This is a genomic window from Marivita lacus (genome assembly GCF_014637725.1).
Lineage (GTDB): Bacteria > Pseudomonadota > Alphaproteobacteria > Rhodobacterales > Rhodobacteraceae > Marivita > Marivita lacus.
In genome coordinates, this window is record NZ_BMFC01000020.1 from 1 (window position 1) to 56,843 (window position 56,843).

Below are 56,843 nucleotides of genomic sequence, written 5' to 3' on the forward strand. Positions count from 1 at the left end.
GATGGGCGTAGTGCAGCACCATGCGGCGCAGGCCCCAGTCCTCTGCCGTGCCGGTCCAGCTGACAGCCTCCTCGGCGATGGTGAAGTCCGAGGGGCTGGCACCCCCGAACAGGGCGGCAACCTGCGCAGCGGCCGTGGCGGTCTTGTCCACCGATCCAGAGAACCCCGCAGCGGGCGAACAGGTGATCCGCCCCCGCCAGGGGAATACAGGCTGGCCGGTATCACTTGCATTGTCGGAATACGGGTTCGGCAGCGTGTTGCCGGGTGGTACGTCCATCAGGAGGAAGGGATAGAAGGTCACTCTCAGCCCGCGCGCCTTCATCTCCCGGATCGCTTCTACCACGGCGAAATCCGCTGGCGTGCCGCCATAGACGGGGCGGTCAAGCGCATCGCGACTGACCAGATGTGCGTCAGCACGAGCGACGCCATTCACGCTCCAGATCAGCGGGTCGGTGGTCTTCTCTGGGACCTCGACGCCGGGCTGCACCTTGCACGATCCCGCCCGCAAATCGTCGCCGAACCACGCGACGACAAGGCTGATGCTGTCCACCTTGGGGGCCATCGCCTGCAACCGGTCCAGCGCTTCCACCATGTCGGTGGCATCGGCCAATGCGTTCAGGTTCTCGGGTACCTGCGCGCCCGCTGCGCCCTTGCGGATCGCGGTCGTCGCGTAGGCGAACTCGCCGGAGGCCGGGATCATGGTGACGGCCTGCGTGAGCCCCTCGGCCGTATCCGGATCGGCCAGAGGGCGGAACACCTCGAAACTCAGCTGCGGGATGCGGTTGCCATAGGTGGAAAGCGCCAGCTCCTCGAAGACCACGTACGCCGTGCCGCGATAGGCGGGCGTTCTCTCCGCGCCCATCATTGCGGCGATGAACGGATCAGCCGTCTGCGCCTCGTTGCCAGGATACCAGCGCCAGGTGACGCCGGAGAGGTCCATCGGCTTGCCGTCGGCCCAGATGCGCCCGATGCCGGTGATCGGGCCCTCGCACAAGGCGACCGCAAAACTGGCGTAGTACAGATACTCGGTCGTCTTGACCTTGCCGCCGCCGGTCTTGCCGCCGCCTTGGGTCGTGGTGCTGGTGTCCTCGCGGAAATCCGTGGCCCAGATGATGTTGCCGCCGATGCGCATGCGGCCGTAGAGGCGCGGGATGATCGCGCCTTCGGTGGCCGAGGTGATCCGGAGGCTGTCGAGCCGCGCGCCCTCGATGCGTTGCGTGGGCGCCAGCGACGAGATGATCCAGCTGTCGACAAACGAACCCACGGTGGAGCCGACAAAGCCACCGATGGTGGCCGCGCTGACGCCGAGGATCGCGCCACCGATAGAGCCGCCAAGGGCAGCGCCAGCGGCGCCGAGAACGAGGGTGGCCATGGTGACGACTCGAAGACAAAGGATGAAGTTCAGACAAAAGAAAGGATCGACCAGAGGCGTCTTGTGATCAGGGAAGGCGTTCAGGCCTTGGTCACGCAAGCCTCGCCCGCAGTTCCCGCCACGCGCGTCATGAGATGGTTGTGGGTAGCAACTGATCGACCGCTACCAAGGCGTTCCCGATCAGCATTCCCTGAAGGTGGTCGGATCGGCGGACTCCGGACGTTCTCATTCTCTGCACTCGCAAAGGTCACTGGCTTTGTTGGCGGTAGCTGCCATTCGGAATGCAAGCATCCGGTGCAGGTCGCGGTTTATCGGAAATTTGAGGGTTGCCCAGTTCCCAAGCAAGTTGGATCGTCACCTGCCAGGTGGTGCTGGTTCATGCCCGTATCCTCATGACTGCTGACGTCAATCCGTTAACACATCGCGCTGCAGCCGAGCCAGTTCCGGCAGCGGAATTGAGGTGCAGCCATGAGTATTTTCCGGCCCTATTCACCGAGTTCGTCGGGAGCTACTCGCGAACCACGCAAAGTGACTTGTGGGTGACGCACTGCAGGACTTTACAGCCGCACCGTCAGGGCCGGGATCGGGTGTCGCGCTGACCAAGTTCTCCGCATGTCTGGAAAGGGATAATGGAATGCAACGAGGAGACTACATCATCGCAAGGTATGAGGCGTTCCACAAGGAGGCAAGGGCGTCCTACGAGCGCGCCGCCGATGGTCCACAAAAGGTGGCGGCGAGTCTGGAATTCAGGCTGGCAGACGCAGCCGAACGGAGCGGAAACGAAGTGGACTGGCTTCTGGCAACCTATCGGGGCATCCGCGCGCTGGAGTGATCCAGAAATGCACTGAACACTCAATCCAGGGACTTTGTTTCTGATCAGGCAGGATCGTATTGCACGGTTTTTTCCGCAGCTTCCAGAGGCCTGAATCGACCCGGCTGCTGCGCCCAAGGCGCTTTCCAGGTTGCGTATAATTCTTGCCGAAATTCGATAAAGAGGATGGCGCCCGCCTGCCTGTCATCACAGAGCTTAGATGTGGATGAGCAATGTACCGACTGCGACGCCAATCAAGCTGGGTTTCCCAATGCGATGCTGACTGATCTCCAGCCGCGCGCCACCTGTGAGCATGCACTGATCAAATGCTTCGCCTCTGCCGATGATCTGAAATCGTCGGCGCAAATCACTAATGCAATCTATCCGGGAATTCCGGGTTCAGTTGGTTGCGCAGCCTAATTGCGCTGCACAGACTTGAAAGCTACAGTCAACTGGTGAACGTTGAGAGTCGAGCATTGTTCATGCTGGCAATATGCGCTCCGGCGGCCGTCAAGGTGTCGGCCAGGGTAGCCAACACACTGCGGGATGCCGTATGCGTTATCAACCGGCCCTCAGGATCTCACTGATCTATGCTGGTCTCAGCCTGATCTACATATTCCTGTCGGATTGGCTGGTCGAACAACTTATCGCGAATAGCAGCGCCGGAATGATCCAGACGACAAAGGGTGCTGTCTTTGTGTCTCTCTCGGCACTTGTCATCTATCTGCTGATCCGGGCCGAACTAAGAAAGCAGGCGTGGCTGCGCGAAGTCGCCACGCGGACGGAGCGACTTGAAGCCATCGGCCAATTTGCAACGGTAATGGCGCATGATTTTAACAACATGCTGATGGTCGTGATGGGTTCTATGGAGTTGAGCGAGGATACTCTGCCGCAGGAGCATCCCGCGCGTAAACATCTCGCCAACGCCATGAGCGCGGCCGAAAAGGCCGGCGGATTGACGCAGCGCATGCTCGTCTTTTCCCGGCAGGGCCATCTGCGCTCTAAGCCGGTGGACGTCAACCAGATCGCAAGGGAACTAACCCCGTTGTTGAACCTGGCCGCGGGCGAGAATATCTCGCTACGCTGTAACCTGTCCGAGGGATTGCCCGCAGTGATGGCTGAGCCCAGCAAGTTCGACAACATCCTGTTGAACCTGATCGTCAATTCACGCGACGCCATGCCAAAAGGCGGGGATGTCGTGCTCGAAACAGCCGCCGAGCGGGTGGAGTCGCAGCTATCCGAAGGCCATTGGACCGTGCCGCCAGGCGACTACGTTACCGTTTCGGTGCGCGACACGGGCCACGGCATATCGAAACATGACATGGAAAAGGTACTGGAGCCGTTCTTCACCACCAAACCGGTGGGCAAGGGTACCGGTCTCGGCCTGACCACACTGCACGACAGCATGCAGGAATGGAAAAGCCATCTGATTATCACAAGCGCCGACGGACTGGGTACGACCGTCAAGATGTATCTGACGCCAGCCGACCATGAGGATCCGGCGAGCCTCAAGGCGAAAAGGTCCAACAGGACGGCCAGCAGCAAAGGCGAGACCATACTGCTGGTTGAGAACGCAGCCGACGTGCGCTCTACAGTCACCGACCAGTTGAGGAGTCTTGGATACGAGGTCCGAAGTGCAGCCAGTGTACCCGAGGCTCAGCTGATCCTCCAGGAAGAACCCAAGATCGACCTGCTGCTCAGTGACATCATGTTGGATCGCGACAAGACAGGCGTGGCGTTGGCCAAGCTGGCACGTTCCGCAGACAAGACGCTGAAGATTGTCCTGATGTCCGGGCATGCAGACCCAGTCCTGACTGCCGAAATGACCAATTTTGCTGAGCTGGGATGGTTGGCAAAACCGTTTGGCCGGTCCGCCCTGAACTGCGAACTTCGGAAACTGCTGGACTGAACGGGCAGTCCGCCGGCTGCAATCTTGTCCCGCCTGCATCAGCGATTTTTCCTCCGGGTGTTCGGTTTTTGAGGCAGTGATCCGGGCCAATGCGGGGCTCGACGGAGCGCGCCGACCACAACGGACCTGTCGTCTTACGCTGGTTGAGCTCGATAAGCAATGGGCCGCCGGCACCAAGGCTGCATCATGTAGGGATACCAGGATGCGTGGACCCGCTCTCAGCAAAATTTCCAGACCGCAGATTGCTTTATCCCGCGTGTCGCTGCTCGCCTGTCTCCGATGGTGCGCCTGCGGTGATTGACCGGTCTGGTGAAGCTGCAACGCGGCGCTTGACGGCGAGACGGAGGTGGGCTCTGGGCAGTCATTGTAGGGTCACCGTTTCCGGCAAACAGGACGAAATTTCGGGCTTTGCGGCAGTCAGCTGTCAGTGTCCTCATTGGGATGACCGCGCCTTCGGTGGATAAGGTAATGCGCAGGCTGTCGAGCTGCGCGCCCTCGATGCGCTGACGCCGAGGATCGCGCCGCCGATCGAACCGCCAATGGCGGCACCGGCCGGGCCGAGAACCAGGGTGGCCATGTCGGGGGTCTCAGCCTTGCGGAAACAGGAAGGCGAAGGCGATGCGCCGCCGCCAGGATGAGGTGAGCGGTTCCTCGATCACGCCGAGCCGCTCGCGGGCGTGGATGAAGCTGTTGGAGCCGGTGAGGATCCCGACATGCTTGGGCGTCGCGCGCAGTTTCATGCGGAACAGCACCAGCGCGCCGGGACCTGCCTCGGCGGGCGGCACCTCGGTCATCATGCGCCGCGCGCCCTCGGCCAGAACCTCGCGCGGCCCTGTCTCGCCCCAGTCGCGGCAATAGGGCGGGATCGGGAACGGCTCGGGGCCGACGACCTCGCGCCAGACGCCCCGGGCCAGCCCGAGGCAGTCACAGCCGACGCCGCGCAGGCTGGCCTGGTCGTGATATGGCGTGCCGAGCCATGACCGCGCGATGGCGATGACGCGCGCGGGGTCGGCCAATGCGAGGGGTTGCGTCACAGCACGCTTCCCTCGTGACCACCGTCTGGTGATGCATAGCGCAGGACCGCATCCTGGCCGGGGATGTGCGGGAAGCCGCGGAAGTTGGCCGTGTTCGCGAACTTCGCGCCGCAGGTTTCTATCCGCTTGTCGCAGCCCGCGCGGATGGTGAAGGCATCACTTTCGGCAATGGACCGCACTGGCGGTTCCAGCAGCGTCAGCACCGCAATGCCGTCGGTGACGTCATGGCCCAGCACTTCTGCGCGCCGCCCGGTGTTCGCGCCGCTGGTCCATTCAATGGTGCCGAAGGTGAACCATCCGGAATAGAAACCGCCGAGCCCCGAGGCGGTGAAGGCTCGGTCACGTAGAAGGTCGATCACGGTGCCCGTGCCCTTGAACACTGGGCTCTCCAGATCGACACCACAGCGGGCATCGCCGAGCGCTGCATCGCAGGTGGCCTGAAACGTCCGCCCGACCGTCTGGCCCAGCACGTGGGCGAGCGAGCGCACCTCGGCGACGAAAGCCAGCCGCCCGCGCCTGATCTGCCCGATGGCCCCGCGCCGCATCAGCACGCGCTGGCCCGGATCGGCCCAGTTCACCCGCCAGACCTCCACCTCGGCATTGTCCCAGCGGCCGTCGAGAATGTCGGTCTCGGTAACGCGATCCGAGGTCAGCACGCCTTCCGCGTCCTGCGCATCGACCGACAGGTCCGAGCCAGAGCGGACTTCGGATGCCGTGAGCCCGCTCTCCGGCTCGAACTCCGTCCCATCGAAGGTGAGCGTCAGGTCGTGGTCGGTGAAGCCAAATGCTACCCCATCGGCGCGCGTGATCCGCCAGCACCAGGCGAGCGTCGTCGTGCCCTCGTCGAGATGGGCCTGCAGGGCAGGATCCAAGTTCTTCATCGCCGGATCTCCAGAAGCGGAATGGAGGTGATTGAGCCGAGCCGCTCGAGGTCGAGCGTCACGTCGAGCGCATCTGTGTCGAAGCGGACCGGCACGTCGAGCTCGAAGCCCGCGGTGATGGCGACGCCGGAACCAGGCGCAGTGTCGAAGGTGACGATGCCGGTGGTGGTGTCGACCGACCAGCCGGAGAGCTCCTCGACGCCCGACAGCGCGATGCGCACGGTGCCCGCGACCGGCTTGGCGATGGCGCGCGTCCAGGATTGCGCGCCCGAGGTGTAGTGCTTCACCAGCTGGAACGCGGTCGTCGTGCCGTCGCCAGTGCCAATGATCTGGTCGGTTGGGACAACAGCCTGCGACGGCAGGGTGGATTTGTAATCGCCCCAGTCCTTGAACCGGAAGCCGTGCAGGCGGCCATTGCGCGCTTCGAAAAAGGCGACGACCGCCGCCAGATCGTCGGCCCGGCGGATGCCGTAGGTGACGTCGTAGCGGCGGCGCGAGTTGGCCCAGCTGGCGTTGCGTTCCTCGTCGCCCGAGGCAAGTTCGACGATCTGGGTGCGCCGTTCCGGCCCGCCGCGCGCGCCGCGACTGATGTTGTCGGGGAACCGGACCTCGTGAAACATCACATGCCTCTCCGCCCGAGCGACACAGCGCGCGCGATGTCGGCCGCGATCTGCGTGCGCGATTGACGGAAGCTCTCGGCATCCCGGGCCATGATTGTGACGTTGACCCCGCCGCCCGCGCCGTAGCTCTGCGCCTCGCGTCGCGACAGCACCCGCTCGCCGCGCTGCAGGATCGCAGGCACCTCGTCAGGGCGCAGTCCCGCCCAGCCACCGGCATGCATGCGCGGGGCAGCGGCGAAAGCAAAGGCGGGAACCATCCGGCCCGGACCCGGTGATCCGACCATGCCGCCCGCATGCAGGATGTCGGCGAATATGCCGCCTGCGCTGCCCAGCGCGCCTGAAAGCGCATTGGCGATCGGTCCATGGATGAACCGTCGCGCCGCCAGTTTGGCGAGATCGGCGATCATCGAGGTGACCAGATCGCGGAAGTCGAGCTTGCCGGTCTTTACGAAGTTACCCACGGCCGTCTCGGCGCTCTGGAATGCCCCGACCAGCGTGCTCCCGATATCACCGCCGATATCACGTGCTTTGGCCGCATAGTCGGTAAGCGTCGCTGTGACGGCTTGCCAGCCGGTCAGTGCCGTTTCCGCGCCCTCTGCGGCCGTTGCCCCAGCGTTGCGCGCAGCACCACCCGCACCATCTGCTGCGGTAGCGGTGTCATTCAGTCCTGCTGCCAGTGCATTTGCAGAACTCGCGGCATCCGCCAGCGCTGCTTCAGAATCTGCTCCAGTGCCGGTCATGGCCTTGCGCAGCGCCTGCCAACTTGCCAGCGGTCGACCGGCGGCATCGGTCAACATTCCTGCCGCTTCGCGATACCCGTCTGCCCGGGCGCGCGCATCTTCAGCCATCGCACCGAGCCCGAGGTCCGGTGGCTCAAGATAGGTACGCGATAGTGCCGACGAGAAAGCGTCAGCTGCTGCCGCACCTGCTGTGGTCGCGGCCCCCTGAAAGGGATTGCCGATCCGGCTCAGTCCCACAGGGTCGAGCGTGCCGATCCGCACGCCGCCCTCACCGGTGGCCCACTCGGGAAGCAAGGCAAGCGCTGCGTTCAAGCCGTTGATGAACGTGTTGATGCGGGTGACGACACCATTCAACATCGCCTCAACGCCGGAGATCAGCCCGTTCGCCGCCTGAAACGCAAAGTCGCCGATGGCGCCGGGCAGGCTGCCCCAGATGGCGACAGCGGCCTCGTAAGCCCCCTGGAAGATCGCCGCTGTCCGGTCACCAAAGCTGACGACGCCTGCGATCGTTCCCTCCAGCGCCGAAAGCCCTGCCGCCTTCAGCCCCTCCCAGCCAGCGGCCATGTCGGCGAAGGCCGCGTCGAGCGACAGCCCCATGCGCGACCAGACCTCCCTCGCCAGATCACCCAGCAGCCGGAACGCTTCGCCCACGCCGCCGACACGAGAAACCAGCTCCGAGAACTGATAGACCATCTCGCCCGCACCCACGATCAGCGCGCCAATTCCGGTGCGGATCAGCGCCCCGCGCAGGACGACAAGCGCGGTGGCGAGACCACGCACCGAGAGCGCTGCAGCGGCCATGCCCACCACCCAGCGCCCGGCCATGATGCCTGCGAAGGTGAGGGCATAGGTGGTCAGCCGCCCGATGTTGTCGAACAGCCCGCGGATCGCGATGCCGAGCGGGCCGGTCCTGCTGGCGACCGCCGCCATGGCGTCTGCGACGGCCTCCAGTGCGGGTGCCGCGGCTACGGCGAGCTGGTTCGACAGCCCGCGCCAGATCAACCCCAGCCGGGAGATGGCATCGTTGGTCCTCTCGATCTGGTCGGCATCCTGCTCCGAGACGACAACCCCGAAGGCAAGCACGTCCTCCGTTGCCTGGCGCAGCGTCGCGGAGTCGATCCGGCTCATGGCGATCGAGCCTTCCTCGCCGAAGAGTTGCCCCGCGACGGCGGCGCGCTCGGCGGCAGGCACGAAGCTCTCGATGGCCGCGTTGATCGCACCGACACGCTGGTCCAGCGGCAACGCGATCAGCTCGTTGGCCGAGAGCCCGAGCCGGTCCAGCGCATCGGCGGCAGGGCCGGTCCCGGCGGCCGCCTGGCTGAGACGGCGGGTCAGGTCCTTCGTCGCCTGTTCGATCCCGGACATCGACACGCCCGCCAGCTCTCCCGCACGCTCAAGCGTCTGGATCGAAGCGACAGTGGTCCCCAGAGATTGCGCGAGCTTCGCCTGCGCATCGACGGTCTGCAGGCCGGAGCGGATCATCGCCACACCGGCGGCCGCCAGCGCGGTGGTGGTGGCCGCAGCCGCCAGTGTGGCGCGACGGGCAAACGCCGCCACGCGCGCATTGGCCATATCCATCTCGCGCGACAGGCGGCCAAAGCCCCGGGCGCCGGCTTCGCCGATGCCTTCCAGTTCGGCGCGCACCTGTCGGCCGCCCTCCGCCACAAGGCGGACAGACACACGCTTTTCAGCCATCGCGGTCTTCTTCCATCTGTTCGTTGAGTTTGCGCACCATGACTGCCTCGATCTCGGGCAGCAGTTCGGCGGCGATCAGGGTGTTGATCCCGAGCGCGCGGGCCAGTGCGAGCGCCGCACCCATGTCCCAACCCAGCACCGCACCGGGGATGGCGCGCAGCTGCCCACCAAGGCGGCCGACAAGATCCCAGACCTGCCAACCGTCATAGGTCAGCGGCCGGTTCAGCCGCGCAGGGCAGTCTTCGCAAGCTTTTTGGCAGGCTGCGCAGTACCGCTCGCCCCCGCCGAAGGACCAGTCGGCAAGGGCGCGCAGACGTTTTTTTCCTGATCCAGCAACAGGCCGCGCGCGACGTATTGCATCTGGAAGGCCTCGAAGACCGGCCAGATTTCCAGCAGCGCGTCGATGCCCTCGGGAGAAACGGGGATGACATTGCCCGCGTCATCGCCAACACCCTCCCAATCCAGCACCGCGCGCCGGGCGACGGATTTGGCCATGGCCAGCGCCAGGTCCTCCTGGCCAGCCTCTTCCGGCAGACCCTCTATGGCGGGATCGGCGCGTGCCGAGACCATCAGGGCAGTGGTCAGGGGGCTGACGAGCAGGCGCAGGCCAGGGGCGAGGTCCAGCCATTCGGGAGTGGCGGTCAGGTTCAGTCGGATCATGATCAGTATCCTGCAAGGGTGTTGACGAGAACGGCAGTGCACATGCGGGCGGGGCTTGTGGCGCGGGCGGCTTGCCAGTCGAAACTGGCCTGCACGCCTTGCGGCCCGGCGATTTCGATGCGCGGGCGGGGTAGATAGACGGCATGGGCGGTGAAGGTGAAGTTTTCGCCCGAGGGCAGGACGTAGGCGAATTCCATCTCGCAAACCTCGCCATTGATCGCTTGGCTTACCAGCGTCTGGTCGGCGAAGCGCACCTCGATCCGGCCGGTCAGCGCCGCCATGGTCGGGTCAGCGCCGTCGATGCGTCCGTCGCCCCGGATGGTTTCGATCCGGTCGAGATTGTTGGAATAGGTGATCTCGGCTGAAACCACATTGCCCAGCGCCGTCCCGTTGCGCGTGATCGCTCCGTTGAAATGGCCGAAGCGCTGCAATTCGAGACCGGCAGGCGTGCCTGCACTCGTCGTAGTGCCGACCGTCTCGCCCTGCGCCACCAGCCGGGCCGTTGCGGTGAGCAGCCCCGAGCGCTGCATCTGCCAGGTGATCTGGTCGAGCACGCAGCCGGAATACATCGCGTACCGCGGGACCTCGGGCATGCCGGTCTCGATCGACATGCTGGGCAGCGTCCAGGACCCGGATTGGAACTCATGGGTGTAGGGCGCCTCCGCGCCTGTGGTCGTCGGCGAGCCGAAGGCGGCTTTCAGCCAGAACCCGAAGGCTTCGGCGTCGAGCGGCACGACGACATCTCCATCGGCTGTCACCGCGTCCTTGATCGGCGCCAGCGGATCGCGGCCATAGCCCAGCAGTTCGGAGTCCAGCAGCGGCTGTTCAGACCCTAAGGTTGCCCGGGCGAAGGGCATGCGGGTGAAGCCGCTCGCAGGCGGGGTGCCATAGGTCGTCTCGAACGCAAGCGCCATCAGCGCCCGCGCCCCCTGGGCTCGTGCCATGGTGATTTCTCCTGTATGTTGATCCGGATGGCCCTCGAACGAGGCCGAAAGTCAAAAAGGAAGACTGTGATGGATGACAAGTTTCCGGCAACCAGCACGGGTGGCCGCTCGCATCTTGGGGAAGGCTCCCGCATCACCGGCGAGCTTTATTTTCCTGGCACGGTCGAACTGCCCGGTTACGTCAAGGGCCGCGTTGACGCGACAGCGATCGTCATCGAAACGACGGGCGAGGTGGAAGGCGATCTCCATGCCGCAAGCGTTGCCATCAAGGGACACTTTCACGGCCAGGTCACTGGCGGCAGCGTAAAGCTGCATTCAAGTGCGACGGTGATTGGTGACATCACATATGAAAGCCTGAGCATCGAGAGCGGCGCTGTGGTGGAAGGCAAGTGCAACCGACAGCCGTTTCCAAAAGAGTGAAGCCCCTCAGGTGAGCCGGCTGATCGGTCGAAGGGAAATGAAGCACAACCGGGAGTGAGGCGGATCAGCTGAATGTGGCATTCAGTGGGCCGCTCACTACCCCAGCGGATCGGCCGTGGAATAGTGTAGCACAACCGGGATCACGGCTGCTTTCAGAGGTGCCGCGCCTTCGACTGGCAGATCAAGTGGACGCGGCGCTTCCGCCTCGACCCAGTCGCAAAGCCCGCCGAGTGTGCGGTCGGCGGTGACTGTTTCACCGATGCCGGCGGTCAACGTGTCGAACGCCACGTCACGATCGGCTCCCTGCACAACCGCCTCGATCTCGGCGCGGTGCTGGTAGTGGTATCGCAGCGGCGACAGCGTCACCTCGGGCTCTCCCGGTTCGCCGTCGCGCAGGATCAGCAGCCCCCCGGTAGGAACGCGCTCGGGCAGCACCTCACCGCGCAGGGCGGTGGCGGGTAGCGCCAAGAGCCGCGCGTGCAGCGCGGTGAGGATGGTTTCGCGAGGGGTGGGCATGAATTCTCGCTATCGTGCGGAAAATGAGGAATTTGGCCTCGACTCCGAGGGCGCACTGGCACTTAGGGCGTCGAAGGCAGCGTCACGGTCGACACTCTGCACAACCGCCTCGGTGTCTTGACGAAGGTTGCGGCAAATACCGTCGTTCCAATGGGTTGCCGGACTACCGATCGTCGGCGATGCCGAAATGATGCCGTAATGATGTAACTGCGGCAAGCGGGACACTATAGTACCTGCTGATCTCAACATCACTTAGTCCATAGTCAACCATTGCGGTCAGCGCTTTGCGCGGCATCGGGCCCATCGCCTCCATAACCAACTTCATGTCATCTGCCCGCAACGCAGGTAAACGATCCTTGCAGGAAAAGTGGTGCGGCATAGGCAATTCCTCCGATTTGAAGTCAGATCGAGGTCGCGACGATGCATTTTTTGCTTCGATACAGGCAACGCTTCGAGGAGCTTTCGTTTACCGTCCAGAATGTTGGTCAATGTGTGGAGAGACAGGATCCGAGGATTTTAAGTGTCGAGAAATTGCTAGCTGGAAACACGCACGGCTTTTTTATCTGTTTGACCGTTTTGCGAGCACCCCCGGAATCTACTCAGATGCGGATGTATTTACGGCGCTCCGAGACGAACTACCGATTTGTGCTAAGCCCGGTGATTAAAGCTGGAACCAGATTAGCCACTTCGGGGCCGTTGAGGTGAGCAAAAAATGCGCGCACATATCGAATAACTGAAAGCCTTCAACCAACGTCATTGATCAAAGCGCCTTTCAACCCAATTCGCCACGATCAGCCCCGGCACGCTGTCCAGCGCCCGGTCCGCATCCCGCGCCAAGTCCAGCCGCTTCGGCAGCTTGACCTGCGGCACCAGCAGGAAGATCGGCGCGGTGACCTTGCCGCGCCCGGTCTTCGAGCGCGACACTACTGCCTGGCCCTTGGTGTTCAGCCGTCCCTCTGCTACCAGCAGGCTCGGGCCGGTACGGCGATAGACGAACCGTAGCCGCAGCCCGCGTCGCCGTTCCCATTCGCCGGGCGTGATCCGGCCGCCGCGCAGGGACTTGCCCGCGGCGGGCAGCGGGATCGCCAGCCAGAACCCGTTCTTCGAGCGGATCAGCGGGCCGGTGTCATGCGCGCCCACGATGACCGGCGCCTTTGACCAGACCAGCGCCGCAGTATCGAGGCTTTCGCCCGACCTCGGGAAGTTCTGGCTCCGGATCGAGTTGGCGAGCCGGGGCCCGAGCCCCGCGCCGGTGATCTGCAGCCGCCAGGCCGACTTCAGCCCGGTCCCAGCCTCGCGCATGGCGGCCGTGACGGCGCGCTCTCCTGCCGCGACCTCGGCCGCCATCATCGCGACGATGTCGGGATCGATGTTGAGCCTGAGTTTCATTGGTCCAGCAATTCGCCTTTGGGGCGCATGTGTGATACTCCCTGCAAAACATGAAGGAGAAAAAGATGGATCGCGACGCGTACGTGAAGAAAATGAAGGCAAAACTGGACGAGTGGAACGCCGAAATCGACAAGATGCAGGCCAAGGCCAAGGCCGCTGAGGCCGAGAACCAGGCGAAATTCGAGAAACAGCTTGCAGAGATGCGCACTCAGCGCGACGAAGCTCAGGCCAAGCTGAAAGAAGCACAGGCAGCCAGCGATGCCGCTTGGGACGACATGCGCAAAGGCATGGAAAGTGCCTGGGAGAACATCTCAAGCTCCTTCCAGAAGGCCTGGAGCCGCTTCTAAAAAGCCGATCATTGCCTGTTTCGCTATCACGCCGGCCTCAGATCGATGGTCCAGACCAGCCGCTCGCGGTCTCGCACTGGCTCGCCCTGAACTGTATAGCTGTCAGCACCGATGACAATCAGATCACCGGTGCGGGGATCGGGCAGGTCGGACACGCGGACATCCACCATCGTGGTGTCGCTGACAAAGCGGCCCGCACCAAATTCGGTGATCCGATCCGGGGCACGGCGGAACACGTGGATGGGGCGTTCTTCCGAAGTGGTGCTCGAGATCCAGAGCGCGGCGACTGCCATGGACGGATTGGCAAAGATGCGGTCCATGGCGGCGGCGAAGACGGTCATGGTTTGCTCGTCAGTTCGAGCTGTGCAGGCGGATCGCGATGCGCGGCCGCTTGTTGACCGGTAGGATCGAGGCCTCGGTCATCAGGTCGATCCAGCGACCCTTTTCGTCGAGATGCTGGCGGGCGTAGAGCGGCAGGCCGAGGGTGTTGGCCGCCTCCAGGAGGTTGGCCGGGCCGCCATAGGTGGTGAACGTGTCCATCGTGCCAAGCGGGAATGCGATGCCCTCGCTGGCCGGGATCAGGCGCTCGGTTGCCTTGGTCGAGAGGGTAACGGTGCCCGCATATTCCTCGAAGACAATGCCTGCGAAGGGAAAGTTGCGGCGGACGTCCTGGCGCAGAGGCTGCGCACCGGTGGCGGCGTAGAACTTGTAGGCCTCTTCGGTCTTGGGATGTGCGATCAGCTTGTCGAAGAACTCCCGACTGACCAGCGCATGCACATCCGTCATGCTTTCGCCCAGCAGGTTGTCTTCCATCGCCCGCAGAACCTCGCGGACCTTGCCCTGCACGTTTGTGCCAGCGGTACCGAACAGGAAGTCTACCGAGATTTGCGCCAGCCCGAATTCGGTGAAGTAGTTGTAGAGGGTGGTGCCCGCACCGTCCTTCACGATGCCGCGCAGCGCGTTCATCTCCATGTATTCGCGGGTCTGGGCGTGCTTGCGGCGCATCAGTTGCAGCTTGCGGTTCATCACCTCGACGAGCGGGTCGGCCCCATCGAAGACGCCCAGCGCGGGCTGGCCCTGGATGTCAGCCGGCAGGATCACATCATCATGCGGGATCCAGGGTAGGGCGAAGGACCGCATCGAGCGGCCTTCGCGGGTGCCGACGGTGGCCGGGCCACCCAGCGGAACCGAAGGCAGCAGGTTCAGCACACCCTCGAATTGCTCAATGATCACCGAGCGCTGGGTGACGCCTTCGAAACGGAAGAGGCCGATCTGGCCAAGGCGGGTGTAGAGGTTGGGCAGGATGTTGATGGCCTGCGTCATCTCGGCCAGCGAATAGCCGCCGGCGTNGTGGCAGCTCGCGTCAGACGCCGTCGCGGGCGATGATGCCGACGGCGGCAAGCTGGGCGAGCTTGGCGGTGATCTTGGTGCCGTCATCGACGGTGGCGCCGTAGGCGAGGCCTGCGCGCGAGACGATCGAGGGGCCGCGCGCAACCACAATGCCCTCGGCATCGGCCAGCGTGGCATCGACGGCGTAGAGCAGAACGGCGCTGGCGATCTGCGAACCGTCCGAGCCGGTTGCGGGCGACAGGGTGTATTTGCTGCTGGCGGTGATCTTGCCCAGCACGGAACCAACCGGGTAGGGTATGCCTTGCAGCAGGGTGATCACCTCGCGGGTGTAGTTCGGATTGACCTCATATTTGAGGACATCGCCCATGCTGGGCTGTTCCGTCAGGACGGGCATTGGTCAGTCTCCATGTTGGTGGGAGGTTGGTAGGGGGTGGGTCGACCACCTGACGCTGGTTCAGCGCTTTGCGTCATTCGCCGCCTTTCTGGCAGCGGCAATGATCGGGCTGTCTTTGGCAGCAGCTGCGGCCGGGGCAGTGGCGATGATCTCCGCCGCATCGCTGCGTGCGGCAAGGTCCGCCAGAACGCGGGCACGCAGGGCTTCGGGTTTGAGGCCCTTGGTGACGGCATCGGCGGCGTCGATCTGCACACCCAACCGGGCGGCCTGCGCACAGACCTGAGCCACCTCGGCCGCCTCGGTGCGCACGGCGTCGGCAGTCATGGCGGTGGGCGCAGCATTGGCCGTCGTGGTCGGAGTTTCTGGCGCGGCCGCGATCGCGGGCGTTGCAACAGGAGGTGCAGAAACTGGTTCCGTTGTCTCTAGGGAAGTTTCAGGCGTGTTGGTCATCTGTGGACCCTTTCTGCTGGAGGACATGGTGTCGCGAGGGGCGGCGGCGAAAGCGCGGAAGGCGGTGACGGGATCGGCGAGATCGTCGGCCAGACCGGCGGCGATGGCATCGGCCCCGCGGAACACCGCAGCTTCGGTGGCCAAGGCTGCAATTTGGGTCAGCCGATCCCCACGACCGGCAGCGACGGTTTCGGCGAAAAGGAATCGCACCACCTCCAACTCGCGCTGCATCTGATCGTGCACCGCCTCTGGTAGAGGCTGATACGGGTTCGCATCGACCTTGTGGGCACCGGCGTGGATCAGCGTGACCGCGATGCCCTTCTGGTCCAGCGCCCCGCTCATGTCGGTGTGCAGCGCCACCACTCCGATGCTGCCCACCGCCCCGGTGCGCGGCAGGATGATGCGGTCGGCCTGTGAGGCGAGGACATAGCCTGCCGACAGCGCATGTTCGGCGACAAAGGCCTGCACCGGCTTCTGAGCCCGCGCCGCCCGAATCCGATCTGCCAGATCAAAGGCCCCCGCGACCTCCCCACCGAAGCTGTCGATGTCGAGCGCAATGCCGCGCACGCCGGGATCGTCGAGAGCCGCGTGCAGCTGGGCCGCGATCCCCTCATAGGACGTCACGCCAGAGGATTGGCCGATCCACGCGCCGCGATGCACCAGTGTGCCCGCGATTTCGATCACCGCGATGCCGTCGAGCAGCGCATAGGGCTGGGAGCCATTGCGCTGGTGACGCAATGCCAGATCAGTACCGAAGAGCGAGGCGCGGTTACCCGGAGTGGCTACTGTTGGATTGGATGCGTCGACGTCCAGCCCCAAAAAGGTGATCTCCTGGCCGGTGATGCGCGGCCCCAGCCCGGAAAGAAACGCCAGCGCCTTGGCCGGGTCAACCATCAAGGGTGTGTTGAAGGCGCGCTGCGCGATCTGGGCGTGGTGCATCATGCGCCCTCCTTGGGGTCCGGTTCTTCATCGCCGGTCTCGTCGGCCTCGTCGTCCCTGCCGCTGTCCTGATCCCGATCTTTCGCCTCACCGGCGCCCGGCCCCTGCGCCGGCGATCCGGGACGGCGGAAGTCGAGACCCAGCGCCAATTCTCTTTTGCGCTCGGCGGCGATCTCGCGGTCGACCTGTTCAGCGTCGTAGCCGCGCTCGGCCAGGGCTTGCGTGCGGGATTTCAGGCCTGCTTCGATCTGCAGGATCTCGGCCGAGGCGTCCTTCATCGGATCGATCCAGTCCCATTTGGTGGGCAGCCAGGCGCAGGCCTGATAGGACCGCCGCTGGCTGTCATAACCGGGCAGGTCCATCGCGCCCGACAGCACAGCCACGTCCATCCAGCGCACCCAGACGGCACGGCACAGCTGGTAGACCAGCACACCATGCTGCCAGGCCGAGATGCGGCGGCGGAACTCGATCAGGCTGATCCGCGTGTTGGAGAAGTTGCCCTTGGCCGTGTCCCCGGTCAGATAGCCGTAAGGAATGCCCAGCGCGGCGCTGATCTGCAGCAAGGTCCGGTACTGGAACGGCTCATAGGTGCCGCCCGAGTCCGGTGTGGCAGGGGTTGAGACATCCTCGCCGGGATCCAACCGCACCACCTGGCCGGGTTCGACCTCGAGATCCTCCTCGGTCGGCTCCAGCGGGGTTTCCGGCGCCGGTGAGGTGATGAACATCGCAAACATCGCGGCGATCTTCTTTCGCTCCAGTTCGGCGTCGTCATAGAGGTCGAGCGTGAACAGCTTGACGATGGCGGCGGCAAACCGCGACACGCCGCGCAGTTGGCCTGCCTCTACGGGGTCGAGGACATGGATCACGTCCGCGGCTGGCACGCGCACGGTTTCCCCTGCCAGCCCCGGATCGGTCAGATCACCCGGATGGCGGCGCAGGAAGTGATAGGCGACACGGCGGCCGATGCCGTCAAACTCGATGCCCTGTCGGATCAGACCTGCACCGGGCAGGGTGCGGTTCATGTCGAGCGGCAGCATCTCAGTTGGCAGCATCTGAAGTTGCAGGGGCACCGTCAGACCGTCTTCGGCCCGGCGCGGCCGGATGCGGATGAAGACCTCGCCCGACAGGAAGACCTCGCGCGCGGCACGACGCTGCAGCCCGTAGAAATCCGTCAGCCCCTCGGCGTCGGCATCGTCGGTCCAGGCCAGCCACAACGCCTGCAGCTGTTCCTTCAGCGCCGCATCGGCAATCGACGACGACGGCTTGATCCCATCGCCAACGACATTGCTGGCGAAGGATTCCACGGCATTGGCGGCATAGCCATTGTTCCGCACCAGCCAGCGCGCGCGGGCGGTGATGGTGTCGCCCGAGGCGGCGATCAGCGTGTTCACATGGGCGCGGCTGGCGCGGAACCCGCGCAGGCGACGATGGGCTTGTGCGGCATCAAACCCGCCGATGATGCTGCCGATGCGCTGGCGGAAAGCGTCGAATGCCATCACAGGCCCTTCGTGGCGACAGTGCCCCAGCGCCGACGACGTGGCGTGCCGGATGTGGCCGTGGCAATGCGGGTTTCCAGATCGGCGATGGCATTCGCCAGTTCCACGTCCGAGCCGTAGGTGATGCTCTTGCCGTCATAGCTGACCGAGCGGACACCTGCGTACCGCGCCTCCTGCAGGGCGGCCAGAAGCGCACGCATCCGTTCCAGATCCATCTCAGTCCCTCATGAAGTTCGGTGTGTAAGCCCGGCGTTTGCGCCGGGGAGTGGTCGGTGTTCCAGCCTTTGGCGGGGTGGGCGCCACCGGTTCAATTGCCATGGTGGGCTGTGGCGCCGGTCGGGTTTCCACTCCGGCCTGCGCTTCCAGCCGTCGCCAGGTCGCTTCGTCCCAGCGGTCCGCGCCCATGATCCAGGCTGCCGCCCGCGCATAGACGCGGGTGTCCAGGGCCTCGTTGCGTTCCCGCATCTTCTGCCATTCGGGATGCGCGTAGCCGCGCTTGTTGCGCACGGTGACCAGTTGTTCGGCCACAAGCTGTTTCAGCCATTCGGTGTCGATCCAGTCGGGCAGATGCACAGTGCCGGGGGCGTCGAGCACGCCCAGCGCGCGGTCTTCGTCCGACGGGCGTTCCAGCCGCAGGAAGCGGTAGGTCTCGGTCTTGAAGGTGGCGGTGGCCACCGACCACAGCCGCGCACCCCGGCGCAGACGTTTGCCGCCAATGGTGGCATCGACAAAGGTCGGGCCCGAAACCGGTGTGGCGCGGTTGAAGCCTTCCAGACCCTTGATCGGAGCCACTTGGTCGAAGCCCTGCTTGCGCGCCCATGCGTAAACCGCCGGGGCCTCGTAGCCGGTGTCGATGGCCAGCTTGCCGATCACCATCACAGCGCCATTGGCGCAGGCCCATGTGCGGCCCAGCAACGCGGTCAGCTTGTCCCAACAGGCCGGATCGTCAGGGCCGCCGGAAATGACGATATGATCGACCAGCCAGGACTCGAGGCCCCGGCCCCAGGCCCAGACATCGACCTCGATGCGGTCTTTCTGCACATCGACGCCCGCCGTCAGGAACAGACCGCCGACGGGGATCTGCACGCCAGCGTAGCTTTCGCGCCGTTCGGCCAGCCGCTGCCATTCTGGCGCATCGCCCGACTCGACCCATGTCTCGCCCAGAAGCGTGTTGCGCGCCGCGCGCAGCATCTCCTCGGAACCCTGCGCTGCCAACCAGTCCCGCGCGATCTGGCCCCAGCTTTTCCAGCCCAGTGGCGAATAGAGCGCCGAGATGTGAAAGCCGATGGAATGGGGGTCAGCGGAAACGGCGGTCGCGCGCCACTCTCCGTTCTCCAGCATCTGCGTCTTGTGATGCTCGGCGATGGGCGTCTCGCAGCCCTCGCAGTGGTACGCCGCCGTGTCTGGTCGACCCTTGTCCCAGCGCAGTCGCTCGAACTGCAGCCATTGCATCGCCCCGCAATGCGGACAGGGCACGAAGTACCGCCGCTGGTCCGAAGCCTCGAACTCCCGCTCGATGCGGGATAACCCCCGGATCGTGGGTGTCGAGACCATGAACACCTTGCGCCGGTGCGAGAAGGTGGTGGTGCGCGCCTCGGCCAGCGTGACCGGATCGCCTTCCTCATCTGCCGAGGCTGGATACGCATCGACCTCGTCGAGAAAGATATAGCGCGCAGGCATCGACCGCAGGCCGGTCGCCGAGTTGGCCCCAGTGAGCACCAGGATGCCGCCCGGAAACTCCTTGGACAGCATTGAATTGCCCGCGTCCCGCGACCGGGCCGGATTGACCCGCTCGCGCAGGGCAGGGCTTTCCGCAATCAGCGGGTCAAGCCGCCCACGTGAGGTGCGCTTTGCCATCTCGACTGTCGGCAGGACCGCCAGCATCGGCCCCGGCGCGTGGTGGATCACAAAGCCGATCCAATTGTTGCCAGCTTCCGTCGCACCCACCTGTGCGGCCTTCATGAAGCTGATCCGCTGCGCCGGGTGGCGAGGGCTGAGCGCATCCATGATCTCGCGCAGATAGGGCGCGCGGGCAGTGCGATATCGCCCCGGCTCGGCTGCGGCCCGTGACGACAGCCAGCGATGGGCATCTGCCCATTCCGATACCGTGAGGTTCGGATCGGGGCGCATCCCGCGGCACCAGACCCGCAGGATGTCCTCGGCCCCGTCAAACCCGAGATCGAGATCGGCGGTCAGGTCATCGCTATCCGAGCGAGACCCGGAGATCGGCGAGGGCGTCGAGTTGCGCTCTGACATGGGTTTCCAGCACCCTCTGCAGGATCGCGGCCTCGATCGTCACCGGAACACCCGCTTGCTTTTCCACCTCCATGGCCACTTCGGCCGCCATCAGTGCCGCAACCCGGGATGGCCATGTGATCCAGACATCGCGTTCCTGTCGCGCGAGGCGAAAGACCAGCGTTTCCGCCCGGGCCCGGTCGACCAGCGTGCCTTTCCGCTTCTGGATTGCCAGCTGGCGTTCCTGCGCCTGGTACACCGTCAGCGCGGTGCGGGCCTTCAGATAGGACGAGCTGTCGGCGGGACCGCTGAAGCCGCTATCGCTTCCGGTGCTGCGGCGCTGCTGGTCCGGGTCGGTCATCTCGGTCCGCCGCACGTCGGACGCGGCGGCGTTGATCGAGCCGTCGCCGTAGACCACCAGCCGCCCGGTCTTGCGCGCTTTCTGGATCGCCCCGCGCGACAGGCCGGAATGGGCGGAATACTCCCGCTCGGACATACCTTCCATAACGATTGGTCTGCCCTCAAGATATTGGAATTAAATGGAAATATAGGTCTTATTCAGTTGATTACACTCCAGCTTGGAGCGATTCTGGCTGCAGGAAAACGATGCAACTCAGCCAAGGACGACACCGCCATGACCACCAAGACCGCCCCCGTGAAAGCTCCCAGCGAAACCCTGCTTCTGGAGATCGCAGCAAAGCATTTCCATACGATCGAGACGCTGGAGACCCGCAACAGCGACCGTCTGGATTTCCACGATGTGGCGGTCTGGGCGATCCGCGCCGCCTTGGCCGAGGCTTACGCCGCTGGCGTCGCTGCCGCTGCTGCGAAGCGCTGAAGGAGGGCAGGGACATGACCATGGCAACCACTACGATCCGCATCGACATCGACACGCTGCCCCATCAGTTTGACCGCTCGCGCCCCGATGCTGTCGCCGAATTCATCGAGGCCGCGCTGCGCGAGGACGGGATCACCGCCGAAGCCTCGGACGTGATTTCGCACATCAAGATCGAATTGCCGACCACGCAGCTGGCTGCTGCCAGCGCCGTTTTGGTCGATCTGCAGCTGATTTGAAGTCGCCAGTATAATCATAAAGAACTGATATTGCTCGGATTTACCTACGCTAATCGGCCCGTCAGAGCGATGGTTCTTGTACGGAAACGATGCAACTCACGTTAGGGAGACACGCCATGACCCACCTTAACCCGATCACCGCACCCCGCCACCAGCTGCGCGCCGAAAAGGCGCGACGCAACCGCGAAGCCGCCCTGAACGCCTTCATTGGCAAGAAGGCCGAGATCGACGAGATGCTCTCCCGCCTGCAAGCGCTCAGCGACGACCATTTCAACTGCCACCCCGACGAAGCTGGCTGGGCGATGGTCGGCACCCTCGAGCACTACGCCGGGCTGCTCAAGCGCATCACCGACAGCGCTTTCGGCGAAGGCGAACACGTCAAATAAACCGATCACGCGCTGTGACTTGGCCCGCCACCATGGCGGGCTTGCCTCGGTAGAAGGCCGTGCAATCCCGTGCCGCCTGAACAGAACCGGAGGCCCAAATGCCCAAACTCACCGACACGCAAACCATCATCCTCAGCGCTGCCGCCCAGCGCCCCGACAACATCGCCCTGCCGCTGCCCAAGGGGCTGCACGGCGCCGCCGCGAAAAAGGTCGTCGACATTATGATCGGGCGCGGCTGGCTCGAGGAGGTCGACGCCAACCTGCAAAAGGGCGAACCACTCTGGCGGGAGACCGGCGATGGTCATGGCACCACGCTGATCGCCACCGCGGACGGACTTGAGGCCATCGGGATCGAGCCAGTGGTGGTCCGGACCATGGCTGCGATCCGCAAACACAGAGACGAACCGCCAGCACCCAAGCGGCCGATACCGCGTGCTGGCACAAAACAGGCGATGCTCATCGAGATGCTGCAACGTCCCGAAGGCGCGGCCATTGCCGAGATCGTCGAAGCGACGGGCTGGCAGTCGCATACGGCGAGAGGAGCCATGTCGGGAGCTCTGAAGAAGCTCGGGCTGGTTGTGACCTCGGCGAAGGTAGAGGAACGTGGGCGCGTGTATCGTATCAGCTGAACGCGGCGCAAGGGAGGATCGATCAACGGCCTCACCGACGCGATTTATCATGACCCTGCAGTTCAGCAGACATCCTGAATGCTGAACGCGCTTTTTCCGTCATCCCGAACCTCGCCACATAATCTGCCAGAGCATCTTCGAATTCGATGATGCAAGCCTGCATTCTGGCGCGTTCGTCGTCAGAGGAATTCTCGTCTGCGCCAATTGTCATAGCGGTTCCCGACACAAGTGTGGCCTTACTTTACCTCGCATTCGGTTTTCAGAAAACGGTCATGATGGGTGAGCCACCTTGCCCGTCGCCATCTCCCACCGCCGCATGGCAACGTCGCAGTAGACCGGGTCCAGCTCCATCGCGAAGCACCGCCGCCCAGCGCGTTCGGCGGCAACGATCTGGGTGCCGGAACCGCAGAAAGGCTCATAGATCAGATCGCCGGGATCAGAAAACGCCGTCAGCACCGCCTCGACCAGCGCCACCGGAAACACTGCCGGATGTGACCCGGCGGCACCCAGCCCGCCTTTGTGGCGCATGATGCGGAACACAGAGTCCGGGATGCGATGGCTCTGGATCGGGTTGCCGGTTCCGGTCTTGGCGTGAACGGTGCCGTCGGCTCCGCGCAGCCCACCGCCGCCGAGGGTTTCGCCTGCGTGTTTGGAGGGGACGGTCTTGTGCGGTTTTCGCGGGGCGCGGTTGAAGTGGAAAATAAATTCGTGCGATGGGGCCAGGCGGCCGTTCCAGTCGCCCGGCAAGCCGGGGCCCTGATCCCACACATACCAGCCAAACCGCCGCCAGCCAGAATTGCGCATCCATTCCACCCATCCTTCCCAATAGGGCTGCCACTCGCTGTCTCGGTGCACCAGGCCAAGGTTGACCAGCAGCTGGGCGTCGTAGGTGACTGGGGCAGCTGCGAACACGCCCTGCATCAGCGCATCCCAATCGCCGACCTTTTCCCTGGCCGCACCGTAGTCGCGCTGCTGGGCATAAGGCGGCGAGGTGAACATCAGCGTAGCTGCCTCATTCTGCATCAGCCTGGCGACAGCGGCCGGATCGGTGGCATCACCGCAGCACAGCCGGTGTTGCCCAAGCTGCCAGATGTCTCCCGATCGCGTGATGGGATCAGCGGGCGGGTCGGGGATCTTGTCCGCAGCCTCATCAGAAATCGCCGGGCGGTCGTCGGTATCTGCCAACAGCGTGTCCAGTTCATCTTCGGGGATTCCGATCAGCTCGAGGTCGAAATCCTCAGCCAGCAGCGCCTGCAACTCCTGCAACAGCAAGGCTTCGTCCCAGCCGCCCAGCTCAGTCAGTTTGTTGTCGGCGATCCGATAGGCCCGGCGCTGCGCCTCGGTCAGGTGGCCCAACACGATCACCGGAGCCTCGGTCAACCCGAGATGGGCAGCGGCCAGGATACGGCCATGGCCTGCAATCAACTCGCCGTCCGCCGCAACGAGGCATGGCACCGTCCAACCGAACTCGGCCATGCTGGCGGCAATTTTCGCGACCTGATCGGCATCATGGGTCTTGGCGTTGCGGGCATAGGGCTTCAGCCGGGTGAGGGGCCAGTGTTCAATACTGCCCGGCAGAAGCGGCGCATTCATTCGGTCAGCCGCTTGGTTTTCAGATCGGCGAATGTCTCACCGGTGTCGGTCAGCACCGCGTTCGCACCGGTGAACTGCTGCCAGCGTTCGATGGCCACATCGACATAGGCCGGGTTCAACTCTATCCCGAAGCATACCCGCCCGGTCGTTTCGGCGGCAATCAGCGTGGTGCCCGATCCCATGAACGGCTCATAGACCGCCTGACCGGGGCTGGAGTTGTTCAGGATCGGACGGCGCATGCATTCGACCGGCTTCTGGGTGCCATGCACCGTGGCCGCATCCTGGTCTTTGCCAGAGATGTGCCAGAGAGTTGTCTGCTTGCGGTCCCCTGCCCAATGGCCTTTGCCGGTCTTCTTGACGGCATACCAGCAGGGTTCATGCTGCCAGTGATAATCGCCGCGACTGAGGACAAGGCGATCCTTGGCCCAGATGATCTGCGACCGCACCGCGAAACCTGCAGCCACCAGGCTCTCTGCGACGGTGGCAGCGTGTAGCGCGCCATGCCAGACATAGGCGACATCGCCGGGAAACAGCGCCCACGCTTCCCGCCAATCAGCACGGTCGTCATTCAGCACCTTGCCGGTCCGTTTGGTCTTGGCCGCACCCGCCTGGTTGCGCCAGCTTGGGTCGTATTCCACGCCATAGGGCGGATCGGTCACCATAAGCAGGGGCCGCACATCACCCAGTAGCCGCCCGACCACATCCGCCGCAGTGCTGTCGCCGCAGATCAGGCGGTGCGATCCGAGCTGCCAGAGGTCGCCCGCCACCGACACCGGCGTGACCGGCGGTTCCGGAATGTCATCCTCGCCCTCGACAGCACCACCTTCGACCTGGTCCGGATCGCGCAGCAGGGCGTCCAAGTCTTCGTCGGTGATGCCGAGCAGCGACAGGTCGAAATCCTCGGCCAGCAGCCCCGCGATCTCGTCGCGCAGCATGGCCTCGTCCCATTCGCCCAGCTCGGTCAGCTTGTTGTCGGCGATGCGGTAAGCCCGGCGTTCTGCCTCGTCGAGGTGGCTGAGCCGGATCACCGGCACATCGGTCAGCCCAAGCATAGTGGCAGCCATCACCCGGCCATGCCCCGCGATCAGCTCGCCATCGTCAGCCACCATGCAGGGCACGGTCCAGCCGAACTTGGCCATGCTGGCCGCGATCTTTGCCACCTGATCGGTGCCGTGGATCTTGGCATTGTGGGCATAGGGGCGCAACCGATCAATCGGCCAGGATTCAATCTGGCTCGGCGCGAAGACCAGGTCCATGGATGGGTCTCATTTGGGGCAGGGCGGACATGCCGACGCGCGCGAGCACCATGGCCAGCGACGAGATCAGCGTCTGCGATGTTGAGAAAAACAAAAGCGCCCACGAGGGCTTTCCTCCGGGCGCTATTCTTCGATAATGAAGATATGAGTCAAGGGGGGCAGGTCTGTCAACAGAAAATCCTGCATGGATTCAATGCCTTCACGGAGGGGTGGCTTCCACTGTCTGGCTTCTGGCCACAGAGACCCGCCTGGCTTCCGTCTGGTGGATTTTACTATTTTAGTCAAGAATCCACCCTCAGGCTTCGGAGGTTCAGCGTAACATACTGAAATGGCGTGGCTTTGTTTTGCGATGCTGCCGAGGTGGCTTCTGGGTGGCTTCCCCGGTGAAAAGGCCAGTCGCTAGCGAAATGCCGCGCTGCGCCCCCCCGCATACGTTCGGAGCCGGGGAGGAACCATGCCGAAGGGGGACAGTGGGCTGCTGCCAGCGCGCGATGGTCTTGAGGTTAAACTCTACTTTGCCTCGTACTTGCCTACACATACATCGTCCGTCGAAATCAGCTAGAACAAGCCAACCTCATCTTTGTACGGATTTCCCTTATACACTTCATCCAGAACTCCTCGGAGGAATTCTCTAATGAGCGGTCTTTGGACTTCATCGCGCCCCGGACATAGATCAAAGGCTCCGACACCTGGGAAGAGATACTCCGGCGCCCCATTGAACGCAGACGGATGACGAACAAACAGGTTCTGCCGTTTGCCTGAAAATCTTATCGATGCGCCATCTCCTGGGAATAGTATGTACGAGCCTCTGCTACTCAGAATGCCGTCACGATAGGTGTGCATCTTGAAAAGATCATCACGGCGGTGGAAACGAGCCAGTTCCTTCTCGTAGTCCGTATCTTCTGTCTCTTCACTTCCATAATTACCACTTTCAAATGGTTGAGCCAAATCAACAGTTTCCAGACGATATTTGGCATCAAAATGTAGCCAGTGTCTTTGCACATGGATACCTTCTTCAACCATAATTTCGATGCTGTAGTCTGGATCAAATTTAGCTGTATAGCTTCCATGCCAGTCAGATAGATTATGGGAAGGACGGGGGAATAGTCTGTTGTAAAAAAGATTCATTTTCAGGCAGCGAGTTCCATCGTGCCGATAAAGATAACTTACGCGGCTACGTTTCCCTCGAAGCAAGCGCAACTGTAAGCCGCCATCTGTTACGTCGATCAATGATCCATCACTTGGAAGCTCTGTCTCGGCCAGCTCAGAAAGAGTGCGTCGAAGAATAAAGAAACACCAATATTCATATAGTTCACTAACTGGACGAATGTCGCCAATTAAACCGTCTGCCAACTTTTCAGCCTGCTTCCACGGAAGTTCTAGGCTCATCCGTAAAGACAGGTCCAGTTTGAGAATTTCTCGATAGCCTCGTTTTTTTTGTAGAACCTGAGAATTAGAGGGGAAATTTCTGAAGGCACCAATTCGGCGCCAGTGACTGGACGACAGCTCATCTTCTAGAACATTAATCCACTGCTCCACTTCGCGCAAAGATGCATTTCGGCGGTCGCGTGCAAGACTAACTAACAATCGTTGAGCTATGAGCCGAAGTTCCTCAAGGAAAAATTTTACATACCGATTTTCGGCAGTATCTGATGTCTCACGCGTTTCAATTACTGGGAATTCTCTAGGGCTATAGCCCCTAAAAATGTTAGCTAGTGGCCCGCCTTTTGAGACGGCAGAAGCATCAAATTCCTCAATGAAAGTGAGTATATCTGGCTCGTGTACAGAGCCTATTTCCTCTGTTGCTCTCCAGTGATCCAGCCGTGAATGAAAGGACCGTTTTATCTCCTCCAGTGCAACAGGAAGGTTTTTCTCTGCCATCGTATTACGCAGCTGGAAGAGTAATGCCGCTTCCGTGTTCGGCGTGACTTCCGATAGATTAAAAGAGGCACTGACCGGGCTGTCATATTGAAGTAAGAGTTCAGATAATTCTTCGGCTACCTCGTCAAGTAATTTTCGAAATTCATCAAGATAGCCAATTTTTCGACAAACGACTTCGGCAACCAAAGACACTTCGTTGTCCAAGCTTAAATCGATGATGCCAGCATGGCTCCTTAGGCGCAAAATACCTGAAATTGTAGTGCTGCCATCTTCGTTTGTCCGCCAACGGCGGGGAGGATCACTTCTAAAAACTGTCGCCAGACGCTCTTTAAATGGCCAGCTTTTAGGGTGCGGTGCGCCTCGTATTAGCTCGGCCACTGTTTGAGGAAGCGTAACATCAACAAAATATTCTGTGTTCTCCCTTAGCTGGAACTGCTCAAAGAGAACCGGGGCGCTACCTCGCCAGCATATGGGTGGGATTCCACGAGTGGTATACTCGTCTGGTTCGACTTCCTCTTCTGCCAGTGTCATGAGCGGAACCTCCGGCAAGATAGTAATCTCTTTTCCACGGCCTTTCGACCACTCGATGTCGAGATGAGTTCGAGACCCCCATGAAAAACGGACCCGGTGAAGTGGTACAACCATTGCTTTAGCTAACGAACGATACGTAGCCAGACGAGTGCAGCCGGTCATGCATCGCGTCCAGCTTTAGCCTAGATAGCGGGAGCTGGTTGGCTTCGCTGAGCGCAAGTCGCCTCATCGGTTGTATCTCCACCTTCGTGCCGAGACCAAGGGTATAGCTTGCACTCGGGGTAGAATTTGAGTCGTGACCTGCGTAAAAGGCCGATAAAGCGCGGAGGCTGTCGCTCAAAGCACGTCGGTTGCCGTGAATCTTCGGTAAAACTTTTTGCAACAGGGCGTTATCGAGGCCATCATGCCAAGTTGACAGGATGGTAGCTTTATCTGTGCCATTGACTAGCTTTGCACTTATCCATTCGGTGATGTAAATGAAGACCTCCTTCGAGATTCTGTAGCCGAAAGAAAAGCCGACCGGCGAAATAAGATCGTAGGTACCGTCTAACGCCGCCACTGTTCCGGTGCGAACTGGTTCTAGCTCAGCCGCTGTAAAGCCGCTTTCCAACAGTTCATCAAGTATGGTAACCGGATTGCCCACCGCGTGTTTTTGCGTCTCGCGGGCCTCGATGCCTCTTTTCAGGGCAATGTCGCTCTGACCGATATTGATCGTTCCGCCTGGCTCCGTCCGAGTCGTTGCAAGGAGATATTCACTCGGACGCTCCGCATTCAGTTCGATGACATGCGCACGGTCCAGGACTTTCGGCGAGAACATATACGTGGTTTCATCGACGTTCACGGTACCAATGAAATACAGGTTTGGAGGCAAAATAAAATCTCGCCCTTCGGCTAGCATGGCGGTTGCAGAGGCAGCTTCACGGCTGCTTGGGTTCTCTGCCTTTAGGACTGCTGCAACGAGTTGCAGATCGTCTGAGCCTATGAGCGAAATTCCACTTTCAGCGCCAAGGATACCGGCTGCTTCCATGAGAGATAGGAACGGCGCAAAATAGCGCTCTACATGAGAGAGATTCATTTCGTCAAAAATCAGAAAATGAGGAATATCTGCTGCGTCTGGATGACTGGCGCGTAGGATCAAGCGAATGGTGTCGGTAATCTCGTAACTCTCGTGAGAGGACGTGCCATCGGCGAGCTTTCTTTCCTTACCAAAGGGTGTACGAAAGCCGAGGAGGCGTTTCGGCGATGTCCAGTCCGGCCCAACGGCGACAAGTTCAAAAATTGAACCTTCCGCTTCGCCCGAGTGGTGCCGCTGCAACCCCTCCGCAAGCTTTAGCGCCGCCCGGGATTTTCCCGTTCCTGAGGGCCCAGTCAAAATGGCGAAATTTTTAGCCGCCAGCGCAGTCACAAGCCTGAACGAAACCTCAGATAGGTTCTCTTCCTTAGTCTCGCCGACTGGCAACGCTTTCACTGGTAAGTAGTCTCGCGGGTCAGGCGCAGAAGGTAAAAAGGGGCCACCATCGCTTGTGGTGCTGGCGTCAATTGTATCCTCAAAGACAGCGACAATTTCTCCAGGTGTAAGCCCGGTCGCATTTACAAACTCATCACGTAACCGCTTTAGCCGATCGCTGTCTGTTGCAGTGCCGGATAGCACTGCATCGAGCTCTCGACCTCGCCAGAACCAGATAGCCACCTCCGTTAGATTTGGCAAAGGTTTGCGTTGATCAGTGGTGAGTGCTAGCTGCGATAGATGTTGGTTGTGATCAGCTGCGAGGCTCGCTTTGCGCGGTTTTTCGTTAGTAAGGTCGATCACAGAACGCCAGGGCGTTCCTGAAATAGTAGAGTTTGTACCATTCGACCTGTAACGAACTGGCCGAAAGCCAGCCTTCCCCGCTTCCATTACCGCGAAAGGATTGAAGTAGTGGTGGTCTTGATCGCCTAGGTTAGTTGCTCCGATCTCATCGAGTGCCTGAAGAAAAAGTGGCTCTGATTCAGCTATCGGAGCACTTGCTGCACCTTTCAGCACAAGCGTACGCTTTACGATGAGAAAATCAAATAGCGGAGTTCTCTTAGCGCGTGATTCACCAAGCTGCTTTATTGCCTTTTGAATTCGTAAGGCGGAAAGATACGTCGCCACTAATTTACCTCACCAGCAATCTTTTGAAGGTTGCTGACCATCATTTTGCAAAAGTCTTTCTTTATGTCAATTCCAATAGCTCTGAAGCCATGCTTTCTGGCAAAAACTAAACTTGTGCCACTCCCGCCAAATGGATCGAGTACTACACCATGCGGAGGAGTAGTTGCAAGGACAGGAATTTTTACAAGTTCCTCTGAAAAGCGCGCCTTGTGACCATTGCGCGTTCCACGTACGGGAGGTACCTCCCAAGTGTCCAATGGTGGTAGAACAGAACCAGACTCAGTAACCCTTCCAACAGACTCCTTGTTGAAATAATACCACCGTTCCTTCACAAAATGAAAGACATACTCATGCGAAATCGAGCAACGGTCACGAACTTGATCTGGTATCGGATTTGGTTTTAGCCAAACGTTGTCATTTCGGACGGACCATCCTTTGTCTTGCATCGCAATAGCGAAGCGATGTGGGATAAGCAGCAGCTGCTTTGGAACACACCACTTTCCATCCCCTTTCTTATCCTGTGGTCGAATGCCAAATCGGCGAGCATTCTGTTTTGCCTCACCGCTCTTGTGCTCCCCCTTGCCGCTCCAATAGGTGTCTCCAATATTGACCCACATGCTTCCATTTGACGCTAAGATGGGTTTACAGGCATCAAATACTGTGACTAGTTTTTCGATAAATTCCGAAGGATGCTCTTCAAGGCCTATTTGTCCATCCACCTCGTAGTCACGCTGCCCGTAAAAAGGGGGTGATGTAACAACGCAGTTCACCAGCATTTTGTGTTTGCTGAGTAGTGCCAAGGCCTCCCCAACATCCATGTTGAGAATAATTGTATGCTCATCGGAGTAATATGCTTTTTGCCGTAGTTCCGATGATAGAAATATTTCATCATCAACAACCTTTGGCTGCATTGCCATGTTTGCCTTTGTTTTTAGTTTTGCTTTCGCCTTTGAAGAGCTTGGAGTCCTGATGACACCAATACTGTTATCCGCGACTAATTTAATATTGGCATTCGCCATTGATTTTCCCCGTTCGGTCTAGCGCGGCATTTTTTCAAGTCGATGAATCTTCAATCATGGATTCTTCTTCTTGAGATGCCCATAGTTTTATTCATTCGCAGCTGCGAGAGAATTGCCAAGGCAATGGCAGTGCAAGTTGTTGTTCGCTCCCGATGCCAGTTTTTCGGATCGAAGCAACTCTTATTTCGCCAAAGCGTTTCTTCGCTTGTTGTATGTCATAATCGTTTTGCATTCGCATTAGTTCTTCGAAATTTGCACCAAGCGCTTTGTGCAGGCGAATCGCCATATCCGGGGACAGCGCCGCCTGCTCGTTTAGGAACCGGGATAGCGCCACCCTATGCACTCCTAGTGCTTCTGCGGCATCCTTTACGGAAAGCCCAAGGGGATCTATGACATTCTTTCGGACGAAGTGCCCAGGGTGGAGCGGACCGACCGAGTGATTTTCTAACTTTGCCATGATTGTGGTGCTGCGATGCTCCTTTGACCCTCGTAGGACACGTTAGTTAAGTCAGGGGACAGTGTAAAGTTACGCGCTACACAATGATTTTTTTCCTCCTAACAAAGGCATTTTGGTTCCTTCTGCTACGCGGTGAGAAGTGGTTTCCGCCGCGGACAGGAAGTACATCAACACCACGGCCGCACCTTCGGCATTGCCGCCGTCACTTCGACCTCCCGTAGCAACCCAGCCGACACCAACCCATCTCGCACCCAGTCCAGCGCCTGCCACCAGTCGTCATAGCCGCGCCGGGCGGATGCAATCTGCTCCGGATGCGGTCGCCAGGTGACCGGGCAGGCTTGAACCTCAACCGTGTACCATTTGCCTCGCGTCAGCACGCGCTCTGTGCCGACCACGACGGTAGTCGCCCGCTCGCCATGCTGATTGCGCTTGGTCTCCACCGGAACACAGCGTGGCACGACACCGGGCAACCAGTCTGGCGTCAGCCCGGCTCGGGCAAGTTCCGCCACACGGATCGCCATGCGGATGCCGCCGAGGCTGTCTGGCATTCCGGCGACGGTGGCGGCGATCACCTCTGCGTCCGGATGGGTGTAGCCGCCCATCTTGTGCTGGCCGCCATCCACTTTGCAGCCCAGCGCCGCGCGCTGCAGCAGGACATACTCGAGACCGAAGCCGAAACCTTCGTCTGATACGTCCTTGGGAGACGGCAGCTCCAGCTGAGCCTTCTCGACCCGGAACGCCCATTCCAGTGCCGCCTGCACGCCGAGTGCACGCTGTTTGCGCCCAGTGCGAGTGAGGAGAGGTCTCTGCAAGGTCATTGCACCACCCGCATCCGGAGACGTTCAGGGGTGACCAGCCCGCGTGAGAGCATCAACCCGCACATCGAGGCGCTGATCATGCCCTTGGGCAGATACTCGTTGGAGTTGACCTTGGCCGCGTAGAACGCCGCCAGTTCATCCGAGCTGGGTGGGGGACCCATATTGCGCTTGCGCCGCCGCGTGGACGTCGGACCCTTGTACTTTGCGATGACCGTCTGCGCGTCATGCCTGGCCGCCCGTTCCATGAACCGGTCCAAGGCCTTGGGCCCATCGGGCGGATTGGGGTGATCGCGCCGGGTCGCTGCAGCGATCTCGATGATCCGCTTCTGCGACAGCCCGAGGTCATCGATCCAGCGTCGAACGTGCACCTGTGCTGGCCAGCCTTGCCACCAGGCGGGCAGGGCGGCGTTGGCGGCAAAGCCCAGCGCTTTGAGCAGCTCTGCGAAGAACCGATCAAAATCGGCATCGCGCGCCTGCGCGTCCTCCTCCTCCTCCTCCTTTACTGGTTTCCTTAAGGGTTCTCTTACAAGGTTAGTCTCCGGATTCCGGAGATGGCTTTCGCCAAAATCCGGAGATGGCTTTGTCGGAAATCCGGAGATGGCTCCATGTCCGGAATCCGGAGTTGGATCATCGCTTTGTTCTTCCTCCGTTCCTGAAATCCCGTCTCTGGTTTCCGGAGTTGGCTCTTGTGGAAAACCATCCTCGAATCCCAGGATGTAGCGGGTTGCCTGGCGCTTGTGCGTACGCGGATCATGGGTGCGCACCCGGTGGATCAGCCCCAGCTCTTCCAGCTTTGTGAGATGGTCGTTCAGCGCCGAGACCGACATCTCCGCATCGTCCGCCAGCCGCGCTTGCGTCGGGAAGCAGCCAAAGTCGGGATTGTGCCTGTCGCACAGGAACCACAGCACGATCTTTGTGGCGGGTTTCAACCCTCGCTGCTGGATGGCCCAAACGGTTGCCTTGTGGCTCATGGTGCCATCCTCCGAGCTGGGCGAACCCGACTGGTGAAGCCATGATCCGCCAGTGCGCCCAGCGCATCGTCGACCGAGCGCACCAGCGCCCAGCCGAAGCCTTGTGCCTGCACCGCATCGCGGAAGGCCTCCTGCGCGGGACGCAGACGTCCTTTCGGAGCCTTCAGTTCGAGGAACAGTACACGGCCATCGCAGAGGACCATCAGATCGGCAAAGCCCGCATGAACGCCCATGCCGACCAGGATCGCCTGGCGCTTTGCACCGCGGGGCCCGGTCTCGGACACCTCATTGGCGCAATGGTGGATGATGGCCGTGCGGGGCAAGGCGAAGCGCAGGGCCTGGACGACGCTGCGCTGCAGATCAGCTTCGGGTGTGCCGCGGCGCGTCATTGCGCAACCCTCCCGTTGTCTTCGCGCTGGGCGCGCCGCACCGGGCGGCGTGCGTCGATCACCACCAGCAGCCGCTGCGCGTCTTCACGTTCGGTGGCGGTCTCTCCATGGTTGGCCAGAACGGTGCAGGCGAGCCGGATCAGGTGGTCTGAATGATGCGCGACATCGGCGATGACGACACGTGCTTCAGCCAAACGATCAGCGGGCCAGTCGGATTTGCGGGAGTGCTTGACCATCAGCGACGCCCTCCGGCACGGCGGCGGCGCGGGGTAGCCCTCTCCTGTTCCTCCAGCCAATCCTCGACGGCGGCGCGACGGTAATAGACCTTCCGCCCGGCGCGCACGCAGGGCGGCCCAAAGCGCTGGGCTTCCCAGCGGCGCAGGGTGTCGACCGACAGGCCGAGTTCCAGCGCAAGATCGAGGCGGCTGATCCAGCCGACCAGCAGCGTGCGGGGTTTGTCTTTCGGGTCTGGCATCGATCCGAGATGTGGCATCGGGGTCTCCCTGGTTTCTGAGCCCGATGACGGTGCATGTCAGGGGGCGTTTACAGAGAACAGTGAGCGCAGAGGCGAAGGGGTGGCGGCGAGGCGGAGGGTGGCGCAAAGGACGGCACCCTTGTGCCACCCTTTGTTTTATGGGTTTTCCGCGTCGGGCGGTGCGGAGCAGGGCTGGGCGAGATCTCCTGTCGCGAGCGCCAAGCAGTCGCCAAAGCTGCAAACAGATGCGAACACCCGGATTTACAGATGATTTACCGGCATTGGCGGGCAAAGAGGGGGTGGCATCCGGCACGGCACCCCTGCCACCCATTGATTTGCCTCGAAATTTACAGGATCGGCATGGTTTGCAGCTGGGATTCCCGCCTAGCGGACGCCGTTTCTGGCGGCGAGGAGGCAGACGGGCATTATCGCGCAAGCTGATAATCGGCGGGGCAGGCGCTGTAGCCCCAATAAAACAGGAGGTGGCATAAGAGTGGCGACCTTTACGCCACCCTGTGCCTTCCTGCCACCCAGCACCCCATGCTTGCCTTGATAGTGCGGCGAAACCACGCCTCATGTCGGATGCAAGAAGGATCCAGTGCATGCCCGAACGCATCAAGCTCACCGAAAAAGTGCTCCGCGAGGCTGAGCCCGCCTCTGGGCGCGATTACCAGATCTTCGACAGCGATGTGCGCGGCTTTGCCGTCTGCATCTATCGCGGGGGCGGCCGGGCCTTCACGCTCGATTACCGCAATGCCGGGCGGCAGCGCCGGATGACCTTCGGACGCTGGCCGGATTGGTCGGTGTCAGCGGCGCGGGAACGTGCGAAGGAATTGCGCCGCGAGGTCGACGCCGGGGGCGATCCGCTTGCCCAACGTCAGACCCGACGTGAGGCCCCTCGCGTCACGGACCTGATCGAACGCTACTGCGCCGAGCATCTGCCAAAGCTGTCTGATCACAATGCGGCCGACCAGCGATCCGCGCTGGCAAAACTGGTCGCACCTGCCTGGGGCCGGAAGCTGGTGACGGAAATCACTTCGACCGATGTGGACAACCTGCTGACCAGCATCGCCGCTGGCCGGGCCCGTCCTCATAAGGTCAAGCCCAACAACCGGGCGCGAAAACTCCAGCCCGCAAAACCCACACCGGTGCGCGCCAACCGCATCGGGGAAATACTGCGCAAGATGTTCACGCTGGCTGTCCAATGGGAGTGGTGCGAAACCAACCCCGCCCAGCGCTTCCACAGACGGATCGAAACCCCGCGCGAGCGGTTTCTGTCCAAAGACGAGATCGCCAACCTGGCCGCAGCACTTGATGCTGCGGAAGATCGCCGTGCCGCCGACATCATCCGCATGTGCATGCTGACCGGTGCCCGGCTGGGCGAGGTACGGCAGTCGCGGTTTGAACAGTTCAACCTCGAACACATGAGCTGGTCAAAGCCACCCGCAGCGACGAAACAGCGCCGCGTCCACCGCGTGCCGATTTCCGATGAGACCGCGGCCATCGTGCGCCAGCGCCAGCTTCTGGTGCCGCGCGGTACTCCGTGGCTCTTCCCCGGCGATGTGCCCGGCCAGCCGATTCAGGAGATGCGCCGGTTCTGGAGACAAATCCAGAAGACCTGCGGGCTGTCTGATGTGCGTATCCACGATTTGCGCCACACCTTTGCGTCGCTGCTGGTCAGTGGCGGTGCGTCACTGGAAATGATCGGCAAGCTGCTGGGGCACAGCCAGATGCAGACCACCCTGCGCTATGCCCACATGATGGACTCGCCCCTGCGCGCCGGTGTCGATGCCGTGGCCGATGCGTTCCGGCCGAAACCTCGGCTGGTCCACGACGCAGATGATCGCGGAAACGCCAGGTCTGCCTGACGCGGCCCAGCCTAGCCCCGATTCGTCACGCATCTTCCCGCTGCAGGGCTTGCCATATCGGGGTGATGCGCCGCCGGATGCTGCGGCTGTCGGGCATCTTTCTGCCGTCCGTTTGATCCGCGAACCATTCCTGCATCTCGGCGACCAATTCCGCTTGAGTCGCCGGAAAACCGTCATTGTGAATGCGTAGGATCAAGGCAACGTTCATCCCCTCCCAATCGTAGGGTGTCGATGCGCCAGGTCCCGTCGCTACGCGCCGAACCATGTCGTTTTCCTCCTCGAACGCATGCACTTCTTCGGCCAGGATCATCATGTCGGCGACTGCAACAAGGACTCCAGCAGGCGGTTCAGTGATCAGCAGCCAGTCCTGCCGGTCCGCTGGTTGAATGCGCCGCATGACGCTTTCAGAAGGTCCGGTGCCACACCGGCGGAATAGAGGTAGCAATTCCATAGGCGACAGCACGACCATGCCCGCAATGATTTCCTCGCCACAGAGCACAGCTGCGATCCCGGTCACAATGCGAAATCTGCCGGTATGGGCCCACCCCGCAATATCAGCGATGGTGCAGCCCCAGCGCGCTGAGACTTCGTAAAGGGTGAAAAATACGCGGGGCGGCAGGGCCATGATCGATCAATCCTCTTTTGGGCAGAGGACGAGCCGTATTCAAAACCGTCTGCTGCCTGCGCAGGGAAGCGCAGAGTAAGTATGATCGGGAACAGGGTCGCTTGGGCACCAAAGCGCCGCGGCCATGTCCTACATTTCGCCGATAGACCCGTTATGCTTTTGGTTGAGTTTCGCTCTCCCCATGCGTGCAAGCTGCAACGGCTTTTGATTCGGAGCAAGAGGGATCGTAAGTCCCTGCGTGTTAATGAAGAAAATTTGGGACGACTCAAAGTGCTGAGAGGTGACAGTCTGACAAGCTGACGCAGTTTTGGCGCAAACCTGACTTTCGCGGCAGGCCAAGGTCCTAGGTCTTCTGACAAAGCCGACATTGATCAGACAATACAACTGTGGCGGCTAGACTTGCAGAGCCAACGCTGTTTTCTGTACATGTAGCGGGCTTGGGCAGGAAGGTAATTAAACATATTTGTGTGAACTGCGCGGCATCACCTAGGGAATAGAATGGCTGAATCAAACACGCCAAAAATCAAACTGGAGTTGCCTCATGTCTTGACAGAGGCCGTAAAGGAAGGCCGCGCGGTGGTTGTCTTGGGCGCTGGCGCGTCGATGGAGTGTCGAAGCACCGACGGCCGACGCCCACCCAGTGCTGATGACCTGCGCGATCATCTGGCGACAAAATTTCTTGGGACCAAGAACGAAAAGCGCGACCTTGCGACGGTTGCAGAGATGTCTATCAACGCTGGAGCAGGAGAGCCGCAAGTTTTCGATGAGGTGGCGCGTGAGTTCAAGGATTACACGACCTCAAAGGCGCACGAAAAGTTGGGAGACTTCCGTTGGCGCGGACTCGCTACAACAAACTATGATCGCTTTATCGAGCAGGGCTATGTGCTAAACACAGCAGCCCTACAGACTTGCATTCCGTTCGTGAAGAACGAAGAGCCTTACGAGGATCGACTTCGGGATGAGAGAAACCCTGTTGCTCTCTTCAAGCTTCATGGTTGCCTCGATCACCGTCTCGATCGGGATGTTCCCCTCGTGCTTTCGAATGAACACTATGCGACTTATGAAAAGAGTAGAGACCTCCTCTTTAACCGCCTAAGGGATTGGGCCCAATCCTCGGTACTAATCTTTATTGGGTACCGCTTGGCCGATCCGCACATTCGTGATCTCATTTACAAGATCGATCCGACTCGTCGCCCGCGCTGGTACATGGTTTCACCTGGCGGCGATGAGCATGACGTCCGGTTCTGGGACAAAAAGGGTGTCGAGGTTCTCTCGACAACCTTCTCGGGATTTATGGATGCTCTAGACTCTTCGGTCCCACAGTTATTTCGTGTTCTGGCGCCACCCGTTGATACCGGGCAACGCCCTTATCTAAAGCACCTTAAGAACGGACATCCATCCGATCAGCTCATCGAGGCGCTCGAGCGCGACTTCGACTATGTTCATGCAGCAATGCCATTTGACGAAGTGTCGGCCGAAGGTTTCTACTCCGGCTACGACCATGGTTGGTCTGGAATCATCCGAAAATATGATTTTGCTCGCAAGCTTGGCGAAGAGTTGCTGTACGCAGCTGTTGATGTTGCTCCTGATAGCCCGGCTATCAGGATGTTCGTACTGGAAGGTGCGGCGGGCTCGGGCAAGACTATCGCGCTTCGTCGTGCGGCATTCGATGCCGCCACTGCTCTCGACCAGTTTGTACTGTGGCTTAAGCCCAACGGTATCCTGAGAGCTGAAATCATTGAAGAGCTTTGGGCGCTGAGCGGCTTGCGTCTTATGGTCTATGTCGATCACGTTTCGCTTCATTCTGAGGAGTTGGAAAGGGCACTGCACACCCTGAAGCGAAAGAACGTCCAAGTGACGGTCGTTCTGTCTGAACGTGAGGCAGAGTGGACTGCCTACTGCGGCGGCCTCGATGCCTTCCTGCCATCCACCTCGACACTAAGAAGGCTCAATGGGCGCGAGGTAGAGGATTTGGTCGATCTTCTCGCACGCCACCGATGCCTTGGACAGCTTACGAACCTAAACCGGGCTGAACAGATTGAGGCTTTCCTAAGCAAGGACCGCGCCGATCGACAGCTGCTTGTCGCGCTTCATGAGCTTACGCAGGGTAAACCCTTCGAGCAAATCATTCTCGATGAGTTCAACCGAGTTCTAGGAGACGCAGCCAAGAGTTTGTATCTAGATATTGCCACAATGCATCAATTCGGAGTAACGGCGCGTGCAGGGGCGATTTCGAGAATTAGTGGAATCCGATTTGATGACTTCAAATCCGAGTTTATTAAGCCACTGACCGATATTGTGCGAATCAGTGTTGACCGATTCACGGGTGATCATGGATACGAGACCCGACACTCCCACGTCGCCGAAATTGTTTTCCGCGCCGTCTGCGATTCCGATGAAGCTCGTTCAGTGCAACTTTCGAGGATTGTTGGTGGGCTGGATCCTGGGTACTCTTCAGACCGGCGCGTTCTCGAGAACATTTGCAAGGGGCGGAATATCGCACGGACCTTTGCCGTTGTTGAGCATGCGAGGAAGATTTTCGAAGTTGCCACGGCGGCATTGCCGGAGAGCGCCTTTCTATTTCAGCAGGCGGCACTTCTTGAAATGCAGCATTCGAAGGGTTCACTCGACTACGCAGAGGAATTGGCTCAGACCGCACGGACACTCGATCAGAACAATCATATCTATGTCCACACGCTTGCGGAGGTCTCACGACGAAAGGCAAATGCAGCGTCGTCTCAGGTAAGGGCTGAGCAGCTGAGGGCGCAATCGCGAAGATTTCTCAATGAGATTTTGACAAATGACCCCCGGAAATCTCTTACCTTCTGCAATCTCTTGATCGATGAGGTGATCGACCTCCTGCGTGCCCTTCCGGAAGACCCAAAGGAATACATGATCATCGAGTTCGATAGGAAAGTTGCACAGGCGAAGGAGCGCTTGGACAAGGCGCGGCGTGACTTTCCAGGAGAGGCAGAATTTCCCTCCTCGGAAGGAAGACTGTGGCAGCGCCTCGGCGATGAGGTCAGGGCAAAGCGAGTCTTGCAGCAAGCTACTGCCCTGAAGGCTCAGAATTCAGGCGTCTTCTTGCGCCTTGCCCAGGTTCAAGCCAGCGGAGGTGAACTCGAGAATTCCATCGAAGCTCTACGAGCAGGTTTGCAACGCTTTCCGTCTGACAAGCTATTGCATCTGGAACTTGCTCTCCGGTTGGTCGAACACAATCGATCCACCTCACCAGAGATTGAGGGCCACTTCGGGGCTAGCTATGGTGTTGGAGATCACGCGCTTGATGCAAGATTCTTCCATGCGTGCTATCTCTTTTGGGCTGGAAAGATTGAGGAATGTCGGAACCTCTTCGATGAGATCAGTACCCGCTCGAGCAGTGATTATCGGAAGCGTCCGAACCCAGAGGAGGGAGTCATCGATCAGTTTATCGCGCAGCAAACTGGGTCAGTGGCTTCCGTTAGAGATGACTATTTCTTTATTCAGTCAGGCTGCTATCCCAAGCAAATCTTTGCTCATATGACAGCATTGAGCGGGGTCGATATTTCAGACCTTACCTCAGGAAGACAGGTGAGATTTCGGGTCCGATTCAATCGTAGAGGGCCCGTAGCGAGTTCGGTTGTGGTGTGACCTCAGATCGTTGGGAATGCTGCGGTCGGGATGAGTGGCCGCTTCGCTGAGGCTGTGGTGCGGCACTGGCGCTCACCTTGATGGTCCGGTCAGGGCCGGCTTCGGCTGCTCCTACTAGTACTGTAGACTCTGAAGTTCGCAGTAGATTGCGACCATCAGAAGTTCTCGATCCCCAATGTTACTTTGATTTCCTTGGCACGTTCTGCTAAGCGAGAATTGGTTTGGTAGACACTGTGGATGAAGCCTTGAGCCCAGTCCAGTAGGTCATTTAGGCGCTCGGATGGATCTGGTCGGTAGGCCTTGTTGGCGTGGACAATGTTGTTCCTGATGGTTCTAAGTTCTCTGTAGCAATTCTCGAACACCGACTTCTCGTCGTCGAACTCGATATCCACGTAGCGGTAACCCTGGATCTTGCCATCGTAACGGCCGGGAATGCCAATCGCCTTTAGATCTTCAAACAAATTTCGTGGGACGTCGGGCGGCGCTTCGTGAAAATGTTTGATTGCCCCTTCGAACGCCATCTCGTTCAATACCAAGCTAATAATTTTGTGTTCTTGCTCGTGCATGCTGCCTGACCCCAACATGGGAAAACGATACTCGCGAGCGCTCAGCTAAGCAATTAATTTGTGAAGTGGTCAACCTTCGTGATCCGACCGAAGTTTCGAGCAGGGACGAATTGCTGCTCAAGGAAAACTGCTGCGTAGCATCGGCAAGGCTGCTGAAGGTCCGTAATGGGCCGAGTGTGCTGCTTCATTCCTGATTGACGCCGCCGAGGCGCGGAGCATGGACGTGTGTTCGTACAACGAATGCAGCAGCTGCGCCCGCGATTGCGCCGAACAGGTGGGCTTCCCAAGAGACGCCAGGTTGACCCGGCAGAACGCCCCAAAGAATTGAACCTAGCTGCAATGTGGTCGCCGAGCATGTTCTCTACAGGGGCTCTGGGCCGGAGCTGATTACGACCGGCGCAAATATCATCAGCTTACATCAACGCCACATCAACCTGCGACTGCGGGCTTAGTGCTGGTTTTGCTTTTGATTACGTACGAATGCTGATGTATGCAGGGACGAAGCTACGCTAAAACAAAGGCTTTTCGCTTAAGCGACTGGTTTTCATAAGTTATTGGAATCGTTCGGCTTTGGGCTCATAACCTGAAGGTCACAGGTTCAAATCCTGTCCCCGCAACCATAAATCCCCAACTTATCAAACTGTTAGTTCCCTAGTAAAACACTTGGGAATTGCGCGTCCAGTTTCTGGTCAACGCCAGGTCAACATTTGTCGTGTCCCCCCGCGCCCTTTTTCATAATCGTACCTGCATAGGTCACAGCACCAACTCGTAGTGCATGCTACGGCCTGCCCCGCCGTGGCGATCTAAAGAATGTCGAGCGGACTACGGCCGCCAACTCGTGCATGTGATCAAAGCGATGAGAGCCGTCTGGAAAGGTCACCACAGGCAACGTATCCCCAACGACTTCCAGCGTTACCTGCGGGTCGATGACTTTGTCGCCCATGTCGAGGGCAACAAACCCTTGGCCATCCGTTCGAAACGGCAGTGCGTTATAGGCCTCGACAGTCTCTTCTCGCAGGATGAATCGCGATCCATAGTGTGTTGAGCCCTCTCCAATATATTTTCTAAGTGAATGTGAAGGGGTAACAGCCGGGTTGATGGCTACATACGGTAAGCCAAGTTCAGTTCCGAGCCATGCGGCATAGAAACCACCCATGCTTGTGCCAACGACCAAGTAATCCTTACGTATGGCCATTGCTTTTTGAAATGATTCGAAAACCTTATGTGGTGGGAGCGTATAATCGACCGTGTTTCCGTCCACGATTGTAACGGCACTCAACGCGCGGATCTTGTCCTTGTTGCTGTCGAAGTGTGACGCGAACCCATGACAGTAGTAGATACGATCGACGTTTGCGTTTTGAATGAGTGGCTGAATACGGTCTGCGATGTCGTGGTGACTGCTTTTCGCCCCATCAATAACCATAGAGTTCCATCCAATCGTTCATCGCATTCTGGTGAAGAGCTTGATATTCAGTTTCAGACTGATTGGGCAGAAGGCGCCTGATTTGGCGAAAAAATTCTATGTCCTTGTTTCCCGCAACCTTCATGCTGAACAGTTCGCCCAAAATGCGAAACGCGATTATCTTCGGCTCTGTTCTGTCTTGTCCTTTACGAATGAACTTCGGGCCAGAGAGCATGTCGTCGATCATTTGGTCCAGATAATCGTTCGTCGGAAAGTTTTGTTGTGCTTGTTCTTTCCGACGTTCGCAATCACGCGTCTCGCGGGCACGATTTTCTATGATTTGACGCAGCTGCGCTTCTTCTCCCTGCTGAAGTTTTTCTCGGACCCACGCAAAGGTATCATCATTGCGCGCAACCCGTCCAACCTGCAAAGGTGCGAAGCCCAGCGCGGCGCGATACGCGTTCGTCTTTTTGATGTATTCAATCCCCATGGGATTTACGCCACGTAGGCGGTCCTTGGCTTCAGAGGCGCTGTCGTAAATATGGTCATATTCTTCCACGAAGAGTGCCGTGTGCAATTCTCTCCCGAGGAGATCCATGGTTTCACCCTCCCGTCTGTCATCAGCTAATGCTCTGTTCTTTTCGTTACTAACCATGCCTCAATCCTTTTCTGCTGACCGCTTGCTATTCTTTTCGGCTTCACGGGCTTTGTACCGCTGACAATTTGGAATCGCTGAAATCAAGGGCATCGACGGCTGTGCGTCAATCCTGTGTTCTGGATGTGTGCAGCGGGCACCCAAGCCTATACCAATGGCCGAGTGAAAATAGCTGCAGCCCTTACAGTCTGCGATCAGCATTTTGGCTCCTGCGCTATGGGTACCTGCCGAAGTTCGAAGTGGTCGAAGCCGAAAGGGCCTTCCTGTTCGCGCGCCTTGTCGAGTGCGCGCAAGGCATGATCGTAAGTCATGGACTCGGAGACGATCGCGTGTTCCTCCAAGCTGTAGGTGTCGACATAGACCTGCACCCATTTCTTTGCGGTCCGCTGCTCTTCGTAGCGCGGTTTGCGTCCTTTGCTCATGCGTGTTGGGTCGCTCCTTTATCGGTTGAAAAATTTAGGTGCCGGATGACACAGCTCGTTGCTCATGTCCCAGGATAGGTTCGAGCCAATCTCCTGACGCCGTCATGTTCGCGTTCGAGTCGCAGGTAATCGCGCACCAAACGGCTGATGATGTCGGCGCATTCAATCACTGGGCCCCAACGATGCTGCAGAGCAGCTAGGGGATCGATCAGGCCCATCATGTTGCCTGCGATTGCCCCGGTCGAGTCGCTGTCGCCGCTATGCAGCACAGCGATCTGAAGCGCGTCGTCGAAAGTCGTTCCAGCAAGGCAGGCATAGAGGGCAATCGACAGCGCTTCCTCGGCGGTCCAGCCGCCACCCAAGCTTTCAACTGTCTCTGGGATGCCATCACGCCGGGCGTCCAGCGCCTTGCGGATTGCGCGCACGGTTTCATCACTGTTCTCGAGCCGCTCGTATTCCGTGGCCGTTCTAGACGCGGCTTCCTCTAGGTTGGCCCCGGTTGCTACATCGGCCAGAATTTCGGCCCAAGCTGCCGCGGCCAACTGGCCGGTCGGATGTCCGTGGGTCAAGGCAGAAGTCTCGATCGCGATGGAGCGCACCTGATCCCTCGGCATCATCAGCGCCACCGGTGCCACGCGCATGATCGTCCCGCAGCCCTTGCTGTCATTTTCTGCGAGCGCTCCAAAGTTGCGGCCTGCTCCAAGGGACGACAGACACGTCAAACCTGGAGCGCGACGCGCCCAAAGCCGCTGTTCGGATATCAAGCCCACTTCGTCAGTCTCAACTCGAGGCTTGCCGCCTTGTGTGCGATACCATCGCAGCAAGGCATGATGCACCACTGAGGGCGGATGGCAAATCCCCTTGAGCGAACCGCGAACATGTGCCCTGATCAGTCCTTCTGCTGTAAACAGCGTCATTTGTGTGTCGTCCGTGATCGCGCCGCGCAGGCCCTGGTGCGGTGGAAGGTCTAACATCCCGTCCGGGAATTTGCGCCTGATCGCGTCGAGTGACAGGAACTCGATTTCGGCACCAAGACTGTCCCCAAAAGCGCCACCGATAAGGCTTGAATGAAGCCGAATGCCTGATAATCCGTCATGGCGGCTGCGATGGCTCACCCAGCGTTCCTGTTCCGCAGTTTCAATTGCACCTGGACGAACGGCGCGAACGTCGCTGATCGCTTGAGGGGCTGACCACCCGCGTTCGATGAGAATCAAGGCAGCAATCGTTCCGGCTCTGCCCAGGCCACCGCGACAATGGACAAGGACGCGGCCGCCACGCTCCAATGTGGCGTGCAACCGCGCGGAAAGCGCGGCCCATGTACCCATGGCGTCATCCGTGGGGGTGTCCAGATCTCGAATTGGAAAGTGGACCCATTCGATGCCGCGCGCCTTGAGCGCTGCGCCCAGCTTGGGCACCCCCAGCATCTCGAACTCGTGGTCTTCGATCAGGCTCAAGACGATGTTGGCACGCCATGCCTTTATCACGTCCAAGTCGAGATCGAGGTCGCGATCCCATGGCGCACCAAAGACACTGTCACCTTTCTTGCCTGGGCAAAACGTGATTCCAATGCTCCCGTTGCCGACGGGCAGGTCATCCACGCGCAAGGGGTGCGAAATACTCGTTCGGGCCAATGGATCATCCTTTTATTTTTGATTCTTCCAAATGCTACATCGCGCATACGTCACTTCCGGACGTGTGGTTCGGTTTGGAGGGTTGTAATCAGCTTCTATCCAAGAAAAAATGCTATTTAGAAAGAACTTAGCGGTCGATGACTCGTTTCGACGAACTTTCAGAAATCTTGACTGCAGAGGGTTCTGCTTACGAAGCGGTCCAGAACAATTGTAGCGCGCTGCCAATCTTGGCGAGGAGGTACGAATGAACAGTCTTGAGCCTCTCGTGACGGTTCATGCCGGCACGGGCGCGTTTCGGGCCATCACGTCCGACCTTCTGGCGGAAACCTATCTCGCGCCACGCCCGATGGCGGTCGATCTGAACTCAGTGCTGGCAGATGGGGCGTTCCCTTGGTCGGCCAGCATGGCAGTTGCGCCGCTTGAAACGGCTGCCGCGGTTTCAACGGCCTTGCGCAGCCTTGCCGTGGCGACCCATGGCCTGAACCCGGATGAGGTTCGCCTCGGGGCGCTCGATCGCGAGAGCCGCCTTTACAAGCACCTCTCCGCGCTCTGCGAGCTCTTGCGTAATGCCCCGGGAGTGCTTCCGGAGGATCTACGGGTTTACGCCCATGTGCTGGCTTGCGCATCTGGCGACGCGCTAGAGCCGCTTCCCTTGATGGCCAGTGATCCATGCTGCTTCGCGTCACCCATTGAGCGCCGCATGCATGCGCAATTGCTGGAACATCACGCGCTCGCCGATGACGCGTTACGGGTAGAATGGGCAGCGCGCCGCGCGCCGCTCGTGACGGGTGCAGCCGAGGGCACAAGTTTGTGGCGTGCGCAGCAAGGTTTGACGGGCGCATCCATCCCATCCGGGCCTTTGGACGACACCTTGGCGTTCTTCGCGTTGCGCGATGAGGCAGAGGAAGCGGATTTTGCGGCGGCGCGGGCCCAGCGCTTGATCGATCAAGGCGTCTCAACTCAACAGATCGGTCTTCTGGTACCTGACGACGTCGGATATTTTGCACAGTTGCAGCGCGCCTTCGATGCCGCCGGCGTTCCGATTTCGGGATTGCCGGTGCAGCCAGAGCGCCGCGACATAGCCGGCGAAACGCTCCTTCAGCTCCTGTTGTGTTTCCAAGCGCCTGCGCCCGCCATGGCGCTCGCCAGCCTCTACATCTCGCCTCTGATGCCATGGTCGTCTGAGACGGGGCTAAAGCTCTCGCGTGAGATCATGCAGGGCCGGTTCGAGCCTTTCGCAGCGAATTCCCTGACTGGGCGCGCGCAGCGTTTTTACAAGCTGGTCCGAAGCAACATTGTTCAGACGCCAGACGGCATACTGAAAGCCCTCGAGCAGGCAACCCAGCTTTTGAGTGATGCGGCCGAGCAGCGCGAGACGGTCGCTGCATTCCGCTCGAAGATTGGAACGATTCGGGCCGCGCTGTCTCAGAGCCGTTCGCTGGATTGGACTGCGCTCTACCGTATCGCGACACCCGCCACGCCCAAGCCGTCACCGTCGGAAGCTTTTGTCGAGGGCGTGAGCGTGTTCACGGAAGCGGCCATGCCGTGGCGCCCAGTACGGCATCTAATTGCCATGGGCATGAGTGGCAATCGCTGGCCGCGCGCGGTTTCCGCCTCGCCTCTCTTTCTTGATGGCGAACTTCGGCTCCTGCGTGAAAAGACTGGGCTTCATGTTGAAACGCGCGGCGATGCGCTGGCGCGGCGCCTTGAAAAGCTTCGCCGGCAGTTCTTGTGCGCTTCGGAATCCTTGACCCTCTTGCGCCCTGTCTTCGCGCCGAATGGTAGCCGCCAGGCTCCTGCGGCGGCCGTGTCGCTGGTGGCCCGCACCGTCGGGAATGGCGAAAAAGGGACCGAGGATGCCGAAGTGTTGATCCATGATCTGCGCGCGCTTCCACGCGATCGCTGGCCGTTTGCCCATCGGGTTGTCAAGGCAGCCAACGATGCGCAGCCCAGCGCCGTTCCGGAAGATGGCATCCTGCGTCTGGATCGGGATCTGCTTCGCCGCCGCCTTGCCGATGATGGGCGGATGCGGCCTCAGTCGCCCAGCCGGTTGGAAACCCTCATGGTCAGCCCGCTTGCCTGGAGCCTGTCCGAGTTCGGAGCGGAGCCGGTGACTTGGGCCCCTGATGGGCTCAACGTCATGGTTTCGGGCACCATCGCGCATGACGTTCTGGAGTTCCTGTTTCCCAAGGATGCACCGTTGCCAGATCATGACCAGATCGAGCTTGCGGTGCCGGAATTGCTGTCCTCGGCGATCCGCAAATATGCGCCGTTCCTACAGCGGTCGATCTGGGCGGTAGAACGTGAGGGGCTGCTTCGCGATATCCGCACCGCAGCCCTTGCCTGGCGCAACACGCTCGAAGGCCTCGGTGCCCGCGTGATCGACAATGAGATCGGTCTTCAGGGCGAGGCACTGGGCATATTGCTGCGCGGACGCGCTGACTGCCTTCTCCAGCTCGAAGACGGTAGCCTTCTGGTCGTGGATCATAAGAAAAGCGGCACGCCCAAACGCCGCGCGCGCCTTGAGGCTGGGTGGGATCTGCAACTCGGTCTCTATCGCGAAATGCTCAAACGGCCCGAAAGAACCGGCGAAGTGCTCGAGACCGCCTTGGCTGGTAACCCGCAGATCGGGGTCGCCTATCACCTGATCAACGACCAGGGCGTTCTACTCGAAGGGCTGGAGCCACCCGACGGCGTCGTCACCGTCGTGGAGGGCGAGATATCAGTTCAGGCCCTTGATTTGCTGATCACGCGGCTCGCCGAGGTAGAAGCAGGTCTGATCCGCCTCAACAGCGAAGATGACCGCAAATTCTTCGAGAAAACAGCGAACCTCGCGCCCTATGCGCTGGATGTCTCGCCGCTTGTCTCGCGGTTCATGATGCCTGGGACAGAGACGGAAGACAGCAAGGAGGACAACGATGACTGAGATGCTGACCATCGTTCCAGCCGGGGCAGGCTCGGGGAAAACCTTCCGGATCAAATCCGACCTGACCAAATGGGTCAAAGATGGCCTTGTCGCGCCCGATCGAATTCTGGCGGTTACCTTCACAGAAGCGGCGGCCGCGGAATTGCGCGGCCGTATCCGGGCGAGCCTTCTGGCCGAGGGCATGGTTGAAGCGGCGCTGGCTGTCGAACAGGCCTATGTCTCGACCATCCATGGCTTGGGCCTGCGTATCCTGTCAGAGCATGCTTTCGCCGCTGGGGCCTCGCCGCAGCCGCGCGCTCTGGCCGAGGCAGAGCGTGATCTACTGATCCGCCAAGCCATGGCTCATGCGCAGTCGCTTGAGGCTGTGAAAGCCGACCTGCCGCGCTTTGGGTACCGGTCGAGCTTCTTCTCGAATGCGAGCCAGGAAGACAGCTTTCGCGGCAGGATCCTGACCACCATCGATCTCTTGAGGGGGCTCGGCGACAAAGGCAATGACTCGCAACTGGCGGACGCTGCGGTCGCCCGCCTGCGGGGTATCTATGGTCGGGTGGAGCCCGACGGGGCGCCCCTTGAGGTGCGGCTCCTTGCGGCGATTGACGCGCTGTTGGCTAGGTTCCCCAACGATCTTACCGTCCATGCGACGTCAGACGCGGCGCGCACAGCGTTTGGAAAAGACTTCCGCAACATGAAGCGAGCCCAGCGCCCTGGGGAGCTCCGCCGGGATTGGGGCCTCTGGAAAGCCCTGAGTGGGCTGCGTCAGTCGAAGCGGGGGGCGCCGACACCGGATGGCTATGATGCGCTCTCTGATGAGGTAATTGCGGCGGCCACGGATATCGTGGTCCACCCCGGGCCTTTGGAGGATGCCTGCGCGCATCTCAAGGCGCTTATCCATGGCGCTCAGGAGGTTACGTCGAAATACGCCGACATGAAGCGCGAAGCGGGTGTCATCGACTATGCTGACATGATCTGTGACGCTGAGCGCCTCCTGCGGACACGCCCGGAAATCCTCGACGCGCTTTTGTCTGAAGTTGATTGCGTCATCATCGACGAGTTCCAGGACACGAACCCGGTGCAGTTCGCGCTTCTCTGGCGGATCGCACAATCTGCCAAGCGCGTGTTGATCGTGGGAGATACCAAGCAGTCAATCATGGGTTTCCAGGGGGCCGACCCCCGCCTGAGCGAGGCGCTCGAGAGGCAGAACCCGGAAGCGGCCTCGCCGCTGACAGGCAACTGGCGCTCCGATCCGCGGCTGATGCAGATGGTGAATGCGATTTCGGCGGGGCTGTTCGGGGAGGGTTATTTTTCGCTGGAGCCGCAGCGGCCGGAAACTGGTGAGACCTTTGCCGAGATGCTACGCATTCCGGAAGGGCGCCGGTCGAAGAAATCCCGCCCAGAGGAGCATGTCGCAGCGCGCATTGCGGCTATCCTCGAAGAGGCTGGGCCGGTGGTGGAGCGGGAGAGTGATCCCAAGGCACCGACATTCCGCCCTGTCGAGCCGCGCGACATTGCCATTCTTGCTCCGACCCATTCGATGGCGGCTAGTTATGCGATGGCGCTCAAGCGGCAAGGTGTCCCTGTCCGGATCAGCGCAACAGGTTGGCTGGACTCGCCCGCCGTGATGGCGGCGCGTAACGCGATGGCGTTCGCGGTTGATCCCACAGATCGCCATGCGGCCCTCGCGCTCCTGACCCTCGGACCATCTTTCATGCCTTTTCAGCAGGCGATGAGCCTGCTTGCCGATGGTGAACTGGAAACCTGTGCTGAGATTGCTGATTTGCGGGCCTTGGCTGAGACTGCACCCGCCATACCGCTTGAAACTCTGCTCCCGCAAGTGCTCAGAGCCGCAGGCATCATTGACTGGGCTGCGCGCATGCCAGAGGCGGTACAAGCGCATGCCGATCTAATGCGGTTCTACGCGGAGATCAGCGAATTCGTCTCGGCCCATCGCGACTTCAAGGCAGCAGCTGGCTTCCATGGCGCGAGTGCGCAGGTTTTTCTGGGCTGGCTCGAAGCTCGTCGTGAAGAGCGCGATTTTGACCGCCACCCTGATCCCGGTCAAAGCGCCGGGCAGGGGGTTGAGATTGTCACCTGGCATGCCTCGAAGGGGCGGGAATGGCCGATTACCGTGGTTGTCGGTCTCGACAAGAAAATCGGGGAAAAGCCTGGGACCTTGCGCGCCGAGTTCACGGATTTCAGCGATCTGAGCGCCATCCTTGAACGGGCCCTTCTGATCTGGACACCCGACCTACCGATCAAGGAGAAGAAGGATGCCTTCATTGCCGATCGTCGCTTGGCATCGGAAGCCGACGCGCGGCGCTTGCTTTATGTGGCCCTGACCCGAGGGCGCGATCGGTTGATCCTGGAGTGGCCGGATTTTGCGTTGAAGAAGCTCGGCGAAAGCGATGGGCCTGCGAACCACGCTGAAATGCTGGTGCTGGAGGCGGGCATGGAGCCGGAGGCCGGCGGCCTGAAAATCGGCGGTTCCAGTTTCCCGGCGCGCACATTGATGTGCAGCGCTGAGGCCCCAGGCTTGCTGGAAGGGTTCCATGTTCAAGAGGCCTCGGAAAGGCTGGCGTTTGGTGAGCTGCGGTCCATGCTCAAGACCGAGCAGACGGTGTGGCGCGTTCGGCCTTCATTGATCGTGCAGGAGGTTCCGCTGCCTGATGTTCAGACGCGTATCGTGCCGTTGGACGTACCGCCACAAGCAGTCTCACTTGTCGCGTCAGCCAGCGAACGTGGCACCGCCCTTCACAAAGCGATGCGCGTTCTGTTGCTGCGCCCGGACTTGCGTCCGCGTTTGTCTGCTGCAACAGGATTTGACGAGGCGACGCTGGATTTGCTGCAAGCTCAAGCGGACGCGCTCAAAAAATGGCTGACGGACGAAGGCTATACGCAGGTCGAGTGCGAGGTGCCAATACAGAAACGTGAGGCTTCAGGCGCGGAATTCAACGGGATCATTGACCTGCTGGCTACGGGCGACGGTAAACGACTGATCCTCGATCACAAGAGCGGTGGGGGAAGCTTCGAAACATATTTCACACAACTTGAAGCTTACAGAGCCGTCATTTCAGACTGCGATGAGGCAATCGAGCCGGATTTGGTAATCCATTGGATTGATCGTGGAATTGTAGAGATTTTAACCAATAAAAGGCTACCATCAAAATGATAGATGAAGAAAAAAGGCTTCAAGTGATATTTTCTTTAATTTCGTTAGCGCACGAGATGCGTAATGCAGGATTTCCGAAAACATCATATTCAAAAATTCTCCGAGAAACAATCTACTTTGTTTGGGAAATTCGTGACGTATCCAAACACTCAAATCTACGAAAAAGAAGTAAGGCAGCTGAGGGGTTGCAGGCGAGTGCATTGGACTATGATCATGCTGTTCCAATGAGAATTGTTATTGAAACTCTTCTATGCGCTTGGCCGGATAAACAAGAAGTCGAAAAAGTGCTAAGATGCTTTGTGCATGGCGTTCTAATAACAAAGGAGGAGCATGAGCTGCTGCGTGAAAAAGGACTATCTTCTAAAATGCCGAATGACTGGGATGGGAAAGACTGGACTGCGCGCTATTTAAAGGTAGGTATCGAGCTTAGCGCTTTGCAAGGTGGCGAAATGGCATGAGTATCACAGACATAATTCCCGACATCCACGGTCAGGCCGAGAAGCTGCGCCTTGCGCTGAAGAACCTTGGCTGGCGGCGGAATGGAACAACATGGGTGCATCCCGAGCCAGATCGCCAAATCGTGTTACTGGGGGACTTCATCGATCGCGGCCCTGAAAATGGTGCCGTCATCAGGATTGTGCGCGAACTAATGGATGCGGGGCGCGCCCAGGCCATCATGGGCAACCACGAATTGAATGCTATCCACTTCCATACGGATGATCCGGACAACGGGGCGCCGCTGCGAGTACATGACAAGGGTAACTTGGATCAGCACGAAAGCTTTTTGAAAGAGTTCCCTCTAGGGGCGCCGCAGACAAAGGATGTGCTGAACTGGATGAAGGGGTTGCCGCTGTTTATCGAAACTGACGAGTTTCGCGCTGTTCATGCGGCGTGGATCCAGTCAGCAATTGATGACCTAAGGCGACAGACTGGAGTCGGCGTCCTATCTGAGGACCAGTTGATCCGGGCAGGCCGAAAAGGAGATGCGTTTTACGATCTTGTTGAAGCAGTTGCAAAAGGGCCGGAGGCGCGTTTGCCTTATCCACATTTCTTTGAGGACAAGGGAGGAAAGGTTCGGCATCATGTCAGATTGAAATGGTGGAACAGCGATGCCAGGACTTGGCGTCAGGTTGCGATGTCAGTGCCAGACATCAATCAGCTTCCAGACACGCCCCTGTCTGATGATTTGTCCACGGCCATTTATCCTGATGGCGATACGCCCGTCTTTTTCGGGCACTACTGGATGTCCGGTAACCCCGAGCTTCAGAGCGCAAACGCGCTTTGCCTTGATTATTCAGCAGGAGCCGATGGTCCCCTTGTGACTTACTCGCATTTTGCCGGTTCGTGCTATCTCAGCCTGGAAAATGTAGCTATTCATCGATAGGGGCTATCTTGGGAAGGACCGAATGCTGTTGAATTCGTTGTCGCCAATACTCGTCAAGGGCATTGGCGCCTCGCCTCATCAACTTGTGCGATCATGGCAGCGCGCAATTCTGGCGGCGATAAGATCTCGACCTGGTTGCCCCATCTGAACAAGTGCCAGCACATTTCGCGCAGCCCCCCTGCGTGGAATGATACGGTCAAACTTCCGTCGGGCTCATCGGTCATGACCTGTGTCGGGTGAAACAAATAGAGGCGCGCATCGGGCGCAGCTTCGTGTGTGAAGCGCCAAACGACATCGTAGCTATCTTCCCGCCAGATTCCGAAGGATTGCTGCATCCAGGCGTCTAGCTCGAAGTCTTCCGGGCGTTCAAAAACGTCTCCCGTCATCTCGACCCGCTCAAAACCAGCCAGTGCGAAAAGACGCACGCTTTGCGCATAGTCGCTAAAAGCAACGAGGTACTGGCGTCCCTCACCAAGCAGCATGGCAATAGGTCCGAGGCGCGCGTTGCGGCTCAAAAGACCGGTGGCGCGCGTGCGATGATCCACGTCGACCCAGACCCCGGCGAGAATAGCTTCCCGGAGCGTATGAAGCGTCTCTCCCGGAATGCGCTCGCGGGGACCGGGGCGTAGGGCAACGCCATCTGCTTCGAGGAGTACGGCGATATCAGGCTCAAGCTGTGCCCGTTTTTTGCCTGGTAGGCGAGCACGCAAACGGTCTGACAACATGTCGAGGCGCTCAGCGGTGCCAAAGTCGCCCGACTGTCGAGCGAGGTCGACGGCACGCTTAAGGGTGACGATATCATCTACAGTCGGGTCGGCAAGGCGGCCTGCGGTGCCAGGCGGCAAGCGCCAACGCTTCCGCCCGCCTTCCTCTAAAAGTTCCTCCGTTTGTGGAAATGCGTCGCGGATCGCATCGCGCATCCGCTCCGCTGTTCTGCGTGACACCTCATAGGTCTGTCCGATGTCATCGAGCGACAGACCATCGGCCCGGCCCTGCATCTGCATGGCCAGCCTTACAAGATCTGCCAATCGGCCATAACGCATTGGGACACCTCCATTTCCTTCAGACTGACGGAAACGCGCCATGGCTTCAAGCCGCGCCTGCGAATGCTCGCGCGACAGCAGATGGAGTCCTTCAATCAGCTTGCAGCACGAAACCCGATAGGGTTCCGGATGTTTGGCTTTGCGGTCTGCTCGCGGCGCAGTTCGACTAGGACTGCCTCGGGGTGAAAGATGCCGAGAAGCTTCGATCGTTTGGCGACAACTGCAAAGTCTCCGGGCGTCAACTGGTCGAGGGCCCAAAGCCCGGATGGCGGTTCGGCTTTGAAGAAGCGACGGAAGCATGCTTCTCGTTGCTGGGCGCTCAGAGGCAAGAAGCTTATCTTGAGACTGAAGCGTCGGGTCGTGGCGGGATCCAGATGTTCGATGAGGTTGGTAGTACAGGCGAAGGGCAGGGGGTGGTTTTCCATCCATGTAAGCATCTCGTTTACCTGCGAGATTTCCCAGCGATGCCTTGCACCATCACGCGCTCCTAAGAGCGAGTCCGCCTCATCGAACACAAGAAACGCGCTGGTGTCGCGCGCCTCGGCAAAGGCATTGGCGATGTTGCGTTCGCTCCCGCCGACATAACGATCCAGAAGATCAGAGGCGCGCCGCTCGAGGACCGGCATCTGCATTCGGTCTGCGAGATAGCGGGCAAAGGCGCTTTTGCCGGTGCCGGGAGGGCCGCTGAGGCACAGTCCACCGGTATTGGCTGGACCGCAGGCGACGAACCTTTCTGTGATCAGGGCAAGGTCATGGTCAGCATTGGCCAGTTCAGGCTCAAATCTGACACTGCTCGGTGCTACGAGCGGGGTGTGCCCGCCGCGCACGGCACGCGAAATCGCAGATGCCGCAAGCTTCACATCGTCCGCGCCACCGCGTGTAATTCGCGCTGCGCGAAGTGCGCTATCGGCAAGTGCGGGCGCATCCTCCATGCTTTGTGCGAGTTCTAGACAGAGCTCTTTGGGCAGAGCAACCTGGTGATGCTTGGCGAGCTTTTCCCAGATGCGGCTCCGCACAGAAACCGGTGGTGTCCGCAACTCCAGCGTGAAGGAAATCCGTCGCAGGAATGCTGGATCGCAGTCGCTGATGTTGTTGGCCGTCCACAGGGTTGGGATTGGGTTGTTTTCCAAAAGCCTGTTGATGTGGACTTTCGAGCCGGAGCGGCGGAGCGACAGACCGAAGAGCCCATTGTCGAGCCCGGGAAACAGGTCTTCCATTTCGTCAAATAGGATCAGGCTGTTGCCCTGATCAGTGAGCAGCCGTTGGCCGAGACGCAATTGCTGCAGACGTTCGAAGCGAGACGGTTCGTCGCCCTCATCATCAGCCTCGCCGACAGCATGCAGTCCCGCGCCGAGACGCTTTGCAAGCGCCTTGCAGAACTCCGTCTTGCCAGTCCCGGGCGCTCCGTGCAGCAGAATATTCACGCCCTTTTCGCAGCGATCAAGGGCACCGCGCAGCAGGCGGAAGGCAAAGTCGCGCCCAGCGCCAAGATGCTCGAAATCCTCCCAGGCGACCGTCGTGGAGCTGACAGGGGCGAATAGTTTGCTCAGGATATCGTCCAGGCTGCGCGACGGGGGTTCGAGGGCTTCTACAATGAGATTTAGTGGAGCTAGTCCAAGCCCATGAAACGGGTGCTTTTCGAATTGCACTAAACCGGAAGATAACAATCGACCGGAGTAGGAAAGTGCACTCCGCACGCTTGCTGATGGAAGTCCCGTTAGGCTTGTAATTGCATCTTCCACCGGAAGCCGAGCGTCGTCGACTAGACCGGTGCACAACGACCGGACAGGGCCATTGCGTGTTGCGCGAACGGCCAGTTCGAAAATTTTACGTTCGTCAGAATTCAAAGCCACGTGAGCGGCCAAAACGTCAATATTGCGCGCAAGTGGGTCCGGTTTAGGGACATATTTTGTTCTGTCCAGCTCAGTCATGAGACCCCGCAGCTGACTCCAAATGTCTGCTGGGACTCCTTTTTGTTTGAATGAATCAAAGTCTGGATCCCAGTCAAAACCTAAATCGTGATTTTCCAGCCAGTTTGACAATTCTTGTGCCGCAGCGCTTCGCGCGCGAAAATTTAGGGCAATTCTTGTTGCTAATTCGATCAAATATTCCTGTTCGTACTTGTTTTTCATGCGGCCTCCTTGATGATCTGCAAGACATATCACGTGCTTATGTCAAATACGGACGCACCCTGGGTGTCTGAGCTGGAAAACTTCGTGACCTGAATGCTTAGTCTGTTTAAGTAACCTCATGAACTTTGCATTTTTCGATCTTGAAACCACGGGCACGTCGCTAGCCTTCGACCATCCTCTGCAGTTTGCAGCGATCCTTACAGACTCGAACTTCAACGAGATCGAGCGGGTGAACCTGCGTTGCCGCTTGGCACCGCACGTCATCCCATCGCCGCAGGCCTTAGCAGTCACTGGGGTGCGGCCGCATCAGCTTGTCGATCCTGACCTAGCGAGCTTGTTTGAGTTTGCTCAGGAACTGACCGCATTGGTGGCGCGTTGGTCGCCGGCGATCTGGACAGGGTTCAACAGCATCCGTTTTGATGAAGAAATGTTGCGTCAGCTATTTTATCAGAACCTTCAGCCCGAGATTTTCGCCACCCAGTTCAATAGCAACACGCGCTTCGACATCATGACAGCCGTATTTGCGGTGTTTCAACGCCAACCCGACCAGTTCAACTGGCCAGTGGATGAGACGGGACGGGTCCGTTTCAAGCTGGATCGCTTGGCACCGGAGAATGGTTTTCAGGAACACAACGCACATGATGCTTTGGGGGATGTAGAGGCTACGATCCACCTTGCACGGCTGATCGCAGAGCGAGCGCCCGTCCTTTGGGGGCAGCTTCTGGCCAACCGCGACAAAAGACATGTTCAGGTGCAGCTGGACCGGTATGAACCAATCGAGTTGGTTGGGCGCTTTGGAGGCGGTCCCCCAAAGGCAATCATAGGGTGTCTCTGTGGCTATGCTGCCAAGAACCAGAACCATGCCTATCTCTTTGATCTCGATGCGATGGACCCGCATGCGTTGATTGCGGCGTCTGACGAGGACCTGATGGCCGCCTTGGACGAGGACGCTCGCCCCATGCGTTCTATCTCGATCAACAAGGTCCCGGTGCTCTTACCACCGGTGGCCGTGAAGGACGAGCACCAGCGGAGGGCCCGAGCGCTCGCAGAGGCGCCAGAATTGCGGCAGCGGCTGATCGATGCGATGGCCAAACGTTACTCCGCCGATCCCGACGCTGCGCCCAGGCATGTCGAAGAGCAGATTTTCGACGGCTTCTACGGCTGGGACGACAAAGCTCGGTTGAAAGAGTTTCAGACGGCAGATTGGCCGCGTCGGCAAGAAATCGTGGCAACCTTCGAAGATGCCCGACTGCGTCAGCTTGGTGCCAGGCTTGTCGCATTCTACGCGCCCAACCTGCTGTCAGACAGTGATCGTCGCCGGTACATTGCGTGGCGCCGCGAGCGATGGAACGCACCGGCGGACACCGTAGTTGGGTGGATGACCTTTGAGCAGGCGCGCCAAGCGCTCCTAGATATGCAAATGGCATCACCGCACGATCCCTCCATACTTGAAGAAATCGACGCATTCATCGAGGGGCTGGAGTCCAGCATCGCGCGCGGGGAGCCAGTCTGAAGATGCCAGTCCTGCAAAATGATCCTGGCATTCGCGAAGCTCCATTCAGCCTGGAAGAAAAGCTG

53 protein-coding genes and 1 pseudogene (1 of these 54 running past the window's edge) are annotated in these 56,843 nt (G+C 59.9%); 16 read left to right on the forward strand and 38 right to left on the reverse strand.

All coding sequences use genetic code 11. From position 1 onward, the window contains the following. A pseudogene (locus tag IEV82_RS21230) lies at nt 1-1,372 on the reverse strand (baseplate multidomain protein megatron); the annotation flags it as partial. Between the two features lie 634 nt (nt 1,373-2,006). Here IEV82_RS21230 and IEV82_RS21235 point away from each other — a divergent pair. Next, entirely contained in the window at nt 2,007-2,204 is a 198-nt protein-coding gene (locus IEV82_RS21235; RefSeq protein ID WP_188484098.1) for a hypothetical protein, read from the forward strand. A 532-nt stretch (nt 2,205-2,736) separates the two neighbouring features. Then, nucleotides 2,737-4,092 (forward strand): ATP-binding protein, encoded by a 1,356-nt coding sequence (locus IEV82_RS21240; RefSeq protein WP_188484099.1) that lies wholly within the window; start codon nt 2,737-2,739, stop codon nt 4,090-4,092. Nucleotides 4,093-4,679: 587 nt separating this feature from the next. Here IEV82_RS21240 and IEV82_RS21245 read toward each other — a convergent pair. From IEV82_RS21245 to IEV82_RS21270, 7 genes are all read right to left on the reverse strand, one after another. Then, nucleotides 4,680-5,126 (reverse strand): NlpC/P60 family protein, encoded by a 447-nt coding sequence (locus IEV82_RS21245; RefSeq protein WP_188484100.1) that lies wholly within the window; start codon nt 5,124-5,126, stop codon nt 4,680-4,682. Continuing rightward, complete coding sequence (locus tag IEV82_RS21250) at nt 5,123-6,007, reverse strand: phage/gene transfer agent baseplate hub protein (RefSeq protein ID WP_188484101.1); 885 nt, start codon at nt 6,005-6,007, stop codon at nt 5,123-5,125. Before IEV82_RS21250 ends, IEV82_RS21245 begins: the two co-directional genes overlap by 4 nt. Next, entirely contained in the window at nt 6,004-6,630 is a 627-nt protein-coding gene (locus tag IEV82_RS21255; protein WP_188484102.1) for a DUF2460 domain-containing protein, read from the reverse strand. Before IEV82_RS21255 ends, IEV82_RS21250 begins: the two co-directional genes overlap by 4 nt. After that, nucleotides 6,627-9,062, reverse strand: coding sequence for a phage tail tape measure C-terminal domain-containing protein (locus IEV82_RS21260; RefSeq protein ID WP_188484103.1), 2,436 nt, complete (start codon nt 9,060-9,062; stop codon nt 6,627-6,629). Before IEV82_RS21260 ends, IEV82_RS21255 begins: the two co-directional genes overlap by 4 nt. After that, a complete protein-coding gene (locus tag IEV82_RS23950) occupies nt 9,055-9,201 on the reverse strand; it encodes a DUF7697 family protein (protein WP_444543194.1) in 147 nt (48 codons plus the stop codon). Before IEV82_RS23950 ends, IEV82_RS21260 begins: the two co-directional genes overlap by 8 nt. Nucleotides 9,202-9,284: 83 nt before the next feature. Continuing rightward, complete coding sequence (locus tag IEV82_RS21265; RefSeq protein ID WP_188484104.1) at nt 9,285-9,722, reverse strand: phage-derived protein YdaY family protein; 438 nt, start codon at nt 9,720-9,722, stop codon at nt 9,285-9,287. Between the two features lie 2 nt (nt 9,723-9,724). Next, a complete protein-coding gene (locus IEV82_RS21270) occupies nt 9,725-10,666 on the reverse strand; it encodes a phage tail tube protein (protein WP_188484105.1) in 942 nt (313 codons plus the stop codon). A gap of 69 nt (nt 10,667-10,735) precedes the next feature. Here IEV82_RS21270 and IEV82_RS21275 point away from each other — a divergent pair, with 69 nt between their 5' ends. Then, a complete protein-coding gene (locus IEV82_RS21275) occupies nt 10,736-11,086 on the forward strand; it encodes a bactofilin family protein (RefSeq protein WP_188484106.1) in 351 nt (116 codons plus the stop codon). A 96-nt stretch (nt 11,087-11,182) separates the two neighbouring features. On the opposite strand, the gene IEV82_RS21280 is transcribed toward IEV82_RS21275, so the two are convergent. Together IEV82_RS21280 and IEV82_RS21285 are read right to left on the reverse strand one after the other, a co-directional pair. Then, entirely contained in the window at nt 11,183-11,602 is a 420-nt protein-coding gene (locus tag IEV82_RS21280) for an acyl-CoA transferase (RefSeq protein WP_188484107.1), read from the reverse strand. Nucleotides 11,603-12,355: 753 nt separating this feature from the next. Then, complete coding sequence (locus IEV82_RS21285) at nt 12,356-12,991, reverse strand: DUF6441 family protein (protein ID WP_188484108.1); 636 nt, start codon at nt 12,989-12,991, stop codon at nt 12,356-12,358. A 65-nt stretch (nt 12,992-13,056) separates the two neighbouring features. Between IEV82_RS21285 and IEV82_RS21290 the strand changes: the two genes are divergently transcribed. After that, nucleotides 13,057-13,338 (forward strand): sll1863 family stress response protein, encoded by a 282-nt coding sequence (locus IEV82_RS21290; RefSeq protein WP_188484109.1) that lies wholly within the window; start codon nt 13,057-13,059, stop codon nt 13,336-13,338. Between the two features lie 26 nt (nt 13,339-13,364). Here the strand turns inward: IEV82_RS21290 and IEV82_RS21295 are convergent, their stop codons facing one another. The 8 genes from IEV82_RS21295 to IEV82_RS21330 all read right to left on the reverse strand — a co-directional run bounded on the left by IEV82_RS21295 (nt 13,365) and on the right by IEV82_RS21330 (nt 20,707). Next, on the reverse strand, nt 13,365-13,679 hold the full coding sequence (locus IEV82_RS21295; RefSeq protein ID WP_188484110.1) for a head-tail joining protein: 315 nt from the start codon (nt 13,677-13,679) through the stop codon (nt 13,365-13,367). Between the two features lie 10 nt (nt 13,680-13,689). After that, nucleotides 13,690-14,661: a major capsid protein gene (locus tag IEV82_RS21300; protein WP_188484111.1), complete on the reverse strand. Its 972-nt coding sequence runs from the start codon at nt 14,659-14,661 to the stop codon at nt 13,690-13,692. Nucleotides 14,662-14,701: 40 nt separating this feature from the next. Continuing rightward, a complete protein-coding gene (locus IEV82_RS21305; protein ID WP_188484112.1) occupies nt 14,702-15,082 on the reverse strand; it encodes a head decoration protein in 381 nt (126 codons plus the stop codon). A gap of 60 nt (nt 15,083-15,142) precedes the next feature. Continuing rightward, the gene (locus tag IEV82_RS21310; RefSeq protein ID WP_188484150.1) at nt 15,143-16,471 is read right to left on the reverse strand and encodes a S49 family peptidase; all 1,329 of its coding nucleotides are present in this window, start codon (nt 16,469-16,471) and stop codon (nt 15,143-15,145) included. After that, on the reverse strand, nt 16,471-17,967 hold the full coding sequence (locus tag IEV82_RS21315; RefSeq protein ID WP_188484113.1) for a phage portal protein: 1,497 nt from the start codon (nt 17,965-17,967) through the stop codon (nt 16,471-16,473). Before IEV82_RS21315 ends, IEV82_RS21310 begins: the two co-directional genes overlap by 1 nt. Next, nucleotides 17,967-18,182: a phage head-tail joining protein gene (locus tag IEV82_RS21320; RefSeq protein WP_188484114.1), complete on the reverse strand. Its 216-nt coding sequence runs from the start codon at nt 18,180-18,182 to the stop codon at nt 17,967-17,969. The genes IEV82_RS21315 and IEV82_RS21320 overlap by 1 nt, the downstream gene beginning before the upstream one ends. 1 nt (nt 18,183) lies before the next feature. Beyond that, entirely contained in the window at nt 18,184-20,223 is a 2,040-nt protein-coding gene (locus tag IEV82_RS21325) for a phage terminase large subunit family protein (protein WP_188484115.1), read from the reverse strand. Then, a complete protein-coding gene (locus tag IEV82_RS21330; RefSeq protein WP_188484116.1) occupies nt 20,171-20,707 on the reverse strand; it encodes a hypothetical protein in 537 nt (178 codons plus the stop codon). The genes IEV82_RS21325 and IEV82_RS21330 overlap by 53 nt, the downstream gene beginning before the upstream one ends. A 129-nt stretch (nt 20,708-20,836) precedes the next feature. On the opposite strand from IEV82_RS21330, the gene IEV82_RS21335 reads away from it, so the two are divergent. The 4 genes from IEV82_RS21335 to IEV82_RS21350 all read left to right on the forward strand — a co-directional run bounded on the left by IEV82_RS21335 (nt 20,837) and on the right by IEV82_RS21350 (nt 22,291). Beyond that, complete coding sequence (locus tag IEV82_RS21335; protein WP_188484117.1) at nt 20,837-21,040, forward strand: DUF6900 domain-containing protein; 204 nt, start codon at nt 20,837-20,839, stop codon at nt 21,038-21,040. Between the two features lie 14 nt (nt 21,041-21,054). After that, complete coding sequence (locus IEV82_RS21340; RefSeq protein ID WP_188484118.1) at nt 21,055-21,276, forward strand: hypothetical protein; 222 nt, start codon at nt 21,055-21,057, stop codon at nt 21,274-21,276. A gap of 116 nt (nt 21,277-21,392) precedes the next feature. Further along, entirely contained in the window at nt 21,393-21,662 is a 270-nt protein-coding gene (locus IEV82_RS21345) for a hypothetical protein (RefSeq protein WP_188484119.1), read from the forward strand. A 98-nt stretch (nt 21,663-21,760) separates the two neighbouring features. Then, nucleotides 21,761-22,291, forward strand: a complete 531-nt coding sequence (locus tag IEV82_RS21350; protein WP_188484120.1) for a DUF3489 domain-containing protein — start codon at nt 21,761-21,763, stop codon at nt 22,289-22,291. Between the two features lie 270 nt (nt 22,292-22,561). On the opposite strand, the gene IEV82_RS21355 is transcribed toward IEV82_RS21350, so the two are convergent. From IEV82_RS21355 to IEV82_RS21405, 11 genes are all read right to left on the reverse strand, one after another. Continuing rightward, complete coding sequence (locus IEV82_RS21355; protein ID WP_188484121.1) at nt 22,562-23,884, reverse strand: site-specific DNA-methyltransferase; 1,323 nt, start codon at nt 23,882-23,884, stop codon at nt 22,562-22,564. Next, nucleotides 23,881-25,140, reverse strand: a complete 1,260-nt coding sequence (locus IEV82_RS21360; RefSeq protein ID WP_188484122.1) for a site-specific DNA-methyltransferase — start codon at nt 25,138-25,140, stop codon at nt 23,881-23,883. Before IEV82_RS21360 ends, IEV82_RS21355 begins: the two co-directional genes overlap by 4 nt. A 558-nt stretch (nt 25,141-25,698) precedes the next feature. Then, entirely contained in the window at nt 25,699-27,552 is a 1,854-nt protein-coding gene (locus IEV82_RS21365) for a DUF2357 domain-containing protein (protein WP_188484123.1), read from the reverse strand. 118 nt (nt 27,553-27,670) lie between these two features. Then, entirely contained in the window at nt 27,671-29,686 is a 2,016-nt protein-coding gene (locus IEV82_RS21370; RefSeq protein WP_188484124.1) for an McrB family protein, read from the reverse strand. Further along, nucleotides 29,686-30,705, reverse strand: a complete 1,020-nt coding sequence (locus IEV82_RS21375) for a DNA-methyltransferase (RefSeq protein WP_229747957.1) — start codon at nt 30,703-30,705, stop codon at nt 29,686-29,688. The genes IEV82_RS21370 and IEV82_RS21375 overlap by 1 nt, the downstream gene beginning before the upstream one ends. 91 nt (nt 30,706-30,796) lie before the next feature. Beyond that, nucleotides 30,797-31,162 carry a HigA family addiction module antitoxin gene (locus IEV82_RS21380; protein WP_188484125.1) on the reverse strand — a complete coding sequence of 122 codons (366 nt, stop codon included), beginning with the start codon at nt 31,160-31,162 and terminating at the stop codon, nt 30,797-30,799. 167 nt (nt 31,163-31,329) lie between these two features. Continuing rightward, nucleotides 31,330-31,980, reverse strand: coding sequence for a hypothetical protein (locus tag IEV82_RS21385; protein WP_188484126.1), 651 nt, complete (start codon nt 31,978-31,980; stop codon nt 31,330-31,332). Continuing rightward, entirely contained in the window at nt 31,977-32,951 is a 975-nt protein-coding gene (locus IEV82_RS21390; RefSeq protein WP_188484127.1) for a helix-turn-helix domain-containing protein, read from the reverse strand. Before IEV82_RS21390 ends, IEV82_RS21385 begins: the two co-directional genes overlap by 4 nt. Continuing rightward, nucleotides 32,948-33,340, reverse strand: a complete 393-nt coding sequence (locus IEV82_RS21395) for a VRR-NUC domain-containing protein (RefSeq protein WP_188484128.1) — start codon at nt 33,338-33,340, stop codon at nt 32,948-32,950. The genes IEV82_RS21390 and IEV82_RS21395 overlap by 4 nt, the downstream gene beginning before the upstream one ends. Beyond that, nucleotides 33,337-33,576 carry a hypothetical protein gene (locus tag IEV82_RS21400; RefSeq protein WP_188484129.1) on the reverse strand — a complete coding sequence of 80 codons (240 nt, stop codon included), beginning with the start codon at nt 33,574-33,576 and terminating at the stop codon, nt 33,337-33,339. Before IEV82_RS21400 ends, IEV82_RS21395 begins: the two co-directional genes overlap by 4 nt. Next, entirely contained in the window at nt 33,576-33,833 is a 258-nt protein-coding gene (locus IEV82_RS21405) for a helix-turn-helix transcriptional regulator (RefSeq protein ID WP_188484130.1), read from the reverse strand. Before IEV82_RS21405 ends, IEV82_RS21400 begins: the two co-directional genes overlap by 1 nt. A 584-nt stretch (nt 33,834-34,417) precedes the next feature. Between IEV82_RS21405 and IEV82_RS21410 the strand changes: the two genes are divergently transcribed. Then, nucleotides 34,418-35,683: a tyrosine-type recombinase/integrase gene (locus IEV82_RS21410; protein ID WP_188484131.1), complete on the forward strand. Its 1,266-nt coding sequence runs from the start codon at nt 34,418-34,420 to the stop codon at nt 35,681-35,683. A gap of 25 nt (nt 35,684-35,708) precedes the next feature. Here the strand turns inward: IEV82_RS21410 and IEV82_RS21415 are convergent, their stop codons facing one another. After that, nucleotides 35,709-36,308, reverse strand: a complete 600-nt coding sequence (locus IEV82_RS21415; RefSeq protein WP_188484132.1) for a hypothetical protein — start codon at nt 36,306-36,308, stop codon at nt 35,709-35,711. A 498-nt stretch (nt 36,309-36,806) separates the two neighbouring features. On the opposite strand from IEV82_RS21415, the gene IEV82_RS21420 reads away from it, so the two are divergent. Next, complete coding sequence (locus tag IEV82_RS21420; protein WP_188484133.1) at nt 36,807-39,938, forward strand: SIR2 family NAD-dependent protein deacylase; 3,132 nt, start codon at nt 36,807-36,809, stop codon at nt 39,936-39,938. A gap of 155 nt (nt 39,939-40,093) precedes the next feature. Here the strand turns inward: IEV82_RS21420 and IEV82_RS21425 are convergent, their stop codons facing one another. The 6 genes from IEV82_RS21425 to IEV82_RS21450 all read right to left on the reverse strand — a co-directional run bounded on the left by IEV82_RS21425 (nt 40,094) and on the right by IEV82_RS21450 (nt 44,581). Further along, nucleotides 40,094-40,504 carry a hypothetical protein gene (locus IEV82_RS21425; RefSeq protein ID WP_188484134.1) on the reverse strand — a complete coding sequence of 137 codons (411 nt, stop codon included), beginning with the start codon at nt 40,502-40,504 and terminating at the stop codon, nt 40,094-40,096. A 184-nt stretch (nt 40,505-40,688) separates the two neighbouring features. Further along, entirely contained in the window at nt 40,689-40,844 is a 156-nt protein-coding gene (locus tag IEV82_RS21430) for a rhomboid family intramembrane serine protease (RefSeq protein WP_229747958.1), read from the reverse strand. A gap of 438 nt (nt 40,845-41,282) precedes the next feature. After that, nucleotides 41,283-41,927 (reverse strand): YqiA/YcfP family alpha/beta fold hydrolase, encoded by a 645-nt coding sequence (locus tag IEV82_RS21435; protein WP_188484135.1) that lies wholly within the window; start codon nt 41,925-41,927, stop codon nt 41,283-41,285. Beyond that, the gene (locus tag IEV82_RS21440) at nt 41,917-42,561 is read right to left on the reverse strand and encodes a hypothetical protein (protein ID WP_188484136.1); all 645 of its coding nucleotides are present in this window, start codon (nt 42,559-42,561) and stop codon (nt 41,917-41,919) included. The genes IEV82_RS21435 and IEV82_RS21440 overlap by 11 nt, the downstream gene beginning before the upstream one ends. A 194-nt stretch (nt 42,562-42,755) precedes the next feature. Beyond that, nucleotides 42,756-42,983: a hypothetical protein gene (locus IEV82_RS21445; protein WP_188484137.1), complete on the reverse strand. Its 228-nt coding sequence runs from the start codon at nt 42,981-42,983 to the stop codon at nt 42,756-42,758. Nucleotides 42,984-43,045: 62 nt separating this feature from the next. After that, nucleotides 43,046-44,581: an ADP-ribosylglycohydrolase family protein gene (locus tag IEV82_RS21450; RefSeq protein ID WP_229747959.1), complete on the reverse strand. Its 1,536-nt coding sequence runs from the start codon at nt 44,579-44,581 to the stop codon at nt 43,046-43,048. Between the two features lie 379 nt (nt 44,582-44,960). Here IEV82_RS21450 and IEV82_RS21455 point away from each other — a divergent pair, with 379 nt between their 5' ends. Genes IEV82_RS21455 through IEV82_RS21470 form a run of 4 tightly spaced genes read left to right on the forward strand, consistent with a single transcriptional unit; the run spans nt 44,961 to nt 52,090 of the window. After that, nucleotides 44,961-47,540, forward strand: a complete 2,580-nt coding sequence (locus IEV82_RS21455; protein ID WP_188484139.1) for a PD-(D/E)XK nuclease family protein — start codon at nt 44,961-44,963, stop codon at nt 47,538-47,540. Continuing rightward, nucleotides 47,533-50,706, forward strand: a complete 3,174-nt coding sequence (locus tag IEV82_RS21460; protein ID WP_188484140.1) for a UvrD-helicase domain-containing protein — start codon at nt 47,533-47,535, stop codon at nt 50,704-50,706. Before IEV82_RS21455 ends, IEV82_RS21460 begins: the two co-directional genes overlap by 8 nt. Beyond that, nucleotides 50,703-51,164, forward strand: coding sequence for a hypothetical protein (locus IEV82_RS21465; protein WP_188484141.1), 462 nt, complete (start codon nt 50,703-50,705; stop codon nt 51,162-51,164). Before IEV82_RS21460 ends, IEV82_RS21465 begins: the two co-directional genes overlap by 4 nt. Continuing rightward, nucleotides 51,161-52,090, forward strand: a complete 930-nt coding sequence (locus IEV82_RS21470) for a metallophosphoesterase (protein ID WP_188484142.1) — start codon at nt 51,161-51,163, stop codon at nt 52,088-52,090. The genes IEV82_RS21465 and IEV82_RS21470 overlap by 4 nt, the downstream gene beginning before the upstream one ends. 53 nt (nt 52,091-52,143) lie before the next feature. Here IEV82_RS21470 and IEV82_RS21475 read toward each other — a convergent pair whose 3' ends face one another. After that, complete coding sequence (locus IEV82_RS21475; protein ID WP_188484143.1) at nt 52,144-53,133, reverse strand: helix-turn-helix transcriptional regulator; 990 nt, start codon at nt 53,131-53,133, stop codon at nt 52,144-52,146. A gap of 95 nt (nt 53,134-53,228) precedes the next feature. Continuing rightward, entirely contained in the window at nt 53,229-55,265 is a 2,037-nt protein-coding gene (locus IEV82_RS21480; RefSeq protein ID WP_188484144.1) for an AAA family ATPase, read from the reverse strand. A 118-nt stretch (nt 55,266-55,383) separates the two neighbouring features. Here IEV82_RS21480 and IEV82_RS21485 point away from each other — a divergent pair, with 118 nt between their 5' ends. Together IEV82_RS21485 and IEV82_RS21490 are read left to right on the forward strand one after the other, a co-directional pair. Further along, nucleotides 55,384-56,778 (forward strand): exonuclease domain-containing protein, encoded by a 1,395-nt coding sequence (locus IEV82_RS21485; protein WP_188484145.1) that lies wholly within the window; start codon nt 55,384-55,386, stop codon nt 56,776-56,778. A 2-nt stretch (nt 56,779-56,780) separates the two neighbouring features. Then, a protein-coding gene (locus IEV82_RS21490; RefSeq protein WP_188484146.1) for a hypothetical protein crosses the window boundary here: on the forward strand, nt 56,781-56,843 show its start. The gene runs 393 nt beyond the window's last position; the window shows 63 of its 456 coding nt (coding positions 1-63); its start codon is at nt 56,781-56,783; its stop codon lies off the right edge, out of view.

Bases quoted from the DNA above. Each gene is read 5' to 3' on its own strand.
- IEV82_RS21420 (WP_188484133.1), top strand. From the start codon at position 36,807: ATGGCTGAATCAAACACGCCAAAAATCAAACTGGAGTTGCCTCATGTC.
- IEV82_RS21340 (WP_188484118.1), top strand. From the start codon at position 21,055: ATGACCATGGCAACCACTACGATCCGCATCGACATCGACACGCTGCCC.
- IEV82_RS21475 (WP_188484143.1), bottom strand. From the start codon at position 53,133: ATGCGTTATGGCCGATTGGCAGATCTTGTAAGGCTGGCCATGCAGATG.
- IEV82_RS21310 (WP_188484150.1), bottom strand. From the start codon at position 16,471: ATGCACCACGCCCAGATCGCGCAGCGCGCCTTCAACACACCCTTGATG.
- IEV82_RS21405 (WP_188484130.1), bottom strand. From the start codon at position 33,833: ATGCCACATCTCGGATCGATGCCAGACCCGAAAGACAAACCCCGCACG.
- IEV82_RS21435 (WP_188484135.1), bottom strand. From the start codon at position 41,927: ATGGTTATTGATGGGGCGAAAAGCAGTCACCACGACATCGCAGACCGT.
- IEV82_RS21240 (WP_188484099.1), top strand. From the start codon at position 2,737: ATGCGTTATCAACCGGCCCTCAGGATCTCACTGATCTATGCTGGTCTC.
- IEV82_RS21275 (WP_188484106.1), top strand. From the start codon at position 10,736: ATGGATGACAAGTTTCCGGCAACCAGCACGGGTGGCCGCTCGCATCTT.
- IEV82_RS21350 (WP_188484120.1), top strand. From the start codon at position 21,761: ATGCCCAAACTCACCGACACGCAAACCATCATCCTCAGCGCTGCCGCC.
- IEV82_RS21480 (WP_188484144.1), bottom strand. From the start codon at position 55,265: ATGAAAAACAAGTACGAACAGGAATATTTGATCGAATTAGCAACAAGA.
- IEV82_RS21400 (WP_188484129.1), bottom strand. From the start codon at position 33,576: ATGGTCAAGCACTCCCGCAAATCCGACTGGCCCGCTGATCGTTTGGCT.
- IEV82_RS21235 (WP_188484098.1), top strand. From the start codon at position 2,007: ATGCAACGAGGAGACTACATCATCGCAAGGTATGAGGCGTTCCACAAG.
- IEV82_RS21355 (WP_188484121.1), bottom strand. From the start codon at position 23,884: ATGAATGCGCCGCTTCTGCCGGGCAGTATTGAACACTGGCCCCTCACC.
- IEV82_RS21270 (WP_188484105.1), bottom strand. From the start codon at position 10,666: ATGGCACGAGCCCAGGGGGCGCGGGCGCTGATGGCGCTTGCGTTCGAG.
- IEV82_RS21345 (WP_188484119.1), top strand. From the start codon at position 21,393: ATGACCCACCTTAACCCGATCACCGCACCCCGCCACCAGCTGCGCGCC.
- IEV82_RS21380 (WP_188484125.1), bottom strand. From the start codon at position 31,162: ATGGCAAAGTTAGAAAATCACTCGGTCGGTCCGCTCCACCCTGGGCAC.
- IEV82_RS21465 (WP_188484141.1), top strand. From the start codon at position 50,703: ATGATAGATGAAGAAAAAAGGCTTCAAGTGATATTTTCTTTAATTTCG.
- IEV82_RS21280 (WP_188484107.1), bottom strand. From the start codon at position 11,602: ATGCCCACCCCTCGCGAAACCATCCTCACCGCGCTGCACGCGCGGCTC.
- IEV82_RS21375 (WP_229747957.1), bottom strand. From the start codon at position 30,705: ATGGCGAATGCCAATATTAAATTAGTCGCGGATAACAGTATTGGTGTC.
- IEV82_RS21295 (WP_188484110.1), bottom strand. From the start codon at position 13,679: ATGACCGTCTTCGCCGCCGCCATGGACCGCATCTTTGCCAATCCGTCC.
- IEV82_RS21460 (WP_188484140.1), top strand. From the start codon at position 47,533: ATGACTGAGATGCTGACCATCGTTCCAGCCGGGGCAGGCTCGGGGAAA.
- IEV82_RS21440 (WP_188484136.1), bottom strand. From the start codon at position 42,561: ATGGTTAGTAACGAAAAGAACAGAGCATTAGCTGATGACAGACGGGAG.
- IEV82_RS21300 (WP_188484111.1), bottom strand. From the start codon at position 14,661: ATGACGCAGGCCATCAACATCCTGCCCAACCTCTACACCCGCCTTGGC.
- IEV82_RS21265 (WP_188484104.1), bottom strand. From the start codon at position 9,722: ATGATCCGACTGAACCTGACCGCCACTCCCGAATGGCTGGACCTCGCC.
- IEV82_RS21330 (WP_188484116.1), bottom strand. From the start codon at position 20,707: ATGGAAGGTATGTCCGAGCGGGAGTATTCCGCCCATTCCGGCCTGTCG.
- IEV82_RS21305 (WP_188484112.1), bottom strand. From the start codon at position 15,082: ATGCCCGTCCTGACGGAACAGCCCAGCATGGGCGATGTCCTCAAATAT.
- IEV82_RS21325 (WP_188484115.1), bottom strand. From the start codon at position 20,223: ATGTCAGAGCGCAACTCGACGCCCTCGCCGATCTCCGGGTCTCGCTCG.
- IEV82_RS21320 (WP_188484114.1), bottom strand. From the start codon at position 18,182: ATGGATCTGGAACGGATGCGTGCGCTTCTGGCCGCCCTGCAGGAGGCG.
- IEV82_RS21445 (WP_188484137.1), bottom strand. From the start codon at position 42,983: ATGAGCAAAGGACGCAAACCGCGCTACGAAGAGCAGCGGACCGCAAAG.
- IEV82_RS21470 (WP_188484142.1), top strand. From the start codon at position 51,161: ATGAGTATCACAGACATAATTCCCGACATCCACGGTCAGGCCGAGAAG.
- IEV82_RS21285 (WP_188484108.1), bottom strand. From the start codon at position 12,991: ATGAAACTCAGGCTCAACATCGATCCCGACATCGTCGCGATGATGGCG.
- IEV82_RS21390 (WP_188484127.1), bottom strand. From the start codon at position 32,951: ATGAGCCACAAGGCAACCGTTTGGGCCATCCAGCAGCGAGGGTTGAAA.
- IEV82_RS21260 (WP_188484103.1), bottom strand. From the start codon at position 9,062: ATGGCTGAAAAGCGTGTGTCTGTCCGCCTTGTGGCGGAGGGCGGCCGA.
- IEV82_RS21455 (WP_188484139.1), top strand. From the start codon at position 44,961: ATGGCGGTCGATCTGAACTCAGTGCTGGCAGATGGGGCGTTCCCTTGG.
- IEV82_RS21410 (WP_188484131.1), top strand. From the start codon at position 34,418: ATGCCCGAACGCATCAAGCTCACCGAAAAAGTGCTCCGCGAGGCTGAG.
- IEV82_RS21395 (WP_188484128.1), bottom strand. From the start codon at position 33,340: ATGACGCGCCGCGGCACACCCGAAGCTGATCTGCAGCGCAGCGTCGTC.
- IEV82_RS21415 (WP_188484132.1), bottom strand. From the start codon at position 36,308: ATGGCCCTGCCGCCCCGCGTATTTTTCACCCTTTACGAAGTCTCAGCG.
- IEV82_RS21360 (WP_188484122.1), bottom strand. From the start codon at position 25,140: ATGGACCTGGTCTTCGCGCCGAGCCAGATTGAATCCTGGCCGATTGAT.
- IEV82_RS21290 (WP_188484109.1), top strand. From the start codon at position 13,057: ATGGATCGCGACGCGTACGTGAAGAAAATGAAGGCAAAACTGGACGAG.
- IEV82_RS21425 (WP_188484134.1), bottom strand. From the start codon at position 40,504: ATGCACGAGCAAGAACACAAAATTATTAGCTTGGTATTGAACGAGATG.
- IEV82_RS21335 (WP_188484117.1), top strand. From the start codon at position 20,837: ATGACCACCAAGACCGCCCCCGTGAAAGCTCCCAGCGAAACCCTGCTT.
- IEV82_RS21315 (WP_188484113.1), bottom strand. From the start codon at position 17,967: ATGGCATTCGACGCTTTCCGCCAGCGCATCGGCAGCATCATCGGCGGG.
- IEV82_RS21250 (WP_188484101.1), bottom strand. From the start codon at position 6,007: ATGAAGAACTTGGATCCTGCCCTGCAGGCCCATCTCGACGAGGGCACG.
- IEV82_RS21385 (WP_188484126.1), bottom strand. From the start codon at position 31,980: ATGACCTTGCAGAGACCTCTCCTCACTCGCACTGGGCGCAAACAGCGT.
- IEV82_RS21485 (WP_188484145.1), top strand. From the start codon at position 55,384: ATGAACTTTGCATTTTTCGATCTTGAAACCACGGGCACGTCGCTAGCC.
- IEV82_RS21365 (WP_188484123.1), bottom strand. From the start codon at position 27,552: ATGACACTGGCAGAAGAGGAAGTCGAACCAGACGAGTATACCACTCGT.